This window comes from Undibacterium sp. Ji83W, from assembly GCF_049340385.1.
In the GTDB taxonomy this organism is placed as follows: Bacteria; Pseudomonadota; Gammaproteobacteria; order Burkholderiales; family Burkholderiaceae_D; genus Undibacterium.
Genome location: NZ_JBMPOZ010000017.1, coordinates 1 through 57,671 on the forward strand (window position 1 = coordinate 1; position 57,671 = coordinate 57,671).

At 55.8% G+C, this 57,671-nt stretch carries 19 protein-coding genes and 1 pseudogene (1 of these 20 running past the window's edge); 12 read left to right on the plus strand and 8 right to left on the minus strand.

Going from position 1 to position 57,671, the window contains the following annotated elements:
* From ACO0LD_RS22925 to ACO0LD_RS22945, 5 genes are all read left to right on the plus strand, one after another.
* Nucleotides 1-162: transposase (locus ACO0LD_RS22925; protein WP_423010579.1), on the plus strand; the 162-nt coding region annotated here is incomplete at its 5' end.
* Between the two features lie 424 nt (nt 163-586).
* A complete protein-coding gene (locus ACO0LD_RS22930) occupies nt 587-14,830 on the plus strand; it encodes a hypothetical protein (protein ID WP_423010493.1) in 14,244 nt (4,747 codons plus the stop codon).
* Between the two features lie 17 nt (nt 14,831-14,847).
* Nucleotides 14,848-15,129: a hypothetical protein gene (locus tag ACO0LD_RS22935; protein WP_423010494.1), complete on the plus strand. Its 282-nt coding sequence runs from the start codon at nt 14,848-14,850 to the stop codon at nt 15,127-15,129.
* A gap of 99 nt (nt 15,130-15,228) precedes the next feature.
* Complete coding sequence (locus ACO0LD_RS22940) at nt 15,229-15,684, plus strand: hypothetical protein (RefSeq protein WP_423010495.1); 456 nt, start codon at nt 15,229-15,231, stop codon at nt 15,682-15,684.
* A gap of 232 nt (nt 15,685-15,916) precedes the next feature.
* Nucleotides 15,917-16,957 carry a Fic family protein gene (locus ACO0LD_RS22945; protein WP_423010496.1) on the plus strand — a complete coding sequence of 347 codons (1,041 nt, stop codon included), beginning with the start codon at nt 15,917-15,919 and terminating at the stop codon, nt 16,955-16,957.
* A gap of 777 nt (nt 16,958-17,734) precedes the next feature.
* Here ACO0LD_RS22945 and ACO0LD_RS22950 read toward each other — a convergent pair.
* Nucleotides 17,735-18,184: pseudogene (locus ACO0LD_RS22950) on the minus strand (ATP-binding protein); the annotation flags it as partial.
* Between the two features lie 80 nt (nt 18,185-18,264).
* On the opposite strand from ACO0LD_RS22950, the gene ACO0LD_RS22955 reads away from it, so the two are divergent.
* The gene (locus tag ACO0LD_RS22955) at nt 18,265-18,528 is read left to right on the plus strand and encodes a DDE-type integrase/transposase/recombinase (protein WP_423010497.1); all 264 of its coding nucleotides are present in this window, start codon (nt 18,265-18,267) and stop codon (nt 18,526-18,528) included.
* A 397-nt stretch (nt 18,529-18,925) separates the two neighbouring features.
* Here ACO0LD_RS22955 and ACO0LD_RS22960 read toward each other — a convergent pair whose 3' ends face one another.
* The 4 genes from ACO0LD_RS22960 to ACO0LD_RS22975 form a co-directional block, all read right to left on the minus strand.
* Complete coding sequence (locus ACO0LD_RS22960; protein WP_423010498.1) at nt 18,926-19,216, minus strand: hypothetical protein; 291 nt, start codon at nt 19,214-19,216, stop codon at nt 18,926-18,928.
* Between the two features lie 229 nt (nt 19,217-19,445).
* Complete coding sequence (locus ACO0LD_RS22965) at nt 19,446-20,078, minus strand: M35 family metallo-endopeptidase (protein ID WP_423010499.1); 633 nt, start codon at nt 20,076-20,078, stop codon at nt 19,446-19,448.
* Between the two features lie 40 nt (nt 20,079-20,118).
* On the minus strand, nt 20,119-27,600 hold the full coding sequence (locus ACO0LD_RS22970) for a hypothetical protein (protein WP_423010500.1): 7,482 nt from the start codon (nt 27,598-27,600) through the stop codon (nt 20,119-20,121).
* A 4-nt stretch (nt 27,601-27,604) separates the two neighbouring features.
* A complete protein-coding gene (locus ACO0LD_RS22975) occupies nt 27,605-39,187 on the minus strand; it encodes a hypothetical protein (protein WP_423010501.1) in 11,583 nt (3,860 codons plus the stop codon).
* A 714-nt stretch (nt 39,188-39,901) separates the two neighbouring features.
* On the opposite strand from ACO0LD_RS22975, the gene ACO0LD_RS22980 reads away from it, so the two are divergent.
* The 4 genes from ACO0LD_RS22980 (at nt 39,902) to ACO0LD_RS22995 (ending at nt 42,499) form a co-directional block, all read left to right on the plus strand.
* The gene (locus tag ACO0LD_RS22980) at nt 39,902-40,258 is read left to right on the plus strand and encodes a recombinase family protein (protein WP_423010580.1); all 357 of its coding nucleotides are present in this window, start codon (nt 39,902-39,904) and stop codon (nt 40,256-40,258) included.
* 9 nt (nt 40,259-40,267) lie between these two features.
* Nucleotides 40,268-40,417 carry a hypothetical protein gene (locus ACO0LD_RS22985; RefSeq protein WP_423010502.1) on the plus strand — a complete coding sequence of 50 codons (150 nt, stop codon included), beginning with the start codon at nt 40,268-40,270 and terminating at the stop codon, nt 40,415-40,417.
* A gap of 91 nt (nt 40,418-40,508) precedes the next feature.
* Nucleotides 40,509-41,210 carry a hypothetical protein gene (locus ACO0LD_RS22990; RefSeq protein ID WP_423010503.1) on the plus strand — a complete coding sequence of 234 codons (702 nt, stop codon included), beginning with the start codon at nt 40,509-40,511 and terminating at the stop codon, nt 41,208-41,210.
* 215 nt (nt 41,211-41,425) lie between these two features.
* Nucleotides 41,426-42,499 (plus strand): alpha/beta fold hydrolase, encoded by a 1,074-nt coding sequence (locus tag ACO0LD_RS22995; RefSeq protein ID WP_423010504.1) that lies wholly within the window; start codon nt 41,426-41,428, stop codon nt 42,497-42,499.
* Between the two features lie 757 nt (nt 42,500-43,256).
* Here ACO0LD_RS22995 and ACO0LD_RS23000 read toward each other — a convergent pair.
* Together ACO0LD_RS23000 and ACO0LD_RS23005 are read right to left on the minus strand one after the other, a co-directional pair.
* Nucleotides 43,257-45,125 carry an ABC transporter ATP-binding protein/permease gene (locus ACO0LD_RS23000; protein WP_423010505.1) on the minus strand — a complete coding sequence of 623 codons (1,869 nt, stop codon included), beginning with the start codon at nt 45,123-45,125 and terminating at the stop codon, nt 43,257-43,259.
* Between the two features lie 351 nt (nt 45,126-45,476).
* Nucleotides 45,477-46,889 (minus strand): diguanylate cyclase domain-containing protein, encoded by a 1,413-nt coding sequence (locus ACO0LD_RS23005; protein WP_423010506.1) that lies wholly within the window; start codon nt 46,887-46,889, stop codon nt 45,477-45,479.
* Between the two features lie 385 nt (nt 46,890-47,274).
* On the opposite strand from ACO0LD_RS23005, the gene ACO0LD_RS23010 reads away from it, so the two are divergent.
* The gene (locus ACO0LD_RS23010) at nt 47,275-50,028 is read left to right on the plus strand and encodes a choice-of-anchor Q domain-containing protein (RefSeq protein WP_423010507.1); all 2,754 of its coding nucleotides are present in this window, start codon (nt 47,275-47,277) and stop codon (nt 50,026-50,028) included.
* Nucleotides 50,029-50,110: 82 nt separating this feature from the next.
* Here the strand turns inward: ACO0LD_RS23010 and ACO0LD_RS23015 are convergent, their stop codons facing one another.
* The gene (locus ACO0LD_RS23015; RefSeq protein ID WP_423010508.1) at nt 50,111-52,147 is read right to left on the minus strand and encodes a hypothetical protein; all 2,037 of its coding nucleotides are present in this window, start codon (nt 52,145-52,147) and stop codon (nt 50,111-50,113) included.
* A gap of 508 nt (nt 52,148-52,655) precedes the next feature.
* On the opposite strand from ACO0LD_RS23015, the gene ACO0LD_RS23020 reads away from it, so the two are divergent.
* Nucleotides 52,656-57,671: the 5' portion of an NACHT domain-containing protein gene (locus ACO0LD_RS23020; protein WP_423010509.1), read on the plus strand. The gene runs 66 nt beyond the window's last position; the window shows 5,016 of its 5,082 coding nt (coding positions 1-5,016); it begins with the start codon at nt 52,656-52,658; its stop codon lies off the right edge, out of view.

Consider the following 57,671-nt stretch of genomic DNA (forward strand, 5'->3'; position numbering starts at 1 on the left):
GCCATGGTAGAGCATGCCTTTGGCATCATCAAGCGCGTGTTTGGATTTGCGAAGGTGCGTTATCGCGGCTTACAAAAGAACGCGCATCGCTTGTTTGTCACCTGTGCGCTGGCGAACTTGTTTATGGCCCGCAGGCGCTTGATGCGCATGCAAGTGCCATAGTGTGCCGATTATGCGAGAAATCGCGCACGAACAAGGGAAATTCCGAGAAATCTGTCCCAATTCCCACTGAAAAACATGTTCTTGCGAGCACGTTTTATGAATGACCGACACTTGATTTTGAAGTCCAAGAAAATTAGAACTTAATCAGATGTTCCCTAAATGTTATTGATTGGCGACTTTTCAAGCGTTGCCGAATAGTTTTCTTTAAACTTGACGCCGAACGTTATTCGTAGTTTTTTTATTTGTAATTAACGAATGATATGTGTTTAGCTCATTTTAAGAATTAAAATGGATTTGCAATTTATTTTCGATTTCACCTAAACAAATTCCCAAATGTTTGGACTATTGCTGCAAGAAACGACGCTTGTATGAATGCTGGCGTTGTTGTGTGAATACTAATAGTCCAAACATAAAAGGAAGTTACATGGTAGCGATCGTCAGCGGCAACAGCACAGGCCTGAACTTAGCATCGTCGTCCAATCTGGGTCAACGCGGTAATTTAGGTTCGGCCAGCCAGGGCAAGACAGGTGAGCAGAGCAGCGTCAACATCGCCACCGGCAACCTCATCCTGCAAGACAAAGACGGCTTGCTCGCTGCCCGCGGCAATGATCTTGCTGTCGTCCGCACCTACAACAGCCAGGGCACGTTCAATGACGACAACGCAGATGGCTGGTGGATCAACGGCTACCGTCGCCTCGTCAACGTCACCGGAACCCTCAATCAGGCTGGCAGCAGCGTCCAGCGCGTCAGCGCAGACAGCTCCGTCCAGACCTACGACTTTGATGCCGCCAGCAACAGCTATATGGCCCGTGCCGGCTCCGGTAAATTCGACACCCTGAAGTACGATGCCGGTACCACCAGCTGGACCTGGACCGACCCGGCGAGTCAAAGCACAGAAAGCTACGCCACCCACGGCGACACCTGGAGGCTCACCTCATCGACTGACGCCAACGGCAACAGTGCCACCTATGCTTATACGGGCGACTACCTCAGTAGCATCACCAGCCCCAATGGCGACAAAGTTGAATTTACCTATGCCGGTGCCAACCTCGCCCAAGAAAAAATCACGCTCGCCAACGGCACCATCCAAAGCAACACCACCTACGGCTACGATGCCCAAAACCGTCTGGCCCAGGTCAAGCTTGACCTCACACCAGAAGACAACAGCATCACCGATGGCAAAGTCTATGTCACCAGCTACAGCTATGTTGGCAACAGCAACCTTATTAATAGCATCAGCCAGACCGACGGCACTCAACTAAGCTTTACCTATATCAAACAGGAAGGCGCAGACCGCATCGCCAGCATGACCGATGCACTTGGGCGCGTCACCACATTCAGCTACGATCTCGCAACCCGCACCACCGCCGTCACTGATCCATTAGGTAATAAAAATACCTATACCTACGACGACAAACAGCGCTTCACCCAAATTACCGGTCCCGCTGTCGATGGCGTCATCCAAAAGGTTCAGTACCAATATGATGCTGCTGGCAAACTCATCCAGACGACGGATGCCCTCGGTAACAGCACCATCAATACCTACGACAGCCACGGCAACCTGCTCAGCCAGACCGACAGCCTGGGTGAGCGTGTCGAGCGCACCTATGGTGATCAGCACCAGGTACTGACATCCACGGTCTACCGTACACCTGCGACTAATGGCCAGGCCGCCAGCCTGCCCGAAACCACCCGCACCATTTACGACACCCACCTGAACCCGCGTTTCGTCGTCAGCGCCCAAGGCAGCGTCACCGAATTCCGCTACAACAACCTGGGACAACGCATAGCCAGCATCGTCTACCCTGTAGCCAGCTACAACCTGACAGGCTTAAGCACCAGCCAAAGCCTGAGCCAGGCACAGCTGGAAACCTGGGTTACCACCCAGAACCCGGCACAAACCAGCCGCACCGACTACCAATACAATAGCCGTGGTCAACTCACCAGCATGACCAGCTATAACGCCGTTGATGCGAACGGCAATGGTATCGTCGATAGCAAGCAATCCACCAGCAACTATGGCTATGATGCCAGCGGCAATCTCCTGTTCAAAGTCGATGCCGACAATAACCAGACCAGCTATGCCTATGACGGTTTAGACCGTGTTCTGTCGACCACAGATGCCCTGGGGCACAGCACCATCAATCTCTATGATGATGCCAACCACACCATCACCCAGACCCAGGCCAATGGCCGCATAGACACTGCTGTGTATGACGCCGCAGGCCAGTTGATCTCCGTCATCGCAGGTGGACAGGCGCAAAGCAGCTACCGCTATGATGCCCTTGGCCGCCTCAGTGTCAGCACCGACGCGACTGGCGTCAAACAACTGTACATCTACGATGCCGCCGGTAATCTGCAAGGTATGGTCGATGGTGATGGTAAGGTCACCCAGTATGTCTACAATGCCCTGGGTCAGCGCATCCAGACCATCCAGCATAGCGTGGCGTTGAATACGGCACAGATCGCCAAACTGATCAGTAACACTGATACGGTAGTGGTGCCTGCAACGACGCCAACCCAGCCTTCGTCACCAACAACGCCAGCCACACCAGGCACACCAACATCGACTGCACCAACGACCCCAGCTATTCCAGCGGCACCTGCATCAGGCTCGCAACCAGTCAGTACGCCAGACTGGAATATCGCCACTGCCTACCTGATGGGTGACCAGATTACCTATAACGGTAAGGTGTACCAGGCACGCAGCAATGCGCAGGGTAGTGAACCGGGCAGCAATACTGTCTGGCTGGAAGTCATACCTGCCAGCAGCATTGCAGCCTGGTCAGCAAGCCAATATTACCTGGAAGGCCAGACCGTTAGCTTTGAAGGACAAGTGTATCTTGCCCGCTGGGATACTGCCTTAGGCAATGTACCGGGTGTCGACAAGCTCTGGACACAAGTACCTGCACCAGGCACGGTACGTCCGTGGATGGCAGGTGTTGAGTATGTCGTCAACCAGCTTGTTACCCACGACGGACAGCTTTGGAAAGCCAACTGGACCACCACACCTGGTTATGCGCCCGGTGTAGAGCATGCCTGGAGCCAGGTAGTACCTGCAGGCACCAATCCACCCTGGTCTGCTGGCCCTGAATATGTTGAAGGCCAGATCGTCATCCATGATGGACAACGCTGGACACCGCGTTGGCCTACTCACGGCGACATACCCGGCGACTCCCAAGTCTGGGCCCAGGCGCCTGAGGCTGGCACGTATGCCCCATGGGGAGCCGGTGTCACCTATCTCGGTGGCGAGACCATCAGCTACAACGGCCACCTGTGGCTGGCCCAATGGTTCAATAAAGGTGAAACACCCGGAGCAGAAGGTTCCTACGTCTGGGCAGAACAAGGTGTCGCTCCTGCTACGCCGCCAGTCACACCACCAGCACCAGCACGCGTCTTCTACGACCTGCTGCCCATGCTGACCAGTTCCACCAATGACCTCATCAGTCGCAACTTCTATGATGCCGCTGGTCACCTCAGTAAAACCGTCAGCGCTGCTGGTGCAGTCACCGAATACCAGTACGATGGCGCAGGCAATCTGCTGACGACAGTACAAAGAGCCACGCTCGTCAACACAGCAGCATTGACTGTCGTCACCCGTGCCCAGGATGTTGTTGTGACAGCCCATGCCGATGACAGAAACCTGACTTATTTCTATGACCTTAACAACCAGGTCACAGGTGCGGTTGATGCAGAAGGCTATGTCAGCCAATATCGTTACGACAGTGCTGGCCGTCGCGTTGAAGTCATCCGCTACTCCACTAAAGTCAACGCACCTGTTACAAGCGGCAGCAACTTCGCCAACCTCATTCCGTCTGCCAATGCCGCCGACCAGCACAGCTATGCCATTTACGACAACAAAGGTCAACTGGTAGGCAATGTCGATGCTGAAGGCTACCTGACCGAAATACGTTACGACGCCAATGGCAATGCTCTCAGCAGCACACGCTACATCAACAAAGCTAAAACCACGGTCATTGCGACATCCACTCTGGCCAGTTTGCGTCCTGCGGTCCATGCAGAAGACCAGACCAACAGCCAGATCTATGATGCCCTGAACCGTGTCATCACCAGCACCAATGCCGAAGGTACGCAAAAGCAATATCAGTACGATGTCGCCGGCAACCTCGTTAAAGTTATTGATGCTGTCGGGACAGGTGACATCCGCATCAACAACCACCGCTACGACCAGTTAGGTCGCGTCATCGCCACCCTGTCTGGTCTCGGCAGTGCCCAATTGACCGGTAACCAGAGTCAGCAACAAGTTGACGCCATCTGGGCGCAATATGGCACCAGCTATGGCTACGATACGGCTGGCCGCCGCAGCAGTGCGACCGACCCGAACGGCAATAAAACCCTGTTCTACTATGACCAGAGCGGCAACCTGACGCACACCATCAACGCCCTTGGTGAAGTGCAGGAACGCAAATACAATCAACTCAATCAACTGGTCAGCACGGTCCAGTATGGCAGCCGTCTGTCCAGTCTGGCAGGCATGAATGGTGGTCTGGTCGACAGCAATCTGCGCACAGCGCTTGCAGGCATTGCCAATAGTGCCCTCGATAGCCAGGCAACCGTCAGTTATAACGCTGCCGGCCAGATTGCCAGCGTGACCGACCAACTCGGCGCTGTCACCAGCTTTAGCTATGATGCCTTTGGTGAACGCCTGGCAACTACCGTCAACATCGACAGCAACCATGCCCTGACCCAACTGACGCGTTATGATCACCGCGGCCTGCAAACCGGTTCTACCACAGACCCATTGGGTGCATCAGTCGTCGCCAGCGTTGAGTACGATGCCTTTGGTCGTATCACCCGCACAGTTGACGGCAATGGCAATGAACGCCTGGTCAGCTATGACCGTCTTGGCCGTGCCGTTGGTGGTAGCGACGCCAGCCACGTACAACGAGCTATCAGTTATGACGCCATAGGCCGCATCCTGAGCCAGACCGATGGCAACGGTAATGCCGTGACCTACACCTACGACACTGCCCACCGTGGCGTCACCATTACCACGGCGGAAGGCGTCAAGGTCAGCAGCATCCATAACCGTCAGGGCCAGACCAGCAGTGTCACCGATGGCAATGGCCATGTCACCAGCTACCAGTACGACACTAACGGTGCCCTGCTGAGTTCCGCCAGCGAATTGAACAGCGTTGGCAATGTCTACGACCATGCCAACCGCCTCATCGAAACCACTGACGCCAATGGCAACAAGGTCAGCTACCACTATGATGCGGCCAACCGTCTGCTGTCCCGCACCGTCGACGCCAACGGCCTGTCACTAACCACCAGCTACCAGTACGATGCCAAAGGCCAGCAGATCAGCATGACGGATGCCAATGGCATCGTCACCCTGACTAACTACGACCTCAAAGGCCAGGTCACCAGCCAGGTGGTTGACCCGACCGGTCTTAATGCCATCACCTACTACAGCTATGACCAGCGTGGTCAGGTACTGACCGTCACCAGTCCCGCAGGCAATGTTATTAAATATGACTACGATGCCCTGGGCCGCCGTATCGCTGAGCACGTTGACCCAACAGGCCAAAACATTACCCGCCGTTATCAATACGACGACAACGGCAATGTCGTCAATGCACGCGACGCCAATGGCAACCTGACCCGCTACGTGTATGACAGCAACAACCGCCTGGTCTACACCATCAATGCCAATGGCGCAGTCCAAAAAAACAGCTACGACAAGGAAGGCCGTGTCACCAGCGTCATCAACTATGCCACCGCGATTTCCCTGGCAGGCTTAAGCGAAGCAGCAACAATCGCCGACATCGTGACCAGAGTACAGGCAGACAGCCTACGTGATGTCCAGCAAAGCCGCGTGTATGACAAAGATGGTCATGTCCGTTTCAGTATCGATGGTACTGGCAGCGTCACCCGCTATACCTACGATGCCAGTGGCAATGTCACAGAACGTATTAGCTACGCCAAAGAAATCTCGCTGGCAAGCTGGGTTCCCGGCACCACGCCAAATGTAGTGGCCGACGCTGCCCATGACCAACGTGTGCAAACCGTCTACGATGCACTGAACCGTCCTATTTACGTCGTCAGCGGCACTGGTACCGTCACCAAAACCACCTATGACGCCAATGGCAACATCGTCGATGTTGTCAGCTATGCCAAATCACTGCCTGCCAATACCCCGATGACTGCCAGCGCGCTGGCAACAGCCACGGCGGCTTTGGCAGATGCAACTCATGACGCCCATGTCCACCGCAGTTATGATGCTGCCAACCGCCTCACCTGGAGTGTCGACGCCAATGGTGCAGTCACCCATCTGGTCTACGACAAAAACGGTAACCTGACCAAGCAGATCAGTTACGCCAAGACCATCGCTGCAAATGCTGCGGCAGAAACAGTGCAAGCCAGTGATGCCGACCGCGTCACCCTGATGAGCTACGACGATGCCAACCGCCTGTCTTACCAGGTCAATGCCGATGGCAGCGTCAGTCATTACATTTACGACGCCAATGGTCAACTGGCGCAACGTATTGCCTATGCCAATACCATTGCCGCACCCAATGCCAATACCCAACTGAGCGGCAGTCAGATCGCCAACCTGGTACAGGCTGACAGCACGCAAGACCGCAATGTGCGCTATACCCGTGACAGTGCAGGCAGACTGCTGTTCACCATCGACAGCCAGGGTGCCGTAGCAGAAAACCTCTATGACGCCAATGGCAACCTGGTCGGCACGATCAGCTACGCCCACACCATAGCCACGGCCAATCTGCCTGCCGTGGTGCAGTCAGCAACGTTACGCAGTCTGCTGCAGTCCGATCCGGTTAATGACCATGTCCAGCGCCAGGTTTATGATGCCAGTGGCCGTGTGTTGTTCAGTATCGATGCCCTGGGTTACATCAAGGGCTATAGCTATGACGCCCTCGGTCGTGTGGTCAAATCTACCGAATATGCCAAAGCCTTACCGGCCGCTACATTTGCCAGCCCAAATCCTTTGAGTGAATACGGTGCCATGCCCGCAACGGACGTGGCAGACCAGATACAGACCTACCAGTACAATGCCGATGGCCGTTTGATTGCCCATACTGATGCCTTGAATAATACAGAACGTTTCAGTTATGACGGCCTGGGTAACCGCATCAGCTATAGCAATAAAATTGGTGCCACCTGGACCTATGATTACGATTCCGCCGGCCGCTTGTTGAGCGAAAGCTCGCCTGTCGTCAACATGGCCAGCGTCACCCTGGATGCAGGCGGCAAATTACAGATAGGCACGACTGTCAGTGCCGCCCTCGTCAGCCGCATGACTTATGATGCACTCGGTAACCTGACCAGCCGCACTGAAGCAACAGGCCGTCCAGAGCAACGCGTCACCCGCTTTGAATATGATGCACTGGGCCGCCAGACCAAGACCATTTACCAGACCACCAATGTCTATGATGGTGCTGGTGACACCCTGGCTGTGAACGGTGCCAACAGTCTGGCATTCGCATCAGAAAAGGCAGTCACCCTCGAAGCCTCAGTCACTTACGACAGCTTTGGCAATGTCACCGCCAGCCGCGATGTAGCGGGCAATTACAGCTACCGCACCTATGACAAACTGGGCCGCGTCAGCTATGACATTGATGCGCTTGGCAATGTCACCGGCTATAGCCGTAACAGCTTTGGTGAAACAACAGCGGTGACTCGTTATGGCAGTGCTATCAACACAGTCACTATCACTGGAACGATTGGAAAAGCACCAGTGGACGGTCAGGTGACCACTACCCTGGCGGGACTTAATCACAACCAAGATAGAACAACTATCAATCGCTATGACCAACTGGGTCGTCCTATAGAAATTACTGAACCCGCCACCTGGGTTAGCAATGGCTTGGAAGGTAGTAGTGTACTAGCCTCCAAAGTTACTCGATACAGCTATGATGTATTTGGCAATCTGGTTCAATCAGCTGAATTGACTGACCGGCAAAGCAATAGTTGGGCAGTGAGCCGTTATTACTATGACAAACACGACCAAAGAACTGCAAGCATCAATGCCCTAGGTTATGTCACCACCAAATCATATGACGCCGTTGGTAATATCGTACGTAGTACCGAATATAGCGGTACAGGAAGTGTGGACAACGATGGCAAGCTGCTCTTGCCTGTTCCCAATCAGGATGATCGAACCACTTTGTATAGCTATGATAAGGCCAATCGTCAGATTAGCCAGACTCATGTTAATGTGGGTTTCAGTGATGGCACTAATGATGTCAGCACTGGTCAGCGTAGTCGTGGAGATGTCACCACCAGTGTCGAATATGATGCCTTGGGCAATGTCGTCAGCAGCACCGATGCTCTGGGCAATAGCAGCTACCGTTATTACGACGCTTTGAGTCGCCTCACTGCGGTAACCGAACCCGTGAGTAGCGCCGAAGCAGGTCAGACTCTGACGCCGCTTACAGAATATCGGCGTGATGCCTATGGCAATGTGATCGTTCGGCTCGAATACGCTAATGGTGCTGCTTATGCTGATAAACAAATCTATCACAGTGCAGGCAGCAACAGCGAAGACCGCATCAGCCTGGCTCGTTACGACAGTCGTGACAACGTCATACAAAATGCCGATGCCAATGGCGTCAACCATTTTGCATCCTACGATGCGCTAAGACACTTGCGTAAAGAATGGCAGGGTGTCAGCGACAGTGAAAGTGTCAAGCACACCTTATTTACGGTCTACGAGTATGATGCCCTGGGTCGCCGTACCGCCACTATCACGCCAGGTAGCAATGTACTGCTCAGCGCCAACGGCAGCCAGCTCAACACGGTCAACCAGAACCAAGTAACAGTCGTCCGCAATGAGGTGACCTACAATGCCTTTGATGAAGTCATTCTTCAGCGCAGCAATGGTCAAGCTGTAGCCAGCTTCGAATATGACAATGCCGGTCACCTCTGGCGCACCAACAGCGGCGGCGTTACCCGCGTCATGCAATACGATGTACAAGGCCGCCAGACTGTCACTTTAAGCAGTGCTGGCACCAGTACCGCCAGCCTCAATCTCGGCAATGGCGATCCGCTGGCCACCATCAGCACCGCTCATGAAGCCGACAGTGTCGCTGGCCTGCGCCGCAGCACCAGCCAGTACGATGCCCTGGGCCGTGCCACTACCCTGAGGTTGCCAACCCGCGATGGTCAAACGCCTGTTATCCGCCAAAGCTACGACCGCTGGGGTAACCTCACCAGCCGCAGTGACCTCAACGGCTACAACGGTGTCACGAGCTTCCAGTACGATGCCAACAACCAGCTGATCCGCCAGATCAGCCCGGATGCAGCGGGCCAGCAAAGCGTCAACAGCGCCGTTACTGAAATCTATTACGACCGCCTGGGCCGCCAGATCGCCAACCGCGATGCCAATGGCAACGTCAATCGCATGGCCTATGATGCCAGCGGCCAGTTGATCAAGGAAACCCATGCCGATGGAGGTACTGTCACCTATTATTACAACGCCTTCGGCAACCAGACAGCTACAACCGATGCAAACGGCAACAGTACGCATTATCAAGTAGATCACCTCGGTCGTTTGACTGCTACGATTAGCGATATCGTAGGCGTGTACGGTACCGGCACGGGTAATGTAACCGGCACCCAGCAAAGCCTCATCAGCCTCATCAGCTACGACGAAGCAGGACGTGTCACTGCCCAGACCAATGCCAATGGGGAAACCACCAAATATGGTTACGACCTGCGTGGCAACCTCATCCTCACGACCAAGCCACTTGGTCAGTATGACCAGTATGCCTACGACACCCAGGGCAACCAGATCGCCCGCCGTGATGCCATCGGCAACGTCAGCACCTGGCAATACAATGCACAAGGTCAGCTGCAAAGCCACAAAGACATCGGCGGTGCCACCTATACCTACCGCTATGACAGCGCAGGTCAACTGGTACAACAAACCAATACCCGTGGCCAGAACCTCAACTACCACTACAACGAGGCAGGACAAGTCACCCAGATCCGCGACCTGGCGACCGATAAGACTACCCTGTACAGCTACAACCTGGCAGGCAAACACACCCGCGAGCAAACCATCCAGGCCGACATCAGCCTGCAAAACACCCGTCTGAGTTACAACGCCCAGGGACAGGTCTCACTCATCGAAGCACTCGATGATGGCTATATCAGTGTGCTTGAATATGACAAGGCTGGTAACCTTGTGCATGAGCTCAATGTCCAACAAGCACAAACTACAGGTACCACCACGCGCCAGGTCAGCATAAGTGGTAGTTCCCATACCGTCAGTCATGAAAGAATACAAAGCAATGCCGTCGTCCACAACAGCAGCTATGCTTATGACAGTATGCAAAGGCAGACCCTGATGGAAGGTACCAGCAATACTGCAGATCAGAGCAGTCTGACAGCTAGCCAGGGTCATTTGCAGACCTACGACAAGAATGGCAATGTCGCCAGTGACACTACCTGGGGTAAAGAGTTGGTTGCACAGATTCCGCTGGGCACGAACGGCCAGCCGGATGCCAGCCGTACTACTTACATCGTGCGTGAAGGCATGATTACCCGTTACTTCACGTATGACGTGGCGAACCGTGTCAGCAAAGTGTCAGTGGCCAGTTATGACCAGCAGGGGAATCGTCTGGCGCAAGCGTTTGCAACGGTGGTGGATGAACGTATGTATGACGGTGCGGGCAGGCTGTTGCAGGAAGGGATCAATAGCAATCTCACTGCTGGGTATCTGCAGGCATTGCAAAATACGCAGTTGGCACCTTTTGCAGAAACTGCGACCAGAAATACCCATTATTACGACACGAATGGCCTTCTCAGGAAAGAAGTGACATACAACGTCCAAGGGCAAAGTACTCAGATAACAAATTACCATACCTATGATGCGGTAGGACACCTGCGCGGCTACAGCAGTAGCGACCTCGTTGGCAATAGCGTCAATGTCAGTATGGAACAAATCCTGAGCGAAGGTTATCTGCAAGGCAAAGTACAGTCCTCATTTAACAATAGTGACTGGTCTAATCTCAATGCCGTTAAAAAGCAGCAATATTTTTATGACGTCAACGGTAGGTTAATCAAAGTTGAGTCAATAGCTAGTAATAAATATGGCCAAATCGATAGCGCTAAATACCAAATAACGGATGCACGCGGCAATATCCTGCAGAGCGCTCAGATGGGTATAGCATTTAATAATTTGATAGTGAATGACCAGGCGTTCCATAGCTTTGTTGGAATCACTAAAAATAGCTTTTCGGCAAATAGCGGGTCGGGAGCAGGCAAGGTGGATGTGTGGGTTGAACCGACACCGGCGGCGGCACAAGCATCAGCGCCATCACAGTCAGCTTTGTTTTCAGCGCGAGGCATGTTTAGCATGATGGCGATGGAGGATGTCAGTGACGAGAGTGAGGTTACTGAGGTCAGTGATAGCGGCGAAACTACAGAAATTGCTGAATTCAGTGAGATGAGTCTGCCTGTGGAAGAGGATGGCGAAGGTGACAGTGAAAACTTCAGTGCTGCGCCTATGATCATGCGGGCTAGCGTCCAAGGTATGGCGAGCGCAGAGAGCACTAGCAGTGAAGAGTCTGGTATGCCGCCACCATTGGCACCGTCGGTCACATCGCAGGTGATGCAGACCTTGCTTGATGAGTTGAACCTGAGAGGCAACCTGATAGCGGAAGCAGAATCCCATTTGCAGCAAATTTATTTAAATGAACCTCCTGATGTTGTTAGCACTCTGGGCCCTGCATGGCAAACTTATATTAGTAGCCTGAGGGCGCAATGGAATAGCATCCAGGCGCAGATTGTGCAGCTTCAGAATGGCACACCGACGACGCCAGGGGGCGGTGGGACCACAACGCCAACTGACCCGGGTGGCACCACAACACCTGGTGGTGGAGGGGGCACACCGACGACGCCAACGGATCCGACGAATCCAACGAATCCAACGAACCCGACCACACCAACAACGCCGACATTACCGCAACCACCGGCTTTGCCTGTACCAGCGACGTCGAATGACTTGAGCACGCTGCAGACAGAGTTGAATATGCGTGCGTATATGCTGGCACAGGCAACCATGCAGTTGCAAGCGCTGACGGCATCCAATCCGACTGCGGCCTCAACCCTGCTGGCATGGGCAACTTATATCAATGGCTTGCAAGCGCAGATCACTAGCATTAATACGCAAATTACCACTCTCCAAAATGCTACAACGCCAACAACGCCAACAACGCCAGCCGATGCACTCACCGCTGCAACGGCTGGGAGTGCGACGCTTCAAACGAGTATTGCACATACCAATGATGTCAATGGTGTAGTCAATGTTGCCATCTCTGGTTATACGCAAAACATTGGACTGGAGACCGGAGCATCAACTAAAGCGGAGTTACTCAAAGCGGGAGCGAATACACAAAATCTCGTGTCTATCGTTGTTAATCACAATAGCGATGGATCTTATACAACGGCCTATGGGGAAAAACCTACTGGCTATAGCATTAATTTGGCTGATCTTGTCAAAAATGGCTGGGATGGAAAAAATTGGGACGTGGTCACTGAATCTTTAAAGACTCAAGGATGGGACGGTAGAAGTCAATATTTCTTTCAGTTACTTGATGGAAGTTATCAAATGGGTGAAGCAATCACAGGAGATGGAAGTAGTGCAGACTGGATGACCGATGACTTTGCTATCGTCAATCAATTGATGGCTAGAGATGGTTGGAATTTTGGTGGGCATCAATCCATCGAAAATCTGAAAGAAGTGAAACCAGTGTTAGTGGGTACTGAGGTAGTGTTTTCATTTGATCCAGATATTCAGGCATCGAGTAACCGCGCGGTTTTGAATGCAGCGAATGTTGTGGCAGATTCCGAGTATTACACTGCAAATAACGTTGCAAATATAAGTAATGGCAACACCCAATTTAATTGGGGTGTGACGGCCGCTGAGCAAGGCTATGGAGACCTAACGAAGGGTTCTCAACTTTGGACTGCTAATCCAGATAATTTTAATATTGGCGGAGCAGCAACTAGTACAAATCAATCCTCGGCAGTTGATAATCGTTCGCTACTGAATGTTGATAAATTAACATATGGAACAGGAGATTTTAACAATGTTGTCTATATAAATAGCGATGGAGTTCGTATGGTCGAAACTGGGGCCACGACTAACTTTGTTGGAAATTTCAATGATACAACTTTTGAAGTTAAAGCGAGCGATCTAGGTGCGTACACACCTGCTGGCGATCAAAAAATGACCTACTCATTTGATGAGAATGGAAAGCCGGCTTGGAATTTGAATGGAGTCATTATACCGATACCGGAAGGCGCTAAAATACCAACTCTCTCGCAGTTGCAAACCGAGCAACAAATAGAAACCATTGCGAATATAACGAATGAAAATACGCGTTTGTTAAATTTACATCCTGATCCCATTGCCAAGAACATGGCTAATACGGATTTTTCAACCCTATCGACGCTTGATCAATTGATGTTGGCTAATACGTTTGCTTACCTACCACAGGGAACAAAAATCTCAGCTGACGATGTAAATAATATCTTAATCAAACTTTCTATAACTGCTCGAAATCCAAATTTAACTGATCAGGAAAGATCGTGGATAAGAACAACAAGCTTCTCTGTTTTTTCAAGAGGAAAAACTGACGATCTCGAAGGTGTGGTGTTTACCAAAGAAGTCTCGGAATTCATGGTGTTTGCCGCGGCAGATACTGGGGGGACGTCGATTAACGTAGGATTTCATGTTCCAGGAACCAAACCCAGTAATACGTTAACGACAACTGAAAGTGAATTTGTTCCGGCAAATACCTCCTATGCACCTAAGAATGCTGGGCAGAATAAAACCATAACTACAACCAGTGGAGAAAACGTCGCGTCGACCTTGCCAGGAGGAAACCAAACTGCCCATGGTAATGAAGTATTTAATACTGGAAACGGAAGTGGTTCAGATAAGGTAATTACATCAAGCCAAGGAAACGTCAATACTGCAACTCATAGTGGCGAATATTCGGGGACATCAAATCAAGGAAGAGTCACCTCGACTAACTATCAAGGCAACGAAGTAGAAAACACGACATTCTCGGGGACTTATTCCGGGGTACAAAAATCGACATCAACGGATACTACGGATGGCACGCCAATTAGAGTTACCTATTCAAGAGACCAACTGAATATTAGCAATGATAATGTGTATGACGGTGGTTTTTTTAATGAAGTAACTTTAGAGATAGGTGGGAAAAAATACTATCTTGGATTCGTCACTGCGAATAGTGAAAAAGAAACAATAACGTTTGCTTTAGATAATAGATCAAAAGATGACAACCTTAAGTTCTCTGGAGAAGGATTTGGGTTGACTGACGAAGTGCTCACTAATGCTGTGAACCAATATAAGCAATTATATGGAAAAGAACCTGAGAATTTGCCAGCTAACCTTTACGATTCAAACAAGGAAGCTTTTTGGGCATCGTATGATGCAGCAAGAGCAGCTAATCCCGAAGGAGGACCTGAAGCTTGGTCTCAAGCTGCAATTAAAGATACTCCATTTGCGAAAGCACGAGAAAAATTGGGTTATTCAACTTTCGAAGTTGATCAAACCGTTGTCTTCGGCACTGTGACGACGGCAGACGGGAAAACTTATTACAATGTGCCCGAACAAGTAAATGTTAATGCGTACAAAAAGTAAAACCAAGGAAGAAAATTATGGCAAGTAATCACCATGCACTAAAAAAAATGGTAGAAGTAAAGTTACCAAGAAGTTTAGGGGAGAATGAGCAAGAGAGTGTCTCATCGTTTTCGATGTTGTCAAAAGAGAATATTGAAGAATTAATGACGTTAAAGAAGTCTTCTGACCTTTTTGCAATCGCATATCTGCAATATATATTGACTGAAAATATTGCTTTTGCAGCTGGTTCTTACGTTAGCGAAGTTTTGAGTGGAAGAATAGATGTAGATAAATTTAATAAAAGTCATCGTTTTACATAAGAAATGTTAAAAACTGCCACGCAGTCGTAAATAAAATTCCTAAATTTACGATTGCGTTATTTGAAATTTAATTACTGTAAACTTTCATCAGGATCGCAAATGAAACGTACTATTGCCGTAGTGCTTACTTTAATAATACATATAAGCTTGATGGATAGTTGCTTCGCCGGCGAAGATTGGTACTCCTTCGGAAATTTTGCAGTATGCAAGTATGGTGATTTTAATAGCTGCAAATTACTGGACTCAAAAAGCAAGGAAAACTTTGGCTTAAGCCAAATAGAGCAAGAAAATTTTGATCAGTTGGTACGCTATTCACAAATGAAATCGTTTGTCGTTGAAGATGCTAAGGCATGGTTTGGACAACCTCAACTTACCCCTGAAATTCCAGGTGACAGCAATGGGGCAATCTGGTTTTATGTGAATAAAGATGCGAGACGCGAGTGCTCAGTTACCATCGTAATGGCTAAAGGTAAATTGGTATCGATTGCATATACGGTACCATCAAAATTTATGTCTATATGGCGTGCCCCGGTCGTCCCTCATTCATCCAAATGACAAAGTTGTTCATCTTCCTGACTAACAATCATAGGAAAACAGATTTATTTTTGAATGAAAATTTAACAAATATAAATTCCAGAATAATGACCAAAAAATGAAGTGTAAAAGTCATAAACTTGGATTAGTAGTTGCCTTTTAGTTGAGAATTGATTGTTGACATCTCAGATGCACCTTCAATAAGCCAGTGGATGGCTACGCCGCAGGTAATTTAATTTTCATAAATATTTGAATGTATTCATCGCTGCAAATAGACTTTGAAATTATTGGACATCCAGAATACAGCAAACTGTTCGGAAAGATCGAATGTCGGGAATCTGAAACGGGATTCTTGTCCTGTCTCGTGGTACTGCTTAATCTATGGGGCGTAAAAGTAAGACTTACCCATTTACTAGGGATCGTGCCAATTCCACATGGTAGCTTGTCATTGCGCAGGATGCATTTTGCAATTCGTCGTTTGGGTATGCAGACAATGCCTGTAGCCAATAGAGATTTTCAGAGTGTACTTGCATCTTGGCCGATTCTTATTTTGAATGAAACAGGTCCATGCGTTGTTTTGCTTAAAGTTGAAGCGGATCATTTTGTTGCCGTTATACCTGACTATACAGGGCTAGTTTGCAAAATCCCATTTGGTGCAGAAATCCTGCAGCAGGCTGGCACTGCCTTTGCCGTACGCATGGATAAATTAGGGCCAGCAGTTCCTAAATATGAACGTAAACCAAGAATGTATTTGCTTTCGTGGCAAGATCGCTACCAAGGTACTTACGACAGAAAAACCTATTTTGAGTTTGAGACACGTCTGGGTTCGCAGCCGGGAGCGATCACACACCGCCCATTGCCTCTGTCAGAGATAACTTCATCTGATTTATTTAATTCCCATGCATCTATTTGTCCGACAAGACCGGATTTTTATGGACGCTATCGGACCTTCAATTTAAAACGCGGTGATACCGTGTTTGTCGAGCATACCGAATTGGTAACAGTAGTCGACGACTTGCTTACTCTCGCCAGAGAACATCGACCAAAAAATGCACGTGAAATAGTGCAATTTTCTGCAAAACTATTTTCTGACTTTCTGGCGATTCACCCATTCGTAAATGCCAATCAAAGGATGGCGATGCAGATTGTCACCAAATATCTGGAGCGATGGCAATTAAAAATGCGGTGGCATGAGATTAGCAGCACACAATTCTATTATTGGATGCGCCTTGCTACTCGGGGGCATATTTGTTTGTTGGAAAGCGGATTTGCAGCGAATATAGAATCGACTTAACTTACCAACAGTAAATTGAAATAATATCGCTCGCGAGCATAGCAATGACCAGTGGTAGCGTTACCTGGGTCATACAAAGTGATATACAACGACGCTTGACCATCAATCTACTTAGCGCACCTTCACCAATCCTAGTCTTATTTTGTTTATTTGCCCCCAATTTGACACGCTATGCTGGATATTCCACATCAAAAATTACCCCACGTTTAGCACATGGCAAGGAGCGGTTTCCATCAACTGTAGTTTGGACTGGCAAACCGTAATAATTTAGGTGATTGCTTTGACAGGCCAACATCAGCGGTAACGGTCAACTGCTACCAGCGAGGGAGGTCAGTGCAAGCCGGCACGATGGTCAATGGGTGCCAGCACTTGCACTTTGAGAAGAACTTCGCACAAAAATGATTTCCCGTGGTTGAGCTAAAGCCGGGGTCAGGTCCAACATTCATACATTTTCTGAAACCTCCATGCACTTCATTTGAATGCACAAAGCCGGCACAAAGGCACAAAGCCGAGGCACAAAGCCGGGGTCAGGTCCGACATTCATACATTTTCTGAAACCTCCGTGCACTTCATCTGGATGAATGGCTTTACCAAAAATTGCTTGCGAATTTTCAGGACAGCTTATCTATCGGAATTGCAAAAACCAAAAGAAGTTGTAAGTCCTACCAGTAGAGGCATTGGTTTACCAATGCCTCTACTGCAGTCGACAGCCTTTTTTGAATAGCGGTACTACAACAGGCAATACTTTGCACCCGATATGCAAGCGGCTCCCGCTACTCATGACTGACTCGTTATATTTGTCTTAACCTTCCGCAAAGATTCCCCGCTCAGTTCCAGACGATGTGCATTCTGAACCAGCCTATCCAGAATTGCATCAGCAACCGTTGGTTCACCTAAATAATCATGCCACTGCGCCACCGGCAATTGTGAAGTGACCAATATGGATGTGTTCCCCGAGCGCTCATCAACAATATCCAGCAAGTCCTGGCGATTGCGGGAAGTCAGTGGAGCAACACCCCAATCATCAAGAATCAATATCCTGGCTTTCGTCAATTGCGCCCGCAGTTTTGGAAAACTCCCATCTGCGCGAGCCACCTCTACGTCTTCCAGTAAGCGCGTGAGTCGGCAGTACAAGACAGGCAACCCCCGCCGCACTGCCTGATTACCAAAGGCGCAGGCTAGCCAGGTTTTGCCAACGCCTGTAGGTCCTGTGATCAACAGATGTTGATGCTGCTCTACCCGCGGCCTTCTTCAGTTCTTCCAGCCGTGACATCATCGTCACGTATAAGACGATCCGCCAATGGACGTTGAAGTTCGGGCAGGGCTATGCCAATGAACTTCGCTGGCGTCAACCGCAGCGCGGGGACAAATGGCATCTCGACGAGGTGCTGCTAAAACTCAAGGGCAAGCACCATTACCTCTGGCGTGCAGTCAATCAGAACGGTCATGTGCTCGATGTCTTGATGCTGAGTCGGCGCAACCGGCAGGCAGCTAAACGCTTTTTCCGCAAGCTCCTCAAAGGCTTGGGTTACGCACCACGGGTGCTAATCACCGACAAGCTGAAGAGCTAGGCCACGACGAAGACGCAAATCATGCCGCGTGTGGAGCATCGCCAACACAAAGGTCTCAATAACCGGGCTGAACTCTCGCATCAACCGACGTGGCAACGAGAACGATAAATGTGGCGCTTCAAGTCATGCGGCCACGCTCAACGTTTTTTGTCGGCGCATGGCCCGATCAACAATGCTTTCCGGTGTCAGCGGAACCGCTTGACAGCGGAGCAGTACCGACACGTCCGTAAGCAGGCATTTTCTATGTGGAATGAGGTCACCGACGTAGCAAAAAATGCCTAATCCGTGACACCATGTTACCCGGGCAAATGCAAGTTCGCCTGGAATTGTACAACTCGCCGTCTCCGTTCAGCAAGTTGACAATACAGCCTGGAGCGGATATTGGTGGGAGCCGACTTTAGCTGATTTGCTCTGGAAACCGGTCAAGGTCCTTCCCAAAAGCAATTCCTACATCATTGTTAGGCATTACGAAGTCTCCAGGACTGCAGCCTGGGCCTCGGCAGTCGTTAACGTCAACGCCATCTCCACGTTTCCACCAGACCGTTCCGGCCGTTCCCTCCGGGTAGTTCCCTCCGATTTGGGCAATCTGAGAAGGTTCAAGCCGATTTAAGTCACTGGGTTGGCCGTTGATATTGAATTTGTACGTCACGATTTCAACTGTCGCATTCGCAACTTTAATGATAGGCATGTGGACACTCCTTCAGGGAAAATACTGGATCTTCGGCAAGGCATCAAAAACAACTACTTATATTACCATTCAAACTACGCATGTTCATCCGTTAACTCATCGACTACCTGGCGTGCAAACAGGTCAAATACAACTGTTGGGTATCACCAGCCTTAATGGGTCAGAGTGTAAGTTATATTCGTCACCTAGACCCGAAATGGGCGCTTCGGAGTTCAAGTACAGTGTCGCATTACTTGAGACCAAAAATCAAATCCTCGATATAGTATTGGTAATTATCCGAATTGCGTCGGGATTTGACTGGATCGGTTGCCGCGAGCACCTTGGTTAGCGCACTGCCATATACCTCCGGCCGCAGTCCGATGCCGACGATATGGGTGAGTTCGTGGATTATCGTGCCACGTTGGGAGTCGCTCCCGGTAGTCTGTAGTTTGAAGAAGTCGGGCGTCAGGAAAATCGCACCGGGAACTGACGGATGGACGGCCGCCAGGTCGCCAACATCCCATTTGAATTCCAGATCGTTCCGCACTGGACACCAGAACACCGTGAACGTAGCCGCCCCCGTGGCCGCGTCGTACACTTTCTTGACGGCATCGGCGCTACTGCTGTTGAGAGCGCCAAACCATTTGATTTGCTTATCGACCGGGGTATTGACGGTGAAGCTTCTCGATGCAGCAGACAGCGCCGATTTCGCATCCGCCATCGCTTGGTTTGCAATCGCAGCCTGCGATGCCGTACAAGCTACTTTGTGCTCGTCAACTGCCGCCATGGCGACTGAAGACGCCGACCACAACATCAGTCCCATCGCGCAGCATAGCTGTCGATAAGGTTCAAGGTGCAAGCCGGTTTTCGAGATCGCTTTCATAGTATTCCTCCTATTGGACTTCATTAACGTTCAACGCGCCTTATTCCAGTGCTCTTAAATCCGTCGATGTCGGCAATTGCGCCCCGCCGGTACGGTCAATTTTTACCAGCGTCGCTTTCAGCCCGCAGTTCGTGTCGAACAGCTGTGGATGATGCCATTGGAAGTGCGCGCGCCTGCGCACCAGGCCTTGCACCAGATCCTGCATGATGGATGGATAGGACACGGTTTGAGGCAGTGGCGCGCAGGCGAACAACGGCACATCCGCCCGGCTCTGCTTGTCGGTCGTCGCCACCCGCACCAGCGCGAAGATGGACGGCGCCGGCGGGATAACGTCTTCAGCCACGATCCGCAGCGTAATCGACCGCTCCACCATCAACATGTCGCCCGCTTGCGCTTTGGAGGGGTATGTAACGCTCAACGACACCAGGTCGCCCGGTTCCAACACGCACCGTGCGCCGTTTTCATCGACCAGGGTGGCCAGCGCTATCGAATATATTGTATTGGGCGCTCCGACGGTTCTGGTCTTCGGCACCGCCGGTTGCGGGCTGGCATAGACATCCCGTGATACGCGCCCGGTGCCGGAACCTGCCGCCGGCAGCCATTTGAGTGTCAGATCGTATGTCTCGGTTAGGATTCCCCAGCCCTCCAATAGTTCCCTGTCGAACGTCCCGCTTTCGGCAGCGAGCGGCCCAAATGCAAACACGACCGAAGCGCTGCGGTCGTAGACTTGTCGGTCCGCCGCCAGCAGCCAGAACTCCCCGCCCTTCTCGCGGCGACTGTCCGATTGTGTGTTGCTGTGCAAGATACGGTCGTACGACGGGTCGCTGAAGACCAGCGTCGCCTGACCGGCCGCCGCAGTGGGCCGGCCTTCGGGTTTGATGGTCAGCGCCAGTTCCAGCGTCAGGCACAACGGTGGCAAAGGCCAGGTCTCGGGTTGGGCAAGTGGCTTCGCCTCATGCTTTGCGCTCAGATAGCGCAGCACCACCAAGGCGCGGGTGTCGCCATCGGCTGCCGCCAGAGCATCGGCGACCGCCTCGGCATCCTTGCTTTGCAGTTCGTAGCTTAGCAGCGCCGTGCCCTTCGGCCCCGCTTTTGCGCTACCACGACTGAGAGTGACCGCAGCCGGGCCAATAATGAGCAGCGGAGCCTGGGTTCCTTCCGCCATGAAAAAGGCTGCAGGGTCCACGTCTGTCGGACTGGAGATGCGCAGCGTGATCTTATGGTCCCACGCGGGATCAAGCTGGCCATTGGCCGGACTGGCCACCTGTACCAGGTAGCTGACCTCGCCTTTCGGCAACTGGCCCAGCGCTGCGGACTCCGCCGCCATGCCCGTCCGAACGATGCCGGCCGAGCCTTGAAGCCAAAGGAAGGCGGCCGGCCCGCCCGCCGTGCCGCGGTCCCAAGCGACGATGGTGCGGCGCCTGCGCGCTGGGCTCGCCGATTCCGGCAGCAGCGTGGAGCGTGGGCTGCGCCCCTGTTGCACCATCGCCGGCCCGCTGGCCGCCGCCGTACCGTACTTGGTTTCCTGCGTATCCATGACGTCTTTGTCCGACAGCGGCATGACGCCGGCCGCGCGCCGTTGGTAGATCACGCCCGGCCGCAAGCCGATCGTCAGTTGCGCCATCTCGGGCGGCATGATGGGCGCCACCGCGTCGATTGACAGCGCCGCCATACCTTCCAGTTTGGCGCGGGTCTGCTCGTATGACGGACTACGCTGACGGGCAGGCGCCGGCGCCAGGTGCAGCGCCGAGGGCGCCGGCAGGGACGCGATCGACGGTCCGTTGAAGCGCGGCCGCTCGAACATCGGCCGTTCGGCAAAGCTCCAGTAGCGGGCCTGCAGCGTCTTTGGGGCGCGCGCGGCGATGCCGTAGGATTGCAGCTGCCCGGAAATGCCGACGCTTTTCTGCTGCACAATGTATTCCTCTCCACCGGCCAAGGCCATCCTGGCCAACTCGGCAACCGCCTCCGGCGTGGGCCAGTCCAGCGCGCTGCTGGCGTAGACCAGGTCGTCGAAGCGTCGCAATGCCTGAGCGGGCGCACCGAAGTCGTCAACGCGGGCGACTTCGACGATCACCCAAGCGCGGCAAAACGGCGCTTCGCCGGTGGCCGGCGTGGTCGCCGCCATGACCGCTTGCGGCCGGTTGCTGCTTTGGTATACGGCATTCATCGCCACCGCTGCCAGCCTGCCTTGCGGCGGCCCGGCGCGCAGGTCCCGGAGCTCGCCTCCGCTTGCCATTACCACGGCCAGCGTCTCGATTGGCGCCGGCTTGGAGCTTCTGGCCGAGCCGACCTCGATCAGTGCAATGCGTCCGGCACTGGTGGCGGACGGGACCAGCCCGCGCGGCCGCAAGAGCAAGCGATCCTGTGCCGACAAGGTCCACAAGGCGTCGAGCGCCACCATGGAGCGCAGCCAGAACGGCGTCACCTGCGCCGGTTGTTGCGGCCGGGTGGTATCGGCCTCGCGGAGGAAGGCCTGCTCGACGCTGGTCAACGCTGCCCGGCGCCACTCGCCGCCTTGCGCTGTCCCCGGAGCCAGGATGGCTTGCAGCGCCGCGTGGATCTCGGCTTCGCTGTCGTTCGGGCGCAGCGTCAGGCTAGCGCCGCTCAGCGTCGCCGACCCCGGCACCGCCGGGACGAGATCGGCATCGGCGGCTTCCCACTCGACGCCGCCGCCGGACTGCGAAAAGCGCAACTGTCCGTGATCGGCGCTGGTGCAGGCCAGCCACGGCATCGCCAGCGTCAACGAGCTGTCACGCCACGGCTGTCCGGCCGACGCCTGCGAGCCTTGCTCGGCGTCGATCAGGTCGAAACGGATGACGCCGCCGCCTGTGATCAGCAGGCCGGCGGCCTTCTCCTTCAACGGCGCCAGCATGTCGGCGATGCGCCAAGCCGGAAAGCCGGCGTTCACATAGCCGCGCACACCGATGCCCGCCTGGACCATGCCGTGCGCGGGTGCGCCAGGATCGGCCACAGTGTCGCTCCTGAAGCGTGCACCGAAGGCATAGCCCACGCGCTTGTCCGCCGCAGGGCTGATGCCGGACGAATATTCCGGCTTGCCCGCGATTTCCTGCAACGCCATGCCCTCCTGTACGCAACGTTCGGCCAGCGCTTGCAGGTCGACGATGGTGACGTCGTCGAGCGAGCGCCAGCCCATGCTGCGCTGCTGGCCACCTTGGTCGCAGCTCACCACATGGCTGACCGTCGCCAATATCGACCACGGCCGCGCGATCCGTACGACATCGCCGACATATTCAAGGCGGTCCAGCGGCAGCAGGTGGCTTACCAGCCGCAACGTAACCGTATGCCGCTTGGGTTCCTGCGTACCGATGAGGATCTCGCACGAACCGCCGTCGATATTGCCGGCGAATCCGGCTCGGTCGGCCGGATCCTGGACCGGCTCCGGTAAGCCCTTGCCGGTCACGCCGCCTGGCCAGTCGATACCGCTGACGGTGCTCAGAACGCCGGTGACTTCCAGCCGCGAGGTCCAGCGTTTTTTGGACTTGCTTAGCCGGTGCCGGAAGGCATATTGCTCCTCCGTCTCACCTGCCTTGGCGGTCCAGGCGCTCTGCACGTCGCAACGCACCGCCTGCAAGGGCCAGGCTACCAGGCCGCCCGCAGGCGGCGACACGACGGCGGTGCCCAGTATGACCAGCGCCATAACGTCGGCGGATACCGGCCTGCCGGCCAAGTTGAGCCCTCGCACCAGTTCGCTCTGGTCCAGTTCGCATCCGGTCGCCAGCTGCAGGCACGACTGCCCGGCATCGAGCAAGACACTCTGCTTGAAGGGCGGCGCACCGGTCAAAGTCTTGTTCAGCTTGGCGCCCAGCCACGCGCCGCCGATCTGCATCTCCTTGTCATTGGCCACGCTCCAGTAGTCGATCGTCAAAGTGAGCGGCGCGCGTTCCAAGCCGGTGTCGGCCGAAGCGGCCGTACGTAACTGCATCGTCCAGCCGAAGTCCGTCCCTTGGTACACCGCCGGCCATTCCACGAACAAGCCGGTCAGATGCAATCCCTCCCCTGCTTGGGGCTCCGAATGCCATTCGAAACGCAGTGCCTTGGGCTTTCCGGCCGGCACGGAGATGGCGCCGCCGCCTAGCGCCTGGTCCGCCAGACCCAAGCCGGGCAGCCGGATCGCGGCAGCGACGATCAGCTTGGCAAAACCGTCCGCGAGATCGTGCTGCGGGTCCAGCGTCAGCTCCAGCGACGGCCATGCGGCTGCCGACGCCTCTGCCGACACGGGCGCGAACAGATGCTCCGTCTCGTCGAGCTCGAACCGCAGCGGCGCGCTGCTGTCTTCTATCGTCAGAGGCGCCTGGGCTGCAACGCGCACGCGCCGCAGATGCCGCAGCTGGAGTCCTTGACCCGGCTCCGGCGTCAAGACCAGCATCACCAGATTGCCGGCCTCATCGCCGCCGTCGGTGCCGAACACGCCTGCGGCCTGGGCCAGCCTGGCCACCCGCATGCGGCCCAGTATTTCCAGCCTCGCCACCGGATCCTGGCCCTGGCTGCGGCTGATTTCCAGACGCGCCAACCTCAGCGGCTTGAAGCGCAACGGCCCGATCCCCACATCGAATTCCAGCGGTGCGCCGGACGGTTCCTCGAAAAAGCGCCAACGCATTGCGGCGGAAGACTGCGCGGCCGGGTCGAAACCCGCAGCATCAGCCGTGGCTGCGCTTTCAAGGCGGTCCCAAGGCACGTCGTCCTGAATACCGGCGCGTTTGACGCCGGAAAACACCAAGCGGTTGCCGGCCTGCTCGTTCATCGGCAAGTCGGTACAGCTGAAGCCGAATACCGCGCCGTCGGGGCCGCGCACTTTCAGCACCTTCGCCAGCGTCGCCAATTGCACCTTCGCACCGTCGTTGACGCCGGCTTCGCGCAAGCCCAGTGCGATCCTGTCATCCCATGCGGTCCAGGCATCGGCAGCGATCCAACCGCCGAGGCTGTCGCGGATCTTGCCGTCGGAGAGGACGGCGGCGACGGCAAAACCCTTGACTTGCATTTTCCCGTCGATTTTGTCTTTTTTCGTCAAACCGGCGATAGTGTCGGCGCCAGACTTGAAGTCCAGTGGCATTTCCGCGCCGTCCAGGCTGTACTCACCCAATGGCGGAGCCAACGGGCCCGCAGAGGGTCTGAAGGCGAATTTCGCCTGCCACACATGCGGCACGCACAGGCCGGACACGGCACTGACTGCGCCACCGGCATCGCCGGCATCGGTCCACGCCGTCACGAACGCCGACGAGGTACGCGCCAGCGCGTTCTGTTGCGCTTGCCGGCGCCAGAAGGCTGGCATACGCAACGCCTGCAACGACGTCAACGGCAACCGCTCGAGGCCCGCGGTTGCTGCCGACCCCGGCTCGGGCAAGCTGACGCCGGCGAAATACCGGTCCAGCGCGGCCACATCGAAACGCAGCACAACCGCCAGACGGTCCAGGCTCGACGTCCCATCCCTTGCCGGGACCGGCGTCATCATCAGGTCCGGCACGGTGGGCAGGAAGAGATCCACCGATGGCGCGTCCGGCCATTGCGCGCAGGCGCTCTCCTGACTGTCGGGCACGGCCGTGCTGAACGGCCAGCCCTGGCCGCGAGACGTCCACAACGGCCACGTGTTCCTGCATTCCGCATACGGGTTGCTGCTGCCGGGTCTGGGGCACACCAGGTCCACCCGTTCGCGCACCGCCGCGCCATCGCCCTGATGAATGGCGCGGTGCGGGAACCAACCATTCAACACGGACGCGTGCCGCGACGACGGCAGGCTGCATAGCATGTTGGCAAGCGCCATCAATGGCAGGCTGTCGTGTCCACGCCAGAGGATGGTGGGCCGTGTCGGCTCGTGTGGCAGCCGGAGCTGCAGCTGCAGCGCGTCGTCGCTGGACCAGCGCTCGCTGGAGATTTCCAGCAGTTGGTCGTCGGCGCCGCCAAAGCGCAGCAGCAAGTCGCGGGTGGCGACCGGGCCGGCGCGCAGCGTTGGCAGCATCTCCTCGGCGCTGGGGCTGGCGTCCAGTGCCCACAGCACGCCGGACAAGGTCCCGCCCGGCCCGCCGCCGCCAATATGCATGCCTGCGACCACGCATGGCGGCCCGGACCAGCGCACGGCGATGTCCAGGCCGCGCAAGGTTTCAATGCGGAGCGCACTGCCGCCCGACGCGTCGCGCAGCAGCAGCGTGCCGCTGAGGATGTCGGCGCTTGGCTTGGCCGGTGACGGCGGTCGCTGGTCGTCAGGATGATGCACCGGCAACGCCAGCTGCAAAGCGCCGTCCCGCAACGGCAAGTACATGTAGGGCGCCGGACCGTCATCCCGGCCGAGTGCGCCGGCGGCTCGGTAGCGGTCGCCAAGTTGCCGCTGGATGCCTAGCCGGTCGACCGAGAAACGCAGTGCGTTTCCCTTGGGCGGCAGCAGTTGCGTCGTCGTTGCGTCCGTCGTCCAGTCCACGTCCACGCGCACCGCGTCGGCCGGTACGCCTTCGCCCGCCTTTATCAACAGCTGCACCCCCTGTCCGCGATTGACCAGCGTTACGCTGGCTGCCAGGAAAGCGGCGGCGCCCGGGTCACCGCCGGCATGGAAGTCCAGACCGGGCGCAATGGCCAACGGATCGATATCGACGACACCAAGGTCGTCGATGGAAAAACGGCCATTGCCGGCGCTATAGTTGACCATCCAGCGCAGCGGCGGCACGGCGCGCGTTGTGTCTGGCCGCAGCAAGAGCGGGGTCGGAGCGACGGCGCCGGAAGCGAGGCGACCGGCCAGCGTATCGGCCAACGCGGTGAAAGCAGCACGCGCATTGCTGGCCTGTTGCGGCTCGTCGAAGCCGATCAATTCCAGCGCCAGCCGTCCGTCGGGCAGCCGTTTGAACGACAGCCGCGCGCCAATCAGCGTCTTGCCCGGCTTATCCTGATATGCGCCAAAGCCGAACAAGGGATTGGGCGGCTCGGCGCTGAACTCTACCGCGTCGGCCAGCAGGTCGACGGACAGCCGCTGGTCGGGCGAAACCGGCGCCGGCATGCTGCCGAACAACCGGCCCTTGCCGCTCGGTTTGTGGAAGGTGTACCAGCTGCAAGGCAGGACATGCACTCGTACCCGGTTGTCGTTGAGCCGGAACCACGGCAGTTCCGGCGCCAGATTGCCCTTGCGCGCATGCGGCCAGTCGACGCCTTCGACCAGTGGGCTGGCGGTTACTTCGGCAAAGCGCGGCGCCTCCGTGCTTGCCAGCTGTGGAATCGGAGCCTGCTGGCCCAGCAGTTCGACATAGTGACGCTCGCGGTCGCCGCTGGTGATCAGCAACCTCGCCAGCCTGGGCGCGTGGAAGGCCATTTCCGGCGTCTGCGTGCTGCCGAAACTTCGCTGCTCCGGCAGTTGGACAGTATCGGTTTCCTGGGCCAGCACACGCACGCCGAACGTGCGGTCGGGATAGGAGCGCGTACCGGCGCCCTTGTGCGAGACCGACAGGCTGGCCTGCCATAGCGGCATATCCTTGTCCGGCGGACCCTGCAGGATGATGTTGCGTACTTGCGTGCTCATGCTCATGGCTCTATCCTTCGCGACGCGAAATGAGTGCGTGTTCAGGCGCGACACGTCCGTGGAAACAGGTCACGCGCATGCGTCGGCCGGCGCCAAACAACTGTTCCTCCGCCAATTGACTCACCAGCGCAGCTAGTGCCTCGCCATTCGCCTGGCCGAGCGCGGTTGTCGCCGCCGTTGCAAACGCTGCGAGATCCGGCTCCGATGGCGGCTTGTGCAGAATCAGGGCGTGCAATTGCGAGGGGCCTATCTGCCAGAGCTTGTCCAGCATGAGTCTCAGCAATGACTCCTGGGCCATCGGCAGGACGACGACGGTGTCGACAGTCGCTCGTCCTAGTAACCACGTGCTCTCGATGGCCAGCAGCGATTGCAACAAGGCGCCGTTGGTGGTGGATTGTTCAAGCAACGCCAACAACGCATCGAAATTGGCGCCCAGCGGCTCTGGAGGATTAACCAGCAGCGGATTTGTCAGCGGTACCTGAACCAGGAACTTCACGGTACTGGTGTGGCTCGCGAGTTGCGGCAAGGCCGGGCCAGCCCACGGTTCACTGCCGGTCAACTGGTATGCCAGGCGGGGAATGCCGCCGTATCCGCGCTCGTTGCTGTAGCGCCAGTTGATCAGCGTGGTCTGGCCCATGGCGCCCAGCATGGGCGGTAGCAGCGCCTGCCACAACGAAAGATGCGAACCGTGCAGCGGCCAGCAGCACTTCTCGATGACACTACGCTTGGCGCGCACGCAATCTGCCGGAGCAAGCGGAGCCCAGTTCACGGTTGCGAGGTCGATGGTGGCGCTGATCGGCGCCAAAGGCGCCATCGGCAGGCCGGCTATCCATGCCGGCAACTTCAACTGGCCAGTTTGCGGGTCGGGGCCGATGTCCGGCAACGCGGCCAAGGCACCCAGCTGCGCAATCAATGCGGCCGGCACGTGGGCTGCGTAAGGCGCCAGTTGGCCCTGCCACGCGGCGGCTGCCTCTTTCAGAGGGATGTACTCGTAAACCGCGAACGGCAAGGCAATAGCGGCCCACGTCACAGTCAGCATGGCAGTGGGCGCCAGGCTGGCCCAGTCCGAAAATGCCGGGACGCCTATCGGGAGTTCAGTGAACAGGGGCAGCCAATCGGCCGCGGGTATTCCTGCAAGCAGTTGCTGGCGATTGAGCTCGACGGCCTGCTTCGGCTGTTCGCGAGCGGTCAGCGGCAAAGGCAACCTGAGCGCAAAGTGTTCCTGGTTGTTGCCGCTGGCGGGAACGAACACCACGCGCGCGCCATTCTTGTTGCTGTCGTGATAGTCGGACCGCACGCTTTCGTCCGCCGCCATGGCAAACAGAGCGGCTATCGGATTCACTTGGTACAGCGGCGCGGTCTCGTCAATATTCGCCGGCGCCGGCAGCAGTTCCAGCTGGTGTTCCAGCACCTGCCCGCCACCGGCCTCGAAGCCCAACCGGTAGGAGACGCCCGGATCGGCCGTGAGATACAGCGCCGGCGCCGCTCTGTCGCCGAACCACTGCTTCCGGCTCGCCAGCGGCATGCTGTCGATGAAGCGCACCAGCGGCAGTTCGACATGAACCACCACCGTGTCGTCTCGGGCGTCATAGCTAGCAGTCCAGCCCGGACGGGCGCTGGTCCGGCGGCCCGCGTGGATCCGCCCTTGCTGCGCTTGCATCTCACCCTGCCACGGCAGCATCAGCGCGTAGTCGGAAAAGTCGAAGCTGGTACCTACCTGGTCCGACACCACCACCCCGGCGCTGGCATAGGCCAGCACGTGGGTGCGGAAGCCGTACGGCAAGCCGCCGACATAGAGTGCCCGCGCACCCGCCCACAGGTCCGGCTCCGCCGTGTCGAGCTTGTTCAGCACTTCATCCATTTCATATTTACCCAGAGCCAAGATATTGGTCATGGCGCGCGGCGCTTGCGGCTCCAGCACAGGTATCCCCTGCTTTTCCGGCCAGCCGAATTCCTCGGCCGGATCGGTGCGCGGGGTGATATCATGCTCCAGGTTGCCAAGCCAGGCCGCGCCGTTAAATTCGCGCCAGAAACCGACGCCGATTTCACGGAACGCCAGTTGCGCCTCCACGCGGATGTTCGCATCCGCCAGCACTTGTTCGGGATGGCGGCCGATCACCAGTTCCACTATGGCCGGCTGCAGATGCTCATCTTGCCTGTAGCGCCGCGCCGACAGGATGACAGGCGCCGCCAGCGGCTCGCTGCGCTGCAGAACGGCCGGTGCGAAGACGTCGAACGGATTCTTTTGATCGCTGCGCGGGGAGAACGCACGATACAGGCCGGACAGCTCGTGGCGGGCCGGGACGACCGTCTCAGCAAAGTTGTTGTAGCGCCCGAAGGGCCGCACCACGTACCACAGGACTTTGCCGTAACGCTCCTTCTGCGGCAGCAATAGTTCGATGCTGCCGTCGGGCGCCGGCGCGATGCGCCACGGATCTGGCCGGGCGATGGTGGCCAGCGAAAAGCCGATGTGATCTGCCTGCTGGCCGTCCAGCAGGCGCACCGGGCCGTGCTCGATGAAGCGCCGCGTCCACGCCTGCAGGCGCTGCATGAAGCTGCGTTGGTTATCCGGCAGGTCGAGTTTGTTGGGCAGCGCCAAACCGTGCCGCCAGTCGGCGATGCCGGACAGGCAGGATGCGCCGGCCCTGGACGGGTTGATTGTGTTCCCCATGCCGTAGGCGAGCAAGGCAAGACGCGCACTTGACAACGGCGTGAAGCGCTCGAACGCTTCCACGCCCAACGCCGGCTGTAGCACCCGTGGTGCAGCAAGCGGCTCAAGCTGTATCGCCAGCGGGTGGACGCCCGCAGCGTCCTGCAGCGCAAACATCGTGAGCAATGCCGCCGTATCGGGAAACACCGCTTCGTTCTGCTTGCCGTTCGCGCCGTAGGCCACCACCCTCACCAGCGCGAGCGCACGGCCAGCCTTCACCGACGGCAGGTCCAGCGACAGCGTCGGAAACGCCTTTTCGCCCAACAACTCGTCCAGAGCCTCTGGCAGGGCCGTGACCGGCCGGTAGTCGCCATCGCTGGCATGCGCCGGTATCACATCGATGGAGAACCACCGGCCGTCGATGGCCGCAGTGGGCGCGGCGATCGAGAGTCTTCCCGGCCCGGCGATGTCCTGCGTGCCGATCACATTGAAGTAGCGCACCGGCAACGGATTGGCGGCGTATTGCAGGCCGCTCGCCATTGGCCGCAGCGATACCTGCACCAGGCCCTTGGCCTGTTCCAGTACGATTGCCACATTGTCGCTGATGGCGAGACCGGCGTCGAACGGCACCGCCGTCATGACGGCCTCAGGCGACATCAGCAAATCGACAAACGGCGCGCCAAGCAAGCCGGCGTCGCGCTCCCACCGGTAGGCCGCCAATGTTGCTTTGAAAGCCTGGTTGACGTGGCTGGCCAGCGTGTTGCCGACGACGTATTGCTGCAACTGGGTGTCGTACAGCCTGAAGCAGGCCGCCAGCCCGAAGGCGCGCAACGCGGCCCAGCCGTAGGGATCGCGCTCGGGGGGCATTTCGTCGAAATAACCCAGCAGATACTGCTGCTTGCTTGGTGCCTGCAAATCGAGCACTGGTTCGTAGCGCCGCACCAGCGGCGCGCCATTGCCCGCCTGCGCGTCGTAGCGTAGCGCAGCCAACAGGTCGGTCAACACCGGATGCTGATCGCCGACCAAATCCAATGCCACCGTAACCTCTGCCCTGCCTTGGTCGGTGCGCTGCAATGTTCCCGGTCCGGCCACCAGGCGCATGGTCAGGCCGGCATAGGCCGCCGGGTCGCGCATATCCCACTCGCCTTCCCAAACCATGGCGGCCAGCAGCCGCCGAATCTGGTCAGGCTGGAACGGCTGGTCTTGGCACGCCATCCGATAGCATGTCGGTTCATGCGGATCCACTTTCCATTTCACGCCGCCGGAATCGATAGCCATCGTCGGGCTGTTTAGCCACTCCAGCCATTCCCCGGTCGGCTGCAACGGATCGGAGATCACCAGCAGCAGCACTTCAGGCAGTCCCTTGGCGAACAGGGAATCTACCGTGTCATGCGCCGGATCGGCCATCAGATGGCGGCCCAGCACGCGGCTCGGCCACAGCACGGCGCTCTCGGCCGCAGACAGGTAGCTATGCTGGCGCGCCCCAGCCGGTGGCGGGGTCTGGCCGTGCAGACCATGCTGCAGCAGGGTCGCGCTGGGGTAGACCGCTTCGATCTTGGCCATGTCGCCGGTCTCGCTGGGTTCCATGCCGGCCAGCCGGAGCGGCAGCAGCTGGACACGGCCGACCTGGCGCGCGTGTCCGGCATACATGTCCTGCTGCAGGTCCATGGCGCTTGCCGCTTGAACCCCCGCCTCTGGCGCGGTGAGTGTGGTCGGGTCGATGGAGAAGATGTCGTAGCCGCCGATCAGAGCCTCGAAGCCACTACTGTCGCGCGGAGCGCCCAGCAGCGTCAGGCTCGACGGCCGCGCGTTCCACTTCAGCTTGATGCCGACGCGCCGTTGGAGGTCGAACTCGGGCAGAAGGACTGCCCCGGGATTGTGCTGGCACAACTGTTCCAGCGAGCTTGTCGGATATGGCTTTGTGAGCACCAGCCGGCCCGCTTCCGCCTTGATGTCGCGCGCCGCCAATGGCGCGAACGGAATGTCGGTCGGGTGTTCGAACGCCTCGACGGCGCAGGAAATCAAGGGGATGTCGATCGGATGCGTTGCCTGCGCTGGCTGGGCCTCATCGACATGGTCCACTTCCATGACCAGGTCGCAAGCGACCCACTCGGCCTCTAGCACCTTGTCCTTTCTCTGGGTCGCTTGCGCCGCGTTCTCAGCCGGCGAGATCCGTGCATACACCCGCAAGGCGTCGACGTTCGGTCGGTCGTCGAACCCGAACAGCGCCTTGGTCTGCTCCCGCGCCTGCTTGCCGGACAGGGTGCTGCCATCGGCAAGCTCCAGCTTGTCGACGACATACGACATCCGCTCGCTGTCGGTGTAGCCCTCGCGCTCGTGTTGGCTGGCGATACGCCAGAACACCCCGCACGACAAGCTCAGGTCTTCGCCCGGCCGCAGCGTCAGCCGCGCCTCGCCGGGCCGCGGCAATGAGGCCGCAACCGGCGTCAGCGGGCGATGCAGCGCGCTGGTCAGCGCGTCGATGCCGAACAGACCCGCCGACACGATGCGCTCGGGCACCAGCAGCAGCTCGATGCGGTCGCCGCGACCTGCGGGAAGTCCGCCGCCGTAAGCCTTGTCGCGCAATGGGTCTTCTATCACCAGCAGCAACGCGGGCGTCTGGTCTGCCGGACTCAATGCCGGGTTCAATTTGAGGTCGGTGGCAAAGGATGGCAGGCCCTGATAGGCAAACTTCAGCGAAGCCCGCCGCAGCGCCTCTTCCTGACGTTGCGGCACTTCGAACGGCACCTCGATGATCATCGGGTCCGATTCGGTGCCCGCATTGTCTACCGCGACGATGGTGTACACGATCTGAACCTTCGCACGCTGCGCAAAACTGATGTTCCAATCGTCGAGTTTGATGCGGGAATCACCGGCCTTGCCCGGCTTGCCGACCAGTGCATTGCGCATGGCGGGCGTCAGGCCGGCCAGTTCGTCGATGAACTGGCATGGCGGCCGCCTGAACCGCCATCCCTGCTTGTCCTTTTCTGCAAACGGCTCCAGCGGCATCGATGCCTTGCAAGTGGTGCGCCACACCGGTACCTCGGCATTGGCGCCGGTGATAGTGCGGCAGATACGGTAATGTTTCAGGTGGTATTCGGGATCGTTATAGATCGAATCTGAATCGCCCCACGTCGGTTCCAGATCCCAGTCCAGCGTGATTCTGCCGTCTTTCGCGGCACTGACCTGTTTCAGCCGGGGTGGACGGCGGTCGAACATGTTTTCCGGCGGGTTGAACAGTTCCACATTCGATGTCCAGCCGCAGTCGTCGGCATCCCAGGCCAGCACTGTCATATCGATCAGGTCCGGAGTGCCGGCCCGGCGCTTGACGCGCAGCGATCGCAGTGCCGCCTCGTCGAGCAGGAAGCTCAGGCCAAAATCGCGGGCGTCGATGCTGTCGCGGCTGCGCCAGCCGGTGTCCGATTCGCCGTCCGCCGCCAGCCGCGCCGCGCTTTCGCCGATGGCGCTGATGAGGCCTGAACGCCGCTCCTCGATCGCGGCAGCCTCCGCGCGTACTGGGCTCATGGTCATCCGCTCGCGGTTCGCCTTCGCCATGGCCGCGTCGAGCCCGCCGCTGGCCTGGCTGTCATTCAGGCGCGTCACTTGCAGCAGCTTGCCGTCCGGCTGGGTCAGCCGCTCGGGGCATGCTGTCAACGGAGGCAGGAACGCGCCGCCGATCACGTCGGCGAAGGTGACCTGCCGGCCCGATTCGGTTGCAATCGGCTTTTCCCAATACGGCTCGACGTCGGCGCTGGTGCCGACGGGGGACAGGCCGCCCTCACGGCTGTCGAAACACAGGAAGTTCTTGCCGGCGCCGCCGGACACAATCAGGTAGCCTAGTTTCGCGCCAGATTCCTCGCCCATGAACGGGGACGCATAGAAGGTCGACAGGCTCGGGTCGTCGCTATCGGTCAGGTCGCGCGGCACCAGCTGCATGACGTACCACTTGCCGCTGGCGTTCTGGCGGCGAGTGGGGAACAGAATGGCCCAGAAACGCGTAGGGCCGATAGGCTGGCCGGGTGCGGGTTCAGCCGTCAGCGGTCCTGGTGGACGCTGCCCACGGTTGCTCTGGGCGTCGGCCTCGTCGCGCACCGCGTCATCGCCTGTCGCCACCTGCTCGGCGCGGGGCGGCTGGGCCGGGATCGCCGCCGGCGGCACGCCGGCCTCGGGATCCGGGTAGCGCGCCGCCAGGCCGAGCGCGAGGAAGCGCTGCACGCGCGTGCGGGCGTCCTCCAGCAGCGTATCGTTGAACGACAGGCCGACGCCGATACGCAGCGAACGCCCCAGCGCGCTGACGCCGATCGTCACCATCAGGCGCACGCCCAGTACCGGCGAGCGAGCCGCCAGCACAACCTCGGCCGCCACCGCCACCGTCAACTGGATCGCGAACACGGCTTCGAGCCGCACCTCGCAGCGCCATACCTTGAACGACACCCATAGGTGGACGTTGAAGTCGACCGTGACGTCGATCCGCAGGGATCCATACAACATGCTGTCGCCGACATTGCGCGTGGCCAGGTATGCAATTAACTTTCCATCGAGCGCGAAATTGGCTACAGCCGTTACCGCCGCGCCCAGGGAGTCGCCGCCGGCACGGCCCTGGAAGCGGGCCATGCCGGTGGCGCGGAACGCCAGGCCCTGCAGATACGCGCCGTCCTCGAAGCGCATCACCAGGCCGCCTTCGCAGTTCAGGTAGAAGTCCTCCTCCTTGCTGCCGAGCGTGTAGCCCAGTTCGTACGGCCAGCCCAGTTCGTAGTGGAACACCGATTCGTCGATGTACAGCGTCGACGACCAGCGCACCGCAGAAAAGGCTTTCTTCAACGGCTCGGGCAGTGGCGGGTGCTCGCCAATATAACCGTTTGGATCGCCGACGAAGCGGGCCAGGAACTGGCGGCGCGGCACCGACAGGTACAGATAGCCACGCATCAGCGGCCGCTTGCGCCAGGTCTTACTGGCGTCGTCGAGCCAGTCGGCGTAATTGACCGACAACCAGGCCCGCACGGTCATCAGGAAGGTGCCGTCCGAACGCAGCGCCGCGACGGCGTCGAATAGCACCGGGTTGCGCGGTTGCGGCTGGTCTTTCTCCGGCTTTTCGCGCGGCGCGTTGTAGGTGCCGGGGGCCGATGCGGTGGTCAGCGTGAACAGCAGGCGTATCGCCAGCGTCAGGCGGTCGCCCGATGCTTCCGGCCACCAGACGGCCGGATCGGCCAAGTCGTTGGCATGCTTGGACACTTCGTCCAGCACCTGGATGAGTTCCTGCGGCGTGGTGACCCGGTCGGCCCGCGCGATGCCCTCCAGCGTGAAGCGGAAAGCCAGCGCGCCGCCAGCCTCGCGCAGGTAGATCTCGCCGCACGGCGTCGGGATCGGCTGGGACAATTTGTTAAGCTGGGCGTAAATGAAGAAGGCATGGCGCGGCGCGGACAGATTGCCGTCGGCATCTTTTTCGCGCAATTCCATGAACCCCATCGCGGCGCTCAGGTCGGGCAGTCCGGTGATCGACATTGAGCCGCTGGCGAGGAAACCGTTCGCGGTGACGTTGGCCGGCAGCGTATCCGGCTCGTACAGCGTCGGCAAGCTGTCATCGACGGCGATGGCGGTGGCCTTGATCCGCCCCGTGCCCAGGTTCAGGCCGACCGACAGATTGTCCATCCGTACCTGCGGCAGCGACTGCCCCGCTTTGGGCGTGCTCAGCAGCAGTTGGTCGATATCGATTTCCACGGTCGGAATGTCGCCGAAGCCGAAGGCGACCTTGCCCGAAATCGACAGCGCCGGATGGCCGTCGAACGCGGGCGACGATGGCATGAAGCCGATGCCGCGCAGTTCGAAAACGAATATGTCAAACAGCGTGCAACTGACCGGCGGCTCGATCGGCACCAGGAATTCGATGTGGCGCATCAGCACGCTCGGATCGGAAGTCAGCGGAACGTGGTCTAGCTTGATGCGCGTCTTGGACAGGTTTTTCAGCAGCCCGTTCTGGAACTCGCCTTCGCCCGGCACGAAGTCGGCGGTGCCGGTCAGCAGGAAGTAGAAATGCGGATTTTCCTCGCCCTTGAATGAAAAGCCGATCTGCGACAGAGTGAAGCGGAAGCGTAGCGCATGCGCTTCGATCGGGTCGGCGCGGCGGTCGATGTCGCCGTCGGCGGCAAGCACGGTCAGCTTGCCGTCCTTGCCCGCGCCAAGCGACAGGCTGACCTTGGCACTGGCGTCGCCGATCAGCGCCGGCGGCAACTGGCCCTGGCCTTGCAGCGTAAAGTTCTGGACCTTGCTGCTTTTGATCTCCAGGCTGCCGTTGTGAAAGCTGAACGGTGTATCGACGCCGGCCAGTATCACCGGCTCGGACTGGCTGATGGTGGCGATCAGGTCGACGCCGTTGCGGCTGACGTCAAATGTGGTGGCGCGGAATTCCAGGCCTTGCCCGCGCGAGCTCAGTTTTTTGTAGCGCAGCACGGCCACCACGCCAGGCGCCAGGCTGAGCAGCATGTCGCCCGAGGTGAAATCCAGGACCAGTTGTTTAAAGGGCTCGGACTCGGTCTTGGGCGTGGTGCCGTCGCGCATTTCGAACGTCAGCTTCATGCCGAGGACATCGCGTTCCTTGATGGTGCCGGTGATGGCTACTTTTCCGCCTTCTAGTTTCAGCTGCAGCGTGTTCAGGTCCAACATCGCGACTACCGTAGCGTCCTCCGTCGTGCCTGCAATGCATAGCTTTAAGGCGAGGTTGAGTGGCATCCGGCCGTTGACGATTTCTCCCGCCGTGAGCGAATCCACCGCAATGTACTGATCCAGGAAGGACGATGAATCGCCGCTTCTTTTGAGGAACGGCAGGAGCGTTGTCAACTTGTCTGGATTGACCCTCGGGACGATGTGGAAATCACCGTCCATCCAACCGCCGGACTCGACAAAACCTCCCAGCGCAAGGCGCAAGCCTGCCGGCATCGAGAGATCTGCCAAGTCGAAAACTTTCGCCTCAGTCGGTTGCCCGGATTCGTTCACGAGCTTGGTGAAGAAGAATGGCTTGCCGTCGCGTATGCCGGCCAGCACCAACGCCGGGCTGGTACCGCCAGGCGCGTCGATCTTAGCGTCCAGCAGGATCAAAGGCTGGTCGTCATTTCCAGTTCCGCTGGATACGCTGCCCGACTCGACCGCCCCATCCTGATTTTCAAGCCACAGATCCGTGCCGACGGATGCTGTGCAAGGGACCGTCCCATGCGGTATCAGGGCAAACGCGACCCAGCCCTTTTGCAAATCGTAAATCAACGCTGGCATGAATCCGCCAGTGAACGTGAAGCGCAATCCCGCAGCGTTAAACTCCTTGCTAACATCAACAGAACCAGACTTCAGAATGGGCGTCAGAATCAACTGACGCAACGCAAAGCTGGAGCGGTCCAGCCGGATTTCGATAGACAGCCCGATCATCGGGAACGCACCGCCACTCAAGCCGGACAGCAAATCGGCGATCAGTTGCGCAATGCCGCGCGTGATGCCAGCGATGGCTTGGCCCAGTTCACCGGCTTGGCGCCCGAGCCATTGCATGATGGCGACCATGAAACGCCGCAACCGCTCGAACAATGTGGCAAGGCCGGTTTCCGGAACAGCAGGTAAATTAGGCGCCGAAAAATGGATCTCCTGGATGAAGCGCAGCAACTCGGCTGCCGCTTGGCCGAGAAGCTGCCCGGTGGCAGCCACCAGCTTGATCGGATAGGGATCGATCAGCTCAAGCTCGGTAAGCTGGTAGTTGGGTGGCTGGCCACCGGGTTCCATCGTGGCTGTCAGCTTGGCTTTGAACGCCAACACCAGATCGGCATCTTCCTTGGCGCGGATTTCAATCCGGCCCATGGTCTGGGTCAGCGTGATTGTCGGAGCCGTGTAGGCGACTTCCAGTTGCATTTCCGCCAGCCGTATCGTTACCGGTCCGGTCAGCGCGGAATCCAGGGTGCGGCCAGGGACTGGGATCGAATACCCTGCCAGCGGTGTTCCGGTAATCGTGAGGCCGTGGGTACTATGAAATTCTACGTGGCACTTATCTACCGAAAATAGCGGCTTGGTATCGACGCTGACAGTCACCTTCGCGTCTGGCGCGGTGCCGATGATCAGCGAGCCATTGGCGTCCAGCTCGGCGGTGAAGCTGGGCGTGGTATCCCATTCGGCAGCTAAGCCGTCCAGATCCGGCATCGGCAAGGCCAGCGGCAGCAACTTCTCTTTTAGTTTTTCCGCGAACTTGGTGACGGATTCCTTCAGACTGTCAAGGTGCAAGGCCGGCAAGGGAATCGGCGGCAAGTTGAACACCGGGTCTGTGTCAAGCGCTCGCACTATGCCGGTAAGGAACTGACTGGCCAGCTTCTGTTCCCGATCCAGTCCCACCACCAGTTGGAAAACAGCCGTCATGTCTAGCGGTTTGCCGAGGACCGTACCCTTGATATCGCCGCCAACCAACATGCGTAGCAAGGGCCGCTCGGGCCGCCGCGCCGTCTCGGGCAGCAAGCCGGGCAATTCAATTTCCATCGTGCATGACGTCACGGCCTTGCCGCCGATCCCCTTCAACCCGAGAAAACTGAAGTCCGTCTCCCGAGACATGGTGAAGGAAGCCATGCTACGGCGGAAGGATTCGATTTCCTTCTGCAGTCTCAAGCGTTCGTTCGCACTGCGGGCTGCAATCTCGGCCTGGATCGCGGTCCAGGATTTAAGCCGCCTTTCGCCGCCCGCTGGCAGCTCGAACAGAAAGCCGTGTAACTTCGCGTCCTTCAGTTCCGGCAACTGCAACGGAATTTTTCGGGGCTTAACTTGTAGCGTGATGCCGTCCGCCGTGTAGGCGCCTTCCGCCTGCAGCGCCAGCGCCGACGCACCGAGCGATCCATCGCCAGCCTCAACCGCATCAAACAAGAGTTTTACCTGATAGCTGTTCGCGCCGTCGATGCGGCTAGCTTCCCATAAGACAAAGCGAGTCATGTACTCTCCGAGAAAAGAGCAAGTTACTTCAACAGCGAGTGAATTAACCGTTGATGCTAAATCTATTTATTTAATCGTATACTGCTGTGGCACCAGCGGACGCAAGGCTATGCACGCTGCCATTCTGTGTGGGATTTATCGAAATATTATAAGTTAGTTATTGCAATTTGATTCATTTGACAATGAAAGTATGCAAACGTGTGTTGTCATTACAACATTCATATGCGTGTACCTAGAAGCGCAGCAGCATCAACCTGGCATGGAGGAAAACGGATAAACGCGACGAAAAGATTTGAATAAAATGGGTGAACCGGAAAGTTCAGAGTTAGCTGAACGAAACCCATGAAAGTTCAAAGTTAGATGGTTTTTTAGTTCAAAAACTAATCTCTTACAAAAAGATAAGTCGTTGATATTTTAAATTATTGAGTTCAAAGTTAAATGAACATCGACACCTGATTACAATTTCGAAAGGAGGAGAATTAGTGCAAGAAAAACGACTGTTTGTCTTGCGATCCCCCAAAAAAATGGGGCCGAAAAACCACAAGAAAAATTATTGATAAAAAATACACAGTACTGTACCCTCGGATTTAATTTTTCTTGTACGTTAGATGCGTTATGTTGGTTGAATATCTTCGCATTTCTAAAAGCAATGGTAGGTAGATACTTACTCTTTAACGCGATGTACTGATTTCTGCTGGCATCGATCCAGGCCGGATTTACCAAGACCTTACCTCTGTCCGCAAGGACGGCGGGCGCGGTTTGAATACTTGCCTTAAGGCACTCGAGCCTGGCAAGACGCTGGTGGCGTGGAAACCATATCCACTTGGTCGCGACTTGAGGTACTTGCTAACGACAGCGGAGGAATTGCGCGCTAGAAACATCAGCTTAAAAGTATTGGCGGGTGCTGGCGCGCAGATCGATACAACAACGGCGAACTGGCGGTTGTTTTTTGGAATTTTTGCGGAACTCGCCGAGTTCGAGCGAGAATTGATTGCCGAGCGCACGCATGCCGGGATTGCTTCGGCAAGGGCGCAAGGATGTCAAAGCGGCGGACCGTGGAAGATTGATTGAGCAGCCGTGATGATGGCGATGGCAGCGACGACTGTCCCTAAAGCCAATGCCGCAGAAGTGGCACGCCGTTTGGACATTACGACCACGACCCTTTATGCATGTGTGAATGGTGATGGTACGTTGAAGCAAACGGGACAGAAGATTTTGATTAAAACCTAGCTGGATCGGCAGAGGATGGCCAAAAACGGACCGTCGGCGTAGCAATCAACGTACATCTGTTAGTCCCGCTGTTAAATTCTTTGGAGTGTCCATGTCAACTACCAACAAATTTTGGATGTCTTCCAGCTGCAAAAGTATTGCAGGCATCTTAGTCGCATTCAAATTAATCATCGCAAGCACTCCTGCCTGGGCCCAGGCCACATCCCATCATTGTGAGGATGTGAACGTCAACGAAGAAAAAGCTGGCCCCGCGTGTCTGCTTTCACATGAGAGCTTGGGCAGCTTTAACGTCGATACCGTCTATTGGAGTCTGGATAAATATTCCAGCGTCGAAGCAGCGCAGCGGGATGTAGTCCGGGGCGCTTCGGTTATCAAAGCGTTTGGCAGCGTCTGGTTATTCACCGTCGGACCGGTGGCATCGCGCCCGCTCAACGGAGAACACGTAGCGCAAGTTGGACCTATTTCAATAGATAGAAATACTTCGTATGACGCGGAGTTTCTCAAATCTACCTTTAGCCCAGGCATGACAGCACCAATCCATGTCCACTCTGGGCCCGAAGCTTTTTATGCCGTCAGCGGGGATTCCTGTCTGGAAACGCCAGAAGGCGTACAAGTGGGGCGTGGAGCAGGAAATAGCATGGTAATACGTGGCGGCCCGCCAATGCTGCTTATGGCATTAGGACGCGAACCGAGAAAAGGTTTCGCACTTATCCTCCATGCTCCCTCTCTTCCGCCAACGACATTGGTTCATGATTGGACGCCAAAGGGGCTATGCCAAGCGGAGATGCGTTGATTTTGGTTGCGCATTGGTTCCGTATGAGCTGTCATACGCAAATGATAAGCAATTTAGGGTTATTATCGACCAAGAGCCGCCTCCGACGCTGCCGAACCATTAGACATAGATTTACCTGCGTCAAAGTAGCAGCATACGGGCGCGCAGTTCACGAAACGAAATAACTGTAGAGAAGACATCTCAAGAACGCTTAAGACGCTTAAAAGTGAGACTCGATGAAACTCGTTCATGTTCTTTGGGAGGCAATACTTGCCACTTTTTGTATGTTGACCGCCATTGATGGCTTCGCCGCGGACTATCCGGCGCCAAAGGAAAGTGACTGGATCGTGCGCGATTTTCGGTTTCATTCTGGAGAAGTTTTGCCTGAGCTTAGGCTCCACTATACGACCGTTGGTGCTCCAACCGGCGAGCCTGTACTGATCCTTCACGGCACTGCTCAATCAAGTTCCAGTATGCTTGCACCTGCGTTCGCTGGCGAACTCTTCGGCCCGGGGCAGCCGCTAGATGCAGGCCGTTACTTTGTGATTATTCCCGACGCAATCGGCCACGGCAAATCGAGCAAGCCCTCTGACGGGCTTCGCATGAAATTTCCGAAATACAACTATGAGGACATGGTCGAAGCCCAGTACAAACTTGTGTCAGAGCACCTCGGCATACCCCATCTGCGACTTGTTCTTGGATATTCCATGGGCGGGATGGAGGCATGGATTTTCGCTCAAAAACATCCGAAGTTAATGGACATCGTAGTTCCGATGGCATCGCTGCCAACCGAAATGTCAAGCCGAAACTGGATGCTCAGGCGGCTCATCATTGATTCAATTCGCAACGATCCAGAATGGATGAGCGGAAACTACTTGAAGCAACCGCGAAGCGCGAAATTCGCCTCCGTGTTTTTTGGTGTTGCTACTAACGGTGGCAATCAAGCAATGTTAAGAGCGACTCCGACACGCCAGAAAGCCGACGAAAATCTTGATCAACGGCTCAACGCGCCCTTCAGTGCTGACGCCAATGATGTCCTCTATCAGTGGGAATCTTCGCGTGATTACAACGCGTCATCTGGACTTGAGCGAATCCAGTCCGCGCTGTTGGCTATCAATTCCGCTGATGACGAACGCAATCCACCAGAGCTTGGAATTCTGGATCGTGAAATCAAGCGCGTGAAGAACGGACATGTTTTTCTCATACCTATGAGTGACCAGACGGCCGGGCACGGAACAGCATTTCAAGCGAAGTTTTGGAAGGCTGAAGTGGCCAACCTGCTGCAATCTGTGCCACCTTCTTTGAAATAGAACCACCTACACTTGCCTATGCTGCTCAACATCAGCGCTGAAGAATGGCCGGTACGACGCATGCCGTATGTCTCTTATGGGGCGTTACCTGTCGTTCGGTAAGGCAAAAATACGTTGATTCCAAAGCTGTTTTCGCCTGTTACTCATTTACGTAGGAATACTCGCGGTCCCCCACGCTGGCTGCTTCCAGGATGCTGCCTTCAAGCGCCCACTGTCTGATCTTTGCGAGAGAAATTGGCTTGAGCAGCCCGGCATGGCAGTTCGGTTAGTTTCCCTCGATACGTGTTGCGATAATCATCTGCATGATTGCCACGTCGTTGCTCACGAGGCATTAATATGTCGCGAACTTTGTCGGTCCCTGCCTCCGGTTTTGAGTGGCCTCTAGCAGCGGGAACGCCGCCAGCACGGCGACGCGTGTCACCATCAATCATCCGCTTGGCTTTGCTGTTTCCAGCACCACGCGCTGGTCTGCCTCGCCGACCAGATTGAGCGGGACAGGCCGAACCTACGCAACCGTCGCCCGCGTTGCTACCCAATATGCTGGAGCGGTCGGCTGTTATATGCGGTCGATGTTGGCGAATACTGAGACCAAAGCGCTAGCTGGCAACGAGATAATGGTCGGCGGTTCCAAAATAAGTTGGAGCCGAAGCTCGCGTCGAAAACGGTTTGCTACCGGCAATGGCCGCAGAAGGCACAATAGTCCAGCCTATGCGTCCCCCGCAGCCGCCTTGCACTCTTGAGCCCTTGCACCCGCACCTTATGCTGCTGCAGCCTGTAACCCAGGCACAGGCAGTACTTCCTCATTGCTCACACTGACCACATTGACTACTGCTGCATCAAACTGATAAGTACTCGCCGCATGCAGCTTCCATGCGCCGTCGCCGAGCAAGTGCAGGACATGGGTGTGGTGCTTCAGCACGGCGGGCCGGTGGGCGATACTGATCAAGGTGACGCCGCTCTCACGCAGGCGTGCGTACAGTGCTGATTCATTGGCGCTGTCGAGTGCGCTGGTTGCTTCGTCGAGAATGACAATCTCAGGTGTGTGGACCAGGATGCGGGCGAAGGCCATGCGTTGCTGCTCGCCGACGGACAGCAGCTTCTCCCAGTCCTGCACAGCAGACAGACCACCTACACGCTCGGCCAGTTGCGGCAGATAAACTTGATCCAGAATTTCCAGCAACTGTTCGTCGCTTAGTTCTGACTCGGCACTAGGGTAGATCAGCTGGCTGCGCAGCGAACCCGTCTGCAAATAAGGCTGCTGTGGGAGAAAGAAGAAATTCTCCAACGGCGGATGATGGATGAGGCCGCTACCGGTGTGCCACAATCCGGCAATCGCACGCAATAACGAGCTTTTGCCGCAGCCGCTGTCGCCCGTAATGAGCAGTGCCTCACCTGGTTGCAATGCCAGGCTCAGTTCCTTGATCAGCACACGTTGCGATTGCGGCGGATGCAGTGTGACTGATTCCAGCGCGAACCGGGTGCCTGGGCGCAGCTGGATGCGTGCGGTCTCGACTTCAGTTGCCGGTTCAGTTGCCCGCTCTGGTGAGGTCTTGGGCAATACCAGGTCGGACAATGCCTGCAGGCGGCCTACGCCCGCCACGAAGCGGCTCAGGCTTTCAAAGTTTTCCACGATCACACCCACCGCCCCTAGCACGGCAGCAAATGCCCCGACCGCCTGCGTCGCGCGCCCTACCTCCAGCTCGCCTGATAAAACTTGCTGGGCAAGTATCGCCACCGGCAACACCAAAGTGAGCTGGCTGAACGTGCGCTGGTACAGGTTAAGAGAGCGCTGCTTCTTGATCAGCTTGTCGTAGTTCTGGATAGCGCGGTGGAGCTTGCTGTCGATGTGTGCACGTTCCTGCGCTTCGCCGCGGTAGAAGGCGATTGATTCAGCATTTTCGCGTACACGCATCAGGCTGTAACGGAAGTCCGCCTCACGCCGCAGTTGCCAGAAATTCAGGTGTATCAATGGGTTGCCGAACGCATACAGTGCGGCACCGGTACCGATGAGGGCATACACCACCAATACGCCAACCAGCAAATGGGAAATCTTCCACAGTACTGCGCTGAACGCCACCAGTTGCATGGCAGATCCCAAAAAAATGAGCAGGAAGTTAATTGACCTGCCTGTAAAGGTATTGATGTCTTCGCTGATGCGCTGGTCAGGGTTGTCGAGGGTGCTGTCTGCACCCAGTGCGTAGTATTTCCGGTCTTTAAGATAGCCGTCGAGAAAGCGTCCGCTGAGCCAGCGTCGCCACTGGTTGGCGAACAGGTCGCGCATGTAATAGTAGAAAGCGTAAGTCGGCACTGCAAAGGCCAGCACCATCAAACAGGTTCGCACGGACGTCCAAAAGCGATCTCCTTCCTTTGCTGCCAATGCAGACGTCATTTCTCCAGCCTGATCGTTGAGCATGACTGCGAACTTGGTTTCAAACAGCATTAACACGATCAGCAGCACCAGGAGTACCCAGGCTCTCTTCCATTCTTCGCCCAGCCAGTAAGGTTTGGCGACATCAATGAACTGCCGCCATGCGGAGAGTGACAAGAACGCGGTACGGCGCCTCTTGGGTGGTGGTGGCACACCATCAGTTTCCACATTGGGGGGCGTGTCGCTTAAGATAGTCATGGTCAGATTCAGTGAATAGGTTTTTATTCATTATGAAATCTGGCGCGATATTGTTCTGTGCGGAAACGGACATAATCCTGCATAAGAGGACAAAAACAGGATAAAAAAAGCGGGAAATTTACGATGCGCAGCGTGGATGCTCTACATGACGCGGCTGGGCCGAATCAATAGTGAATGGTTCAATAGAGAATGGTTCAATAGTTAAGGACTCTATTGCATATTTGGATAAGGCCAACTTGTGCTACGAGGATGCCGGGTCATTCATTTGGCGACCTCATGTCAAGGAATCTGGTCACGAATGTGCCAGTGTCGACCATGCCTGATACGCACAAGATGAATGACCAATACGCTTTACTCCACAAACGCAGCAATGGCACTGCGACTTGATGCGCCCTGCTTCGCTTTGTACATGGCGATGTCGGCTTCTTTGAGGAACTGTTCGGCATTGGCCAGGGAATCGTAAATACTGATGCCAATACTGGTTGACATCATAATTGCAGAACCGGGGACGGGTGCTTCCAGTGTTGTGACGATTTTTCGGGCCAGGATTTGAGCATGTTCCAGTACCCGCACTCCCTCGGCAAGTACCACAAATTCATCGCCGCCAAGGCGGGCCATGGTGTCGTTCTCGCGCAGGCAGCCAGAAACTCTTTTCGCAAATTCTTTTAATACCTGATCACCAGTGTCATGGCCGTTGGTATCATTTATTTTTTTAAAGCCGTTCAAGTCCATGAACAATAAAGCAAGGCCATTGTTTTGTCGCAGTTGCCGGACTATCGATTGATGCAGCACTTCCATAAAATGCCGCCGGTTTGGCAGCCCGGTTAATCCGTCTGACAACGCCATTGCGTTGAGCGCTTCTTCCCATTTTTTTCGTTCAGAAATGTCGTGCAAAAAAGCAGTGAACTCAAGCCGGTCTGCAACGTTATTCACGTTCAAACTTACCTCGACAGAAATTTCTTTACCGTCGCGGTCAACTGCGAGGAATTCCCGTCGCGCAGTTGTTGGCGTTTTTTTTAGTTTATCCAAATGCGCCAGGATATTGACGAAAGAATTTCTGAAAGCAGACGGTACGATCAGATCGACAATATTGCGCCCCATGGCTTCATGATTGTGCCAGCCAAACAGGGATTCGGAAGAGCGATTCCATTGAGTGACGATGCCAGCATTGTCTATTGAAATCACTGCGTCGTTGGCATGTTCGAGGATGGTGCGTATGCGTTCTTCACTGGCGCGAAGCTGTGCCTGCACACGAAGCATTTCGTCAAAAGCGACCTGCTTGCCAAGCGCTGCCCCCAGTGCTGCCCCCAACAGTTCCAGCGTCTGCAAATCTTCTTCGTCAAAACCGCATGCCTGCTCGGACATGACTTTAAGAACGCCAACTGGCAGGCCACGCTCAAAAAGTGGCGTGCAGATCATGGAACGAACGCCCACTTTTTTGCAGGCATTGGCATCAACGCGTGGGTCGGTCTCTGCATCATCACATTGCAGAATTTTTGCGCTACTGACGCATAAGCCTGACAAGCTATTCGCTCTCAACAGACGCAAACCAACATGCTGGGAAATCGCGCCGCTTGCAGAGCGATACACCATGTAGTCGCCATCAACCAGTTCGACTACCGCCCCCTTGGCTTCTGTGAGTTCTTGTAATGTATTTACAACAAGTTGCATGAATGCCGCGAGATCCAGGTCTGCCTGGGCGAGTAGTGATTGTGTTTCAACTATTCGCTCTAATCGGCCAAGTTGGCTTTTATTTTTTTTCATTTTCCGATCCCGAGCAGTTTTCAATGTTCCCAATTATTTTATGGTATTTCTGATTGATTTCACTTTCAATGTATGGCGGATTCGCCACTTTTTTGTAAATTATTGCTGCGTGATCTTCCAAGGACTTTGCAAGAAAAACAAGTGGGCCGTCATTTCACCACAAACTGACAGAATATCGATATCTTCATTTCAACTCCTCTTTTGTCTTTGAGTTTGAATTTTCCGGGCTCCATCAGACACCTGGTTACCAATTGTAGATTTTGGTAACAAAAAATCATTACGATTGTGAATAAATGCTAAATATGCCAGCATTTGTTTTGTATTTTCCCAGCATGAAAACACCCTGCGCACTCCTCCGGAAAACGCTCTTTCAAAAGGTAAAGTGATGTACAAAATTCGCAAGTCTGGATGGATTTCTTTGGTGCTGCAAGCCAGCGTAGCGGCCCTGTTATGTGCATGCGGTGGTGCAAACGACAGGGTAAGTTCAAATGCTCCGCAGGCACTTGCATCAAACCCGCCGCCAGCTCCAGCCCCGGCAAAAGCAACCGCATTCAGTACCAGCCCCGCTCCGCAAATTTTGTTTACCGATACACTCAGTGGACCGACCACAGGTGGAGAAAATAACAACGGTGCCTACCTTTCCATTTTCGGGAAGAATTTCGGCGCTGCGAGTGACCTGGGAACAAATACAAAGGTCTATATAGGCGATAACGAAGTCGCCAACTATCGCTATCTGGGAAACGCAAAATCTAGCGCCAAGACTGGATTGCAGCAAATAACAGTGCAGGTAGGTTCACTTGGCAGCGCGCCCGCAGGTGCAGCACTGCCTGTGAAAATCGTCTCCAACGGCACATCTTCGAATACAGACAATAGCTTTACACCAAGCTCCGGACGTATCCTTTTCGTTTCTTTATCTGGCTCTGACACCAGCGCGGTCGCAAACAATATTGCCAAGCCCTGGCGTTCACTGCAGAACATGAGTACCTTGAAAGGTGCTTACTTTGCTATGCAAGCAGGTGACCAGATCGTCATACGCGGCGGTGCCTGGCATGACACCAACGGCCAGGACAAAACATGGATGCGTTTTGGCAGCGGCATCTATGCCAGAAACGGCAGCCCTTCGGCATGGATACATGTCACCGCCTATCCTGGCCCGGTCAACGGCAACACCATAGAAGATGTTCACTATACGACGCCAGCAGGAGCATCCGGCGGTATCGCCGGCCCCTGGTCAGCCATCGCAGGGTCTTCAGGGGAATACATCTCGGTTTCCAATTTAAGGATGGATATCGCGGGCGGCGCCAATCGTGATGCTGCACCCATCAACTTCCAGTACACCGCAGGCCCCTGGCGCGTGGTCAACAATGAGCTTGGCCCCTGGGTTGCAGGAAACTCTGCCACGCTCAATGCAGCGGGGGTTTCTGGCCATGGTAACGGCAACAAGGTCTTAGGCAATAACATCCACGATATTGCCGGTACCTCTGAACTGCAGAACCATGGCATTTATGCAGACACCACGGCACAGAACTGGGAAGTTGCCTACAACTGGATACACAATATCACTGGCGGCTCAGCCGTGCAGTTCAATGATAATGAAGGCGGTGCGGGCTCAGTGACGTTGCCTCACGGTGGAATCTGGCAAGGCTTTACCGGCATACGGATACATCACAACTGGCTGGAGAACGCAGCGAAATACGGTATCAATTTCAATGACCAGGGCAGCACGCACAAGGGCACTTATGAAGCCCAGAGCTGGAACAATGTCATTACCGGTACGAAGCTCTACCCGATACGCATCAACTCAACCGCCACAATCCAGAATATGTGGTTTGCCTACAATACGGTATATAACGCCATGACCGGCGCTTCTGGAAATAAAGCCTATATCATGGATGAAGGTTTTGGCAGTGGTGCGGGCATACGTAACAAGTTCTACAATAATATTTTTGCCTTCGGCCCCAACACCCAGCCTGGCACGACCTGGTTGTTTGATTACAGTACACCATCCACCACCACCAGCTACGACTTCAAACAGAATCTGTACTTCAGCAATGGGCAAACTGTGTCATTGCCAGGCATACTGGGTGACAACCTGGCTATTTCTGGTAACCCGCAATTCAAGAATGCATCTGCGGGAGATTACACTTTGCAGGCGACCAGCCCAGCAGTTGATGCCGCTACTCCGCCTGGCCTCTTTGCCGTCGATGACGACATCGTCAACACCTCGCGTCCGCAAGGCAGCAGCAAGGACATTGGCGCCCTGGAATTGAGCGGTGCCACCGTGCCTATCCCTACACCACTGAATGGCATGTGTGGCAGTGCCAACGGGCAGTCATTCAGCGCAGCACCCAGCAGCCAGCTTTGTTCCTCAGGTATTGCGTCATTAGTTTCATTTACCGGCAACACATGGACATGGAGCTGCGCTGGCAACAATGGTGGAACAACGGCAAGCTGCAGCGCGAACCTCGCTAGTAACCCTGACCCATCCACCCCGCCCAGTGTGCGCCAGCAATACTCTGGTGTAATCACAGCGGGAACGAGCAGGCATCAATTGTCCAGCTCTGTGTCGGCAGGTAACTGGATATTGGTGACAGTAGGCGTGAACAATAATGCGCTGGGCGTATCAGGCACATTGTCCGACAATCAGGGCCATGCCGACATCAGTTCTTTCACCGCTCTGGGACGTATCTATGTAGATGGAATGGGCACCGACCTGTATGCGGCAAAGGCCACGACATCAGGTGCATACACGTTGACCGTAGGCATCCCCAACCAGGGCAGCATACACATAGTAGAAATCCAGAATGCAGACGCGGTGAATTTGCTGGATGTTCCTTTGGCGACCAGCTCAGGCCCGCGCTTTGCATCTACGGCGCTGTCTTCACCAACACAGACAAGCACGAGAGCAAATGATCTGGTGCTTGCACTGGTTGACCTGGGCATAGGAAATGCCATTCCGTTCAGTCCCACAGGAGCATGGCAACTGGTCAGCCCGGAGGCAGGTACCTACATCACTTCGCGCATCTATGAACAACGTCCAAACGCCACCGGCGCATTTGGAATTTCTGGTACGGTAGGCGGTAGTGGTGCCGGTTACCCTGGCTGGGAAGCTGCGCTTATTGTGATCAAGGGACAATAAAACCTGCCTTGTCCCTCATCAATTTCTAAGGAACACCGGTAGTGCCAGCCTGAACGCTGACACTACCGGTTGACGACAACACCTATTCCTTTGACACCGTTCCATCTCCATATTCCTCTACAGCAGGGTCCAGGTTTTCTGGGGCATGAAGAATAGTCGGCCCCCTGGAGCAAGCCTGCCTGGTCAGGTATTCCGTCAACCCTTCTGCTAGCACTGCGGGTGGAATAGTCGCCTGCATTTCGCTCAATAATTCTTCCGTTGCCCTGACTATCCATTCCACGCTGCGATACTTGGGCGAGACGATCTGTATATTTTGCGAGTCAGTCTGATCAAAGAAGCCATGCTGCAGTTTGTGCCTGACGTAAGAGAGCGCGGTGATGCCAGGAATGGTGCGCTGCTCCAGATAAGCCTGCTTGCCGTCCTCATCATAACGGACGACGATATCTGGAAACTCGTATCCCTCATCTTCCAGCAGCGCTTCGCTGACGATGTTTGGCAACAGGGGCCTCGCGTCTTCGTGACCAACCTCAAACAAGAGTATCTTCTTGAGCTTTTTTAATTCCTTTTGCTCTTCCGTATCCGTTTTTTGAATCGCGATAGTCGGGAAGTATTCGCGGATGAAGGCATTGGATTTGTCGATCAGTTCATCCCTGTCAACTTCAGGCCTATGCTGGAAAAACCGGTCGTCCATGTCCATCATCTTCCAGGCATGGTTCAGGTCGTGGATGAGGAATTCGAGTGGGGATTGCCAGAATTCATCAACATACACAGGTTCGGTAGATACCCCGATAAAATACACTGGCGTACCCCGTATTTTCATGAGGTCAGTGGCAGAAATATTGTCAAAAGTCGGGATGATGATGACTTCAGGAATGCGGCGCATCAGCTCTTCATACCTGTACCAGTATTTCTTTTGGAAATGGGTACTCAGGTTTTTCCCGGTGCGGCAGGCGACATCAAAAAACCCCACTGCTTCAAACAAGATACGCAAGGTCGGGGCATAGGGACACATCGCACCATTCTGTATGGTGACATGATGGAATTTATGCAGCAACTGCTCACGCATAAAGGAAAGTGCCGCATTGTCGCGGCACTTCTCATCCATCGCCGGGAGTGTCATCTGGCTACGGAAATAGTCGACTACTGGCAACAGTTCCAGGACTGGCGTATCCAGGCTGTTGTTATGCGACTCAAACCGTGTGCGTAACTCGCGGTATAACTCTACCGGGTTCCTGACCCATTCCCTTATCCATTCGTGATGGGAAATACCCTGCGTTTTTGTAAAATTTTTCGCTACCAGCGCAGCGGCAATCTGTTTGTGATGACCAAAGGCAAAGGTGCCTTCTTTCGCGTTAGGCGTCGTCATCACGCTCTCAGGCAACCACCTGCCCTGGACACCTTCGGTATCGAAAATTTCTACGAGAAATCCAACTGTGTCCACGATATGGCGCGGATCGGATGGAACGGCAATTTCCTTGAGATGATCGCGATATCCGTGCGTAACGGTTCTGTCCATGTAGATCCGGGCTTCGTTTTTCGCTTCGTTTTTCGCTTCGTTCCCGGTCTCGTTTCTGACGAAATAGTATTTACGCCCGCCTGCTTCTGCAATTCCATATTCTGGCGCTACAGCGCCAAACACTTTGCTGCCTGTTACCCGGAGCGCAGCAAAAATATTGGCGGGAATGCCAAGTCCGTTATGTTCATCCTCATCTTGCAACAGCCCGCCCGGCAGAGCGATGCCCTCAGGGAAAACCGCCCGGTCCAGGACAAGAAATTCCCTGCCATTTTGTCCGTCGCGCATCACAAGCACGTCAACAGTCTTGCGAACCATGACCCCCTGATCAATACGCTGCCTGGCCTGGGTTTTAAGCGCCTGATCCGACAATAAGGCTTTCACTACCGCCGACTCACTGGCTACGTCCAAGTATTTGGCTACGCTATCTTCGATCCCATTCTTGCGAATGGGGTCACGCAGGCGATGGAACCAATAAATCATGTACAGCAGCGATTCTGCATACAGGCTGGCCGGATAGCTTTGCGTATTGAGGCTGACCGAATATTGATTCAGTATGCCCAGCACCATGTCCGCAGTGGCAGGTGCAGAACTGTTCATTGTCATATTATTTTCCGTTAGAATTTTTCAGGTGTTGGGCGCGTGTACATAAAACCTGCCAACCATTTGCGCCGCATACTGTCAGTAAAATTGCAATTCAAACTTATTATGATATCGCTGGATAAAGATATGCGGTGCAAAATCCATAGTTCACACCTGTAAGCCCAGAATCGTATTAATAAGGTATCTCTTTTCCGCGAAGCGATTCGAGAAGGACTAGACTGCCACGCGCATCTACATCCCTTACGACAACGGCGTACATCAATTTGCTCTGCTGCCCGCACCAATGCGCCTCTTTCATACCGACATACTCTAATTGCCTTTTTTGTTTTGCGCCTGCCTTCTCAGTTAACCGATAGATAACAGCATTAGCGTCAATATGCAATTTTCACCAATTACTTTAAATGCAATTATTTATCAATACAACCCAATGCTACCAATACTTCTTGATTAATGAATTGAATAGTTCTAAGATTAAGCGTCACCACTGAGCAACATCAACTAAAGGCACATCATGGCAACCCGGAAATCATCCTCCATCGTTCAAGAAGGCTTGGTAGATCAGGCAGCCTCGCCAGCCAATCTACGCAAATTAAGCCGTGCGCAGGCCAATAATGTGGTGCGCCGCCTGCAAGACAAGCTCAGTCCGGCTGCACGGGAACTGATCGACAAACTCTTGCAAAGCCTGGATGATGAAGGTTCGGTCGTGGTCAAAACCCTGCATACGGCGCTGTTCCCCATGGCCGAAACCAAGGGTGCCAGTGCACAGCTGTCCAAGCTGTTGCGCACTGTTACCGACGCTGCACAGGCGCAAGGCATGTCACTGGGTTTTACCTATGTGGGCGCCAAAGACCAAGGCACCGCCAACCGCAGGCTGTGGTTCACTGGCCCGCCACCAACTGCCGTTGCAGAACTGGAGGGGCTGAGCGCCATACCAGAAAACCACCTCATCATAGGCCAGACCGGCATGCCTGTTGGCGAGGCCCCTGTAGTAACGCTGATCACCTACAACGAGAACGAGTTTGCCGCCGTGCGCAAGACCTTCTGGACGGGCGACAGTACGCCGCCCGTCACCAACAAACACCATGCCGGTCAAGCGGTCAGTGTCAATGAGTTGGGGCAGCATGGCAATGTGCGTGTGCTTCACTACCATAGCCGCCAGGGTAATAGAGAATCACAGCGCGCCGCCAGTGACTTGCGTCAGGCCTACAAGCCCGCAGCCATTGTCAGCGTCGGAATTGCCTTTGGTGTTGACGAGCATAAGCAAAAAGTGGGGGACGTGCTGGTTTCCAAATTCATCGTGGACTATGAGTCAGCACGCATCAACAAAAATGGCAGCTTCACGTTGGCCGGTGAACGCCCTCCTGCCTCACGCCGCTTGTTGCGCGCACTTGAGGACCTTGATGTACGCAATAAACATGATCAGAGCAAACCTGATTGGCCCACACTGGAATTTGGCGGCATGCTGACCGGCGAAAAACTGGTGGACAACTGCGACTATCGCGAAAAACTGAAAGCCATAGCAGGGTCAGGGGGTATCGTCGGTGGCGAAATGGAGGCCGCCGGCGTAGCCAAAGCGCTCGACGGTACAACGGTGGACTGGATAGTCGTCAAAGCCATCTGCGACTTTGCCGATGGCAATAAGGGTGAAGACAAAGAGAACAAGCAAAAACTTGCAGCAGCCAATGCAGCGATGGTGATCAAGGCCATGCTCGATGACGGACAACTGTATGGTGACATTACCGAAGATGCAGAACGCCCACATTCAACAACAAACGCCGTCACCGACAAGCTTGCCGCACTGGCTTTGCGCCGTCAGTGCCTTGAACGTGCCCATCTCGACGTCATTGATGAGGGCAAGCCACTGGTAAGTGGCCAATATGGTTATCGTGCAGAATTGCATGCTTTGGGAGCTGCAGGTCACCAGGGAAGCCAAGAAAATGACCCCAGAAAGGTCGTGGCATTTGATGACATCCTGACCTGGTTAAGTGAGCCTGAAGAACGCCCCATCTATGCCCTGCTTGGTGAATACGGTATGGGTAAAACCACTACACTACAGCGCGTGACGGCACACCTTCAGCAGCAACGCAGACTGAACATCGATAGCCCAGCCGCACTTTATTTTGACTTGCGTAAAGTGGACACTTTGCTGGCTGCGAGTGCGCAACACCCAGGCAAAGTACCAACACTGCAAGAAACCATCAGCGACTGCTTGCGTAACGGTTATCTGCAAACCGATGGCGTACTGCCCAATTATGAAGATGTAGTGGACAGCATAGATAATGGTGCGCTGGTGATTTTTGACGGACTTGATGAAGTGCTGTCACGCATAGGCGACAAGCAGGGCCTGAGTTTTACAGCCAATTTGTTGCGTGTGCTGCCAGAGACTCGTGAGCGGCAAAAAACCAAAAAACAGAGCAAGCCGCCACGTGTGCTGCTGAGTTGTCGCACCCAGTTTTTTCGCTCACTGTCTGAGCAAGACAATCATTTGACCGGGGAACACCGGGGTAGCCAAAATCAAAGCCAGTACCGCGCCTTACTACTACAGCCGCTGACAGAGCAGCAGATACGTAGCTATATGATGGCGGTATTTCCCAATACGAATATTGAGCAGTTGATGGCGCAGATTGAGGCGGTGCATAACCTGCGTGAGCTGGCCGGACGGCCATTCACATTAAAACTGGTGGCCGATTTTGTGCCCATGCTGGAACAGTGGCGCGCCCAGGGCAAGCGTGTCACGGGCGCCACCTTATATCGTGAAGTAGCCAAACAATGGTTGATCCGCGACAAAGAGAAGCAGAGTTTTCAACCAGAAGACAAGCTGTTGCTGGCGAGCGCACTGGCAGCACATTTATGGCGCAACAAACTCAAAGGCATCACAGCCAGACAACTGGAAAGCTGGTTGGGTCAGTGGTTGGCACAACAAGGCCCACATGAAGACTTTCAAACCAAACCACGTGATCTATTGCAGGAAGATTTGCGCAATTCCACCTTCCTGAAGCGTGTCGATGTGGAGGGCAAAGACAGCCGCTTTGAATTCGCCCATACATCCTTGCAAGAGTTCTTCCTGGCGGAGTATTTGTTACAGGCACTGCTCAGTCACAGCGCCGGTGCGCGCGAGGCTTGGAGCCTGCCCATGGTCAGTGACGAGACACTGGATTTCCTGGGGCAGCTATTGGCTGAATGGGACCCGGATGCTGGCGGGCCAGCCCCCTTGCAAGCACTGACAGCATGGCGTAGCCCTTACCTGGCGCTGGCCAGTGAACTGCAATTGGCCTACGGCTTGCGCGCCCACACTTCAGGCTGGCCCATGCAGCGCCTGGACGGCATGGACCTGCAAGGCGCAGACCTGAGCGACTGGCGCTTTGGCAGCCGTAGTGAAAAGCCTCTGCCTGGCAGCGAGACACATCGTCGTCTGAATCTGGCAGGCTGCAACTTCAGCCACGGCAATTTGCGACGCGCCAAATTCTGGAACGTTGATTTGCGCGCTACCGTGTTTGATCACAGTAGTTGCGAGCAGGCAGAGGTGCTGCATTGTGAATTGGCGAATAGCACTTGGGCTGAAGCAGCGGTGGATGGTATGCAGATGCGGCCGCAGGTGGCGTCAGACATCCGGGCGGCTTGGGTACCGCCTGGGCATCAGGTGGAAGCGCAAAGAAAATTAGCCTGGTTGCATGGGCATACGTCTGGGGTAATGTCCTGCGCGTTTTCGCCTGACGGGCATAGCCTGCTCTCGGCTTCACGTGACAAGACCCTGCGCCTGTGGGAGAGCACCACCGGCACGCTGCTGCGGGAGTTTGTTGGACATGCGAATTGGGTGACATCCTGCGCGTTTTCGCCAGATGGGCAGAGCCTGCTTTCTGCTTCAAACGACAAGACCCTGCGCCTGTGGGAGACCGCCACTGGCACACTGCTACAGGAGTTTGTTGGTCATTCAGGTAGAGTGAGCTCATGCGTGTTTTCGCCTGACGGGCAGAGCCTGCTTTCTGCTTCAAACGACAAGACCCTGCGCCTGTGGGAGGCAGCCACCGGCACGCTGCTACGGGAGTTTGTGGGACATGCGAATTGGGTGACGTCTTGCGCGTTTTCACCAGATGGGCATAGCCTGCTCTCGGCTTCACGTGACAAGACCCTGCGCCTGTGGGAAACCACCACCGGCACGCTGCTACAGGAGTTTGTTGGACATACAGATTCAGTGACGTCTTGCATGTTTTCGCCAGATGGACATAGTCTGCTCTCGGCTTCAGACGACAACACCCTGCGCCTTTGGGAGACCGCCACCGGCACGCTGTTACGACAGTTTGTCGGCCACGCGGATACGGTAACGTCTTGCGCGTTTTCGCCCGATGGGCATAGCCTGCTCTCGGCTGCAGAAGACGGTACCTTGCGCCTGTGGGAGACCGCCACCGGCACGCTACTAAGGGAGTTTGTTGAACATGCGGCTTGGGTGACGTCCTGCGCGTTTTCGCCAGATGGGCATAGCCTGCTCTCGGCTTCACGTGACAACACCCTGCGCCTGTGGGAGACCACCACCGGCACGCTGCTACGGGAGTTTGTGGGAAATGCGAATTGGGTGACGTCTTGCGCGTTTTCACCAGATGGGCATAGCCTGCTCTCGGCTTCACGTGACAAGACCCTGCGCCTGTGGGAGACAACCACCGGCACGCTGCTACGGGAGTTTGTGGGACATGCGAATTGGGTGACGTCTTGCGCGTTTTCACCAGATGGGCATAGCCTGCTCTCGGCTTCAGACGACAAGACCCTGCGTCTGTGGGAGGCCGCCACCGGCACGCTGCTACGGGAGTTTGCTGGACATACAGATACGGTGAGGTCCTGTGTGTTTTCGCCTGACGGGCATAGCCTGCTCTCGGCTTCAGATGACAACACCCTGCGCCTGTGGGAGACCGCTACCGGCACACTGCTACGGGAGTTTGTTGGACATGCTGACTGGGTGATGTCTTGCGCGTTTTCGCCTGATGGACATAGCCTGCTCTCGGCTTCAGATGACAACACCCTGCGCCTGTGGGAAACCACCACCGGCACGCTGCTACGGAAGTTTTCTGGACATACAGATTCAGTGACGTCTTGCATGTTTTCGCCAGATGGGCATTGTCTGCTCTCGGCTTCAGACGACAACACCCTGCGCCTTTGGGAGACCGCCACCGGCACGCTGTTACGGGAGTTTGTCGGCCATGCGGATTGGGTGATGTCCTGTGTGTTTTCCCCAGATGGGCATAGCCTGCTCTCGACTTCACGTGACAATACCCTGCGCCTATGGGAGACCGCCACCGGCACGCTGTTACGGGAGTTTGTTGGACATGCGGATACGGTGATGTCCTGCGCATTATCGCCTGATGGGTATAGTGTACTCTCGGTTTCAAAGGACAACACCGTGCGCCTGTGGGACGTAGTCACCGGGCAAACACTGCGTGTTAGTACGATCATGGAAAGCGGTGCCGCTGCCTGGCTTCATGACACGAACACCTTGTTGAACGCCAGTGGAAACGCATGGCGTTATCTGAAATGGCGT

Bases quoted from the DNA above. Each gene is read 5' to 3' on its own strand.
- ACO0LD_RS22930 (WP_423010493.1), top strand. From the start codon at position 587: ATGGTAGCGATCGTCAGCGGCAACAGCACAGGCCTGAACTTAGCATCG.
- ACO0LD_RS22935 (WP_423010494.1), top strand. From the start codon at position 14,848: ATGGCAAGTAATCACCATGCACTAAAAAAAATGGTAGAAGTAAAGTTA.
- ACO0LD_RS22940 (WP_423010495.1), top strand. From the start codon at position 15,229: ATGAAACGTACTATTGCCGTAGTGCTTACTTTAATAATACATATAAGC.
- ACO0LD_RS22945 (WP_423010496.1), top strand. From the start codon at position 15,917: ATGTATTCATCGCTGCAAATAGACTTTGAAATTATTGGACATCCAGAA.
- ACO0LD_RS22960 (WP_423010498.1), bottom strand. From the start codon at position 19,216: ATGCCTATCATTAAAGTTGCGAATGCGACAGTTGAAATCGTGACGTAC.
- ACO0LD_RS22965 (WP_423010499.1), bottom strand. From the start codon at position 20,078: ATGAAAGCGATCTCGAAAACCGGCTTGCACCTTGAACCTTATCGACAG.
- ACO0LD_RS22970 (WP_423010500.1), bottom strand. From the start codon at position 27,600: ATGAGCATGAGCACGCAAGTACGCAACATCATCCTGCAGGGTCCGCCG.
- ACO0LD_RS22975 (WP_423010501.1), bottom strand. From the start codon at position 39,187: ATGACTCGCTTTGTCTTATGGGAAGCTAGCCGCATCGACGGCGCGAAC.
- ACO0LD_RS22985 (WP_423010502.1), top strand. From the start codon at position 40,268: ATGATGGCGATGGCAGCGACGACTGTCCCTAAAGCCAATGCCGCAGAA.
- ACO0LD_RS22990 (WP_423010503.1), top strand. From the start codon at position 40,509: ATGTCAACTACCAACAAATTTTGGATGTCTTCCAGCTGCAAAAGTATT.
- ACO0LD_RS22995 (WP_423010504.1), top strand. From the start codon at position 41,426: ATGAAACTCGTTCATGTTCTTTGGGAGGCAATACTTGCCACTTTTTGT.
- ACO0LD_RS23000 (WP_423010505.1), bottom strand. From the start codon at position 45,125: ATGACTATCTTAAGCGACACGCCCCCCAATGTGGAAACTGATGGTGTG.
- ACO0LD_RS23005 (WP_423010506.1), bottom strand. From the start codon at position 46,889: ATGAAAAAAAATAAAAGCCAACTTGGCCGATTAGAGCGAATAGTTGAA.
- ACO0LD_RS23010 (WP_423010507.1), top strand. From the start codon at position 47,275: ATGTACAAAATTCGCAAGTCTGGATGGATTTCTTTGGTGCTGCAAGCC.
- ACO0LD_RS23015 (WP_423010508.1), bottom strand. From the start codon at position 52,147: ATGACAATGAACAGTTCTGCACCTGCCACTGCGGACATGGTGCTGGGC.